We start from the raw sequence: 46,452 nt of genomic DNA, 5'->3' as shown, positions 1-46,452 counted from the left end.
CGTCTACCACTTCGACGAGGTCCGCGTCGTCCCCGTGGAGGTGCGTCGGCGGGGCCCGCTGTGGGAGGTCGGAGCCCCGTGGGGCCCCGGGAGGGGCTGTGAGCCGATCAGACGAGGTCGCCGTTCGGCAGCTCCACCTTGGCGCCGAGCTCGACGAGCTTCTCCATGAAGTTCTCGTAGCCGCGGTTGATCAGGTCGATGCCGTGGACGCGCGAGGTGCCCTCGGCCGCCAGCGCCGCGATCAGGTACGAGAACCCGCCGCGCAGGTCGGGGATGACCAGGTCGGCGCCCTGCAGCTTGGTGGGGCCGGAGACGACCGCCGAGTGCAGGAAGTTGCGCTGGCCGAAGCGGCAGGCGCTGCCGCCCAGGCACTCGCGGTACAGCTGGATGTGCGCGCCCATCTGGTTGAGCGCCGAGGTGAAGCCGAGGCGGGACTCGTAGACCGTCTCGTGGACGATCGACAGGCCCGAGGCCTGGGTGAGGGCGACGACCAGCGGCTGCTGCCAGTCGGTCTGGAAGCCGGGGTGCACGTCCGTCTCCAGCGCGATGGCGTTGAGCGGACCGCCCGGGTGCCAGAAGCGGATGCCCTCGTCGTCGATCTCGAACGCGCCACCGACCTTCCGGTACGTGTTCAGGAAGGTCATCATCGAGCGCTGCTGCGCCCCGCGGACGTAGATGTTGCCGCCGGTCGCCAGGGCCGCGGAGGCCCACGAGGCGGCCTCCAGGCGGTCCGGGAGCGCCTTGTGGTTGTAGCCGCCGAGCTGGTCGACACCGGTGATGCGGATGGTGCGGTCGGTGTCCATGGAGATGATCGCGCCCATCTTCTGCAGCACGCAGATGAGGTCCTCGATCTCGGGCTCCACGGCGGCGTTGCTGAGCTCGGTCACGCCCTCGGCCAGGACGGCCGTCAGCAGGACCTGCTCGGTCGAGCCGACCGACGGGTAGGGCAGGCGGATCTTGCATCCGCGAAGGCGCTGCGGGGCCTCCAGGTACTGGCCGCCCTCGCGCTTCTCGATGGTCGCGCCGAACTGGCGGAGCACGTCGAAGTGGAAGTCGATCGGCCGGCCGCCGATGTCGCAGCCGCCCAGGCCCGGGATGAAGGCGTGGCCGAGGCGGTGCAGCAGCGGGCCGCAGAAGAGGATCGGGATCCGGGAGGAGCCCGCGTGCGCGTCGATGTCGGCGACGTTCGCGCTCTCGACGTGGGTCGGGTCGAGCACCAGCTCGCCCGGCTCCTCGCCGGGGCGCACCGTCACGCCGTGCAGCTGGAGCAGCCCGCGCACGACGCGCACGTCGCGGATGTCGGGGACGTTGCGCAGCCGACTGGGGCCGCTGCCGAGCAGCGCGGCGACCATGGCCTTCGGCACGAGGTTCTTCGCGCCGCGGACACGGATCTCGCCCTCGAGCGGGGTACCGCCGTGGACAAGCAGGACATCGTTGCCGGTCATGGATCTCGCGTTCCGGAGAGGGATGGGCAGGGGTGCAGGGAAAAGGGTAAGCGCCACCACCCCCTTGTTTGTATGGGTGACGTGGCCGTAGGACTGTCATGAATTCGGTACAGCACCCAGCGTGTGCGCCAGGTAGCGGAGCGTCGACTTCCGGAAGGGTTCGGGGGGTGCGCGGGGGGTGCGCGCTCCTCCTTGCCGCCGTGCGCCCTGAGCTGCGCGTGATCGAATCCGGCCGCCGGCTCCCCCCGGAGCACGATTGTGCGAGATCATGTCCGCATGACCGAGGTGTCCTCCCTCACAGGGCGGCTGCTCGTGGCCACCCCCGCCCTCGCGGATCCGAACTTCGACCGCGCGGTGGTGCTGCTGCTCGACCACGACGAGCAGGGCTCCCTCGGCGTGGTCCTCAACCGGCCCACCCCCGTGGACGTGCGCGACATCCTGCTGCCGTGGGCGCCGTTGGCCGGCGATCCGGGGGTGGTGTTCCAGGGAGGTCCGGTGGCCCTGGACTCGGCCCTGGGGGTCGCGGTGATCCCGGGCGAGGAGGGGCCGCTCGGCTGGCGCCGGGTGCACGGGGCGATCGGCCTGGTCGACCTGGAGGCGCCGCCCGAACTGCTGGCCGCGGCCCTCGGTGGGCTGCGCATCTTCGCGGGCTACTCCGGTTGGGGCCCGGGCCAACTGGAGTCGGAGCTGGGGGAGGGGGCCTGGTACGTGGTGGACTCCGAGCCGGGTGACGTCTCCTTCCCGGACCCCGAACGGCTGTGGCGGGCGGTGCTGCGGCGGCAGCGCAGCGACCTCGCGATGGTCGCCACCTATCTGGACGACCCGTCGCTGAACTGACCCGGTCGGCGTTCAGTACCCTGGATTCATGAGCACTCTTGAGCCCGAGCGCGGGACTGGTACGGGGACCCTCGTAGAGCCGACGCCGCAGGTGTCCCACGGCGACGGCGACCACGAGCGCTTCGCCCACTACGTCCAGAAGGACAAGATCATGGAGAGCGCGCTCGGGGGCACCCCCGTCGTCGCGCTCTGCGGCAAGGTGTGGGTTCCGGGCCGCGACCCGAAGAAGTACCCCGTCTGCCCCATGTGCAAGGAGATCTACGACTCCATGGGCGCCGGTGGCGACAAGGACAAGGGCGGCAAGGACAAGTAGGCGGGCCCCGAGAGGGCCGGGAGGGACGTCCCGAGGAACGAGGCGGGAAGTCCCGAACGGCGAGTAGGGAAGTCCCGAAACCGTCGGCGAAGGCCCCCGGGTGCGCGAGATCGCGTCCGGGGGCCTTTGCCGTGTCCCGGTGGCGGGCTAGGGTCGGCGAGGACGAGCGCCCTGCGGAACGAGCGTTGCGCAGGGCGCAACGCGCTCGCTTCCGCGAAGGGTTGCCGCATGGACCTGATCCCCCTGCCCCGCCTCGCCGTACCGGACGGGGAGGGCCGCCGCCACGTCTTCGGGAACCGGCCGACCCTGAGCGTCGGGCCCGGCGCCGAGGACGTCGCCCGCCTGCTGCGCCGCGAACTCGGGGCGGCCACCGGCTGGGACCTGCCGGACGCCGCCGCCGGCGAGCGGGGCGACGTGCGGCTGGCGCTCGACCCCGAGGGGCTCGCGGCGCCCGGACCCGAGGCGTACCGGATCGAGGTCGGCGCGGACGGTGTCGAACTGGTGGGGGCGGACCCCGCGGGCCTGTTCTGGGCCACGCGGACGCTGCGTCAGCTGCTGGGGCCCGAGGCCCACCGCAGGGCGCCGCTGGCGGGCCGGGCGGCCTGGAGCCTGCCGTACGCGCGGATCGAGGACGCGCCGCGCTTCGGCTGGCGCGGCATGATGCTCGACGTCGCCCGGCACTTCACGCCCAAGGACGGGGTGCTGCGCCAGATCGACCTGCTGGCCGCGCACAAGCTGAACGTCCTCCACCTGCACCTGACGGACGACCAGGGCTGGCGGGTCGAGATCCGGCGCCACCCCCGGCTCACCGAGGTCGGCGCCTGGCGGCCCCGCAGCCGGTGGGGGCACCGCGCCTCCCCGCTGTGGAACGAGACCCCGCACGGCGGCTTCTACACCCAGGACGACATCCGCGAGATCGTCGCCTACGCCGCCGAGCGGCACGTCCGCCTCGTCCCCGAGATCGACATCCCGGGCCACTCCCAGGCCGCCATCGCCGCCTACCCGGAACTGGGCAACGCCGACGTCGTCGACACCGCGGCACTGGGCGTGTGGGACGACTGGGGCATCAGCGAGAACGTCCTCGCCCCGACCGAGACCGTACTGCGCTTCTACGAGGGCGTCTTCGAGGAGCTGCTGGAGCTCTTCCCCGTCGAGGTGGCCCCGTTCGTGCACGTCGGCGGCGACGAATGCCCCAAGGAGCAGTGGCGCGCCTCCCCGACGGCCCGCCGCCGGATCGCCGAACTGGGCGTGGACGGGGAGGGCGGCCTCCAGTCCTGGTTCATCCGGCACTTCGACCACTGGCTCGCCGAGCGGGGCCGGCGGCTCATCGGCTGGGACGAGATCCTGGAGGGCGGACTCGCCGACGGCGCGGCCGTCTCCTCCTGGCGCGGGTACGCGGGCGGGATCGCCGCCGCCGAGGCCGGACACGACGTGGTGATGTGCCCCGAGCAGCAGGTGTACCTGGACCACCGTCAGGCGGGGGGCCCCGACGAGCCGATGCCCATCGGGTACGTGCGGACCCTGGAGGACGTCTACCGCTTCGAGCCCGTGCCGCCCAAGCTGTCGCCGGAGGCCGCCGCGCGCGTGCTGGGCGCGCAGGCCAACGTGTGGACCGAGGTGATGGAGAACCAGGGCCGCGTCGACTACCAGGCGTTCCCCCGCCTCGCGGCCTTCGCCGAGGTGGTGTGGTCGCCCCTGCCCGAACCGGAATCCCGTGACTACGCGGCCTTCGAGGCGCGGATGACCTCGCACTACGCGCGCCTGGACGCGCTCGGGGTCGGCTACCGGCCGCCGGCCGGTCCCTTGCCGTGGCAGCGTCGGCCGGGGGTGTCGGGCCGCCCGGTCGAGGGGGTCCCTCCGATCGTGTGACGCGGGGGCGCGGGGGCTCCTTCCCGCCCGCGTGACCGCAAGCGGAACTCTTCGGAAACCTTTGGAACTCTCGCTCGAATGAGGCGTATCCGGGGGAAAACGGGCGTTCGGGTGGAAGCGCGGCGCGGCCCGGGAAGGGGCCCGCGCACGGCGTCGCGGGGCGGGTGCGCGCGCCGGCCGGCCGTGCGGGCCGGCGCGCGCCGCGGGGGAGACCCTCGCGCCGGCCGGCCCCGAAGATGTGCCAGAGTTGCCACGTCCCGGCGGTGAGCACGTACCGTACGGCGGACAGGCGTGAGCGCCGGGACCGGGACATCGGGAAGGGGCAGCCGGGTTGACCACGCACGCACCGCACGCACCGCATTCAGCTCAGGGGCCGCACACACCGCACGCGGACCGGGCGGCGCAGGCCGTGACGCTTCCGACCACGCTCGACGAGGCCGTGGCGGCGCTCGCCGCCATGCCCGCCGCCGTGCCCGTGGCCGGCGGAACCGACCTCATGGCGGCCGTCAACGCGGGCCTGTTGCGGCCCGCCGCGCTGGTCGGTCTCGGCCGGATCAGCGAGATCCGCGGCTGGCAGTACCAGGACGGGCACGCGCTCCTCGGCGCGGGCCTGACCCACGCCCGGATGGGACGGCCCGACTTCGCCGCCCTGATCCCGGCGCTGGCCGCCGCCGCGCGCGCCGCGGGCCCGCCGCAGATCCGCAACGCCGGCACCCTCGGCGGGAACATCGCCACGGCCGCCCCGACCGGTGACGCGCTGCCCGTGCTGGCGGCGCTCGAAGCGGTCCTGGTCATCGTCGGCCCCGGCGGCGCGCGCCGCGAGATCCCCGTCTCCCACCTGCTGGCCGGCCGCGAGATGCTCCGCGGCGGCGAACTCATCGGCTTCGTACGGGTGCCCCTGCTGCACGCGCCGCAGGTCTTCCTGAAGGCGACCGGGCGTACGGGTCCGGGGCGCGCGGTGGCGTCCGTGGGCCTCGTGCTGGACCCCGCGCGCCGGGGCGTGCGGTGCGCGATCGGCGCGGTGGCCCCGATGCCGCTGCGCCCGTTGGAGGCCGAGCAGTGGGTGGCCTCGCTGATCGACTGGGACGGCGACCGGACGCTGGCCCCCGAGGCGCTGGAGGCCTTCGGCGAGTACGTCGCCGCGGCCTGCGTGCCCGACCAGGGGGAACCCGTCCCCTCCGGTGTACTGCATCTGCGGCGGACGGTGGCCGTGCTGGCGCGCAGGGCCCTGGGGAGGGCACTGACCTCATGAGCGGGAACGAGAACGTGAGCGGAACGACGGGCGACGGCGCCGGCTGGGGCTGGGAGCCGGTCCCGCACGGGGGCGAGTACGACAACGAGGCCACGGCCTTCGTGAAGCTGCCGCAGGAGATGCTGGACGCGCTCGACACCGGGGAGCCGCTGGCCGCGCCCGGACACGGGTACGCGCCGCCGCCGATGATCGTGCCGCTCGGTTCCGGCAGCGCGGACCCCACCGCCACCGGTACCTGGACGATGCCCGTGCAGTGGCCCGAGGCGGGCGGGGCGTCCGCCCCGGCGGCCCCGGCCGCGCCGGCCCGCAGCCCGATCCCGGCGTCCATCCCGCTGCCGGCCTCGGTGGCCGCGGTCTTCGCCGACCGGGGCCGCGAGAGCGCCCCGGAGCAGGACCCCTACGCGAACGCCGCCGTTCCGGCTCCCGCTCCCGCGGTCGACCCGGACCCGAGCGCGACGGCCGAGTGGCACTTCCCCGAGGCGGTCCAGCACGCGGAGCACACCGAGCACGTCGACCAGACCGCGCACGCGGAGCACGTCGACCACACCGCGCACGCGGAGCACGTCGACCACACCGCGCACGCCGGGTACACCGGGCACGTCGAGGGGCACGGGGCGACCGGACAGTGGACGCTGCCGACGGACGCCGCGGGCTTCCCGCCGGCCGAGGCGTACGCGCCCTACGGCGGCCACCCCGCCGCGCCGGCGGACCGGGCGTACGACCCCGCCCCGGCCGATCCGTCGGCCGGGGAGCGGACCGACCTCTGGGGCCAGGGCCCGGACGCGACGGCCCCGCCGGTCGGCGGCGCCGCGCCGTGGACCGGCTCCGAGACGCTGATGACCTCCGGGGTGCTGCCCGGCGAGGCCGCGCCCGCGCCCGTGCGCGGCCCCAGGGTGCTCGGCGGCCCCGGCGTGGGCACCCCGCTGCCGGAGGGCCAGGCGGGGACGACCGGCCCCGAGCCGGAGGCGGTCCCGCACGCGGCCCCGGACATCGAAGCCGCCCACGGCCCGGCGGACACGCCGGTCGAGGGCGAGCGCCCGCGCCCGGTGGACGCGGGCGAAGCCGCCGGGCACGCCCACGACCCCGGACCGGGGGCGGAACCGGACCGCGAGCCGGGGTACGGCCCCGGGGAGGGGCCGGGCCACACCCTCGGGCAGGGGCAGTCCTTCGCGGAGACGGTCGAGACGGCCGAGGCGGCCGAGGCCGCGCCGGTCGAGCCGGTCGGGGCCGCGCCGGTCGACCCGCCGGCGGGGCCGTCGGTGCCCGAGGAGGCGCCGGTCGCGCAGGCGCCGGACGCGGACGCCCCCGACCTCGCGGTGACCGTGCCGCACGAGGGCGACGCCGAAGGGACCCCGGGCCTGGGGGCGACGTACGAGGACCCGGTCGAGGGCGCCCCCGCCGTCGCCCAGCACGAACACCCGGCGGCCTCCTACGTCCTGCGCGTCAACGGCGCCGACCGGCCCGTCACCGGTGCCTGGATCGGCGAGTCCCTGCTGTACGTGCTGCGCGAGCGCCTCGGCCTCGCCGGCGCCAAGGACGGCTGCTCCCAGGGGGAGTGCGGGGCCTGCGCCGTACAGGTCGACGGCCGGCTCGTCGCCTCCTGCCTGGTCCCGGCGGCCACGGCGGCGGGCAGCGAGGTGCGCACCGTCGAGGGGCTCGCGACCGACGGGGAACTGTCGGACGTGCAGCAGGCGTTGTGCAGGTCGGGCGCGGTGCAGTGCGGATTCTGCGTGCCCGGCATGGCCATGACGATCCACGACCTGCTGGAGGGCAACCACGCCCCCAGCGACCTGGAGACCCGCCAGGCGCTGTGCGGCAACCTCTGCCGCTGCTCCGGCTACAAGGGCGTCATGGAAGCCGTCCGTGACGTCGTCGCGGAGCGGGAGGCCGCGCAGGCCGCCGCCGCGGAACAGCAGGCACAGGACCGGCAGGCCGCCGACGCCGCCGCGGCGGGCGGGACCGGCGCCGAACCGCGCATCCCGCACCAGGCACCGCCCGGCGAGGGCGGCGTCCACGGCCACGGCGCGGGCGTCGAGTACGGGCAGGCGGCCGAGTACGGCGCGGGCGTCGAGTACGGCCAGGGCGTCGAGCACGGCGCGGGCGCCGGGTACGGGCAAGGCGTCGAGTACGGCCAGGGCGTCGAGTACGGCGCGGGCGGCGAGTACGGGCAGGGCGTCGAGCACGCCGGCGGCGGCGAGCACGACGGCGGCACCACGGGGATCCACCACAACGGAGGCATGGCGTGAGCGGGCACGACGCGGCCACGGCGACGACGAGCGTCACCACGGTCGCCGCCGCCCCCGAGGGGGACCAGCCGCCGCCGCTGCGCGGCATCGGCGCCTCCGTACCGGCGGCCGACGCCCGCGCCAAGACCGAGGGCACCTTCCCCTACGCCGCCGACCTGTGGGCCGAGGGCCTGCTGTGGGCCGCCGTGCTGCGCTCCCCGCACGCCCACGCCCGCATCCTCTCGGTCGACACCTCGGCCGCCGCCGAGATGCCCGGCGTACGCGCCGTCATCACCCACGCCGACGTCCCCGGCGCCACCACCCACGGCCGCCGCATCGCCGACCGGCCGGTCTTCGCCCACGACGTGGTGCGCCACCACGGCGAGCCCATCGCCGCCGTCGCCGCCGACCACCCCGACACCGCGCGCCTCGCCGCCGCCGCCATCGCCGTCGAGTACGAGCTGCTCGACGCCGTCACCGACCCCGAACAGTCCTTCGGCGCGGTCCCGCTGCACCCCGACGGCAACCTCATCCGCCACATCCCGCTCCGCTACGGAGACCCCGAGGCGACCGGCGAGGTCGTCGTCGAGGGCCTCTACCGCATCGGCCGCCAGGACCCCGCGCCCATCGGCGCCGAGGCCGGGCTCGCCGTACCGCGACCCGACGGCGGCGTGGAGATCTACACCGCCTCCACCGACCCGCACACCGACCGCGACCTCGCCGCCGCCTGCTTCGGCCTCGACCCGGACCGGGTGCGCGTCGTCGTCACCGGCGTCCCGGGCGCCACCGCCGACCGCGAGGACGCCGCCTTCCAGCTCCCGCTCGGGCTGCTCGCGCTGCGCACCGGCCACCCGGTGAAGCTGGCCGCCACCCGCGAGGAGTCCTTCCTCGGCCACGCCCACCGCCACCCCACCCTGCTGCGCTACCGCCACCACGCGGACGCGGAGGGCCGCCTCGTCAAGGTCGAGGCCCAGATCCTGATGGACGCGGGTGCCTACGCCGACTCCTCGGCGGAGTCCCTGGCGGCGGCGGTCGCCTTCGCCTGCGGCCCGTACGTCGTCCCCCACGCCTTCGTCGAGGGCTGGGCCGTGCGCACGAACAACCCCCCGTCGGGGCACGTGCGCGGCGAGGGCGCGATGCAGGTCTGCGCGGCCTACGAGGGCCAGATGGACAAGCTCGCGGCGGCGCTCGGCATCGACGGCGCGGAGCTGCGCCTGCGCAACGTCCTCGCCACCGGCGACCTGCTGCCCACCGGCCAGACCGTCACCTGCCCGGCCCCCGTGGCCGAACTGCTCCAGGCGGTCCGGGACTTCCCGCTGCCCTCCCTGCCCAAGGACACCCCGGAGGAGGAGTGGCTGCTGCCCGGCGGCCCCGAGGGCGCGGGCGAACCGGGCGCGGTGCGGCGCGGCGTCGGCTACGGCGTCGGCATGGTCCACATGCTCGGCGCGGAGGGCGCCGACGAGGTCTCCACGGCCACGGTGAAGGTCGTCGGCGGCACCGCCACCGTCATCTGCGCGGCCGTCGACACCGGCCAGGGCTTCGCGACCCTCGCCCGCCAGATCGTCCAGGAGGTCCTGGGCGTGGACGAGGTGGCGACGGCCCCCGTCGACACCGACCAGCCGCCGGCCGGCCCCTCCGCGCACGGCCGGCACACCTGGGTGTCGGGCGGCGCGGTCGAGCGGGCGGCCAAGATGGTCCGTACGCAACTGCTGACGCCGATGGCCGCCAAGCTCGGCATGTCCACGGAACTCCTGCAGATCGCGGACGGCCGCATCACCTCCTACGACGGGGCCTTCTCCATGTCGGTCGCGGAGGCGATAGAGGGCAAGGAGCTCTGGGCCACGGCCCAGTGCCGCCCCCACCCGACGGAGCCGCTGGACGCGGACGGCCAGGGCGACGCCTTCGTCGGCCTCGCCTTCTGCGCGATCCGCGCGGTCGTCGACGTCGACATCGAACTGGGCTCGGTACGGGTCGTGGAGCTGGCCGTGGCCCAGGACGTCGGCCGCGTCCTCAACCCCCGGCAGCTGGAGGCCCGCATCGAGGCGGGCGTCACCCAGGGCGTCGGCGCGGCCCTCACGGAGAACCTGCGCTCGGTCTCCGGCCTGGTGCGCCACCCCGACCTGACGGGCTACGCCCTGCCGACGTCGCTGGACGCCCCGACGGTGCGGATCGTGCGGCTCGTCGAGGAGCGGGACGTGGTGGCCCCGTTCGGGGCGAAGGCGGCGAGCGCGGTGCCGGTCGTGACGACCCCGGCCGCGGTGGCCTCCGCGGTCCGCGCCGCCACGGGCCGCCCGGTGAACCGGATCCCGATCCGCCCCTCGGCCGCCGTGGCCCCACCCCACCCCACCCCCCAGGCCTGACCCGGCCCCGGCCCCGCCCGGCCGGGGCCGGGCACGACGATGGGGCCGCCCGGGGGAATCCCCCGGGCGGCCCCATCGTCGTGTGGAGGCCGTGACCGGAATCGAACCGGCGTAACTCGCTTTGCAGGCGAGTCCCTCAACCACTCGGGCACACGGCCGTGGCGGGTGGTGCGAGTACGAACGTACGGGCGCCCGGGTGGGTGGGGAAGGGGGGCGGGCGGGGCGCAACGCGACTGCCACGCCGCGTTCACAGTGGAGGGTCCTCGGCGGGGGGACCTAGGTCCCCCGGTCCCTCGATCTCCGTCGAACGGACAGGGTCGATCCCGGGCTACGCACCTTACGCTGGGGCGATGAGCGCCCTTGAACCCCGCGTGCCGAGCGGGCCCGAGACCCCCGAGAAGCCCCTCCCCGCCCCTTCGGTCGCCCCCGGCGGCCCGAGCGGGAGCGGGATCCTGGGAGCGGCGTACCGGGCGCTCAGCATCGGGATCGTCTCCGTCGTCTTCCTCATCGCCTTCGAGGCCACCGCCGTCGGCACCGCCATGCCCGTCGCGGCCCGCGAGCTCGACGGGGTCGGCCTGTACGCCTTCGGGTTCTCCGCCTACTACACGACCAGCCTCTTCGGCATGGTCCTGTCCGGCCAGTGGGCCGACCGGCAGGGCCCGCTGCGCCCGCTCACCGTCGGGATCGCCGCCTTCGCCGCCGGACTGGTGTGCTCCGGGACCGCCGGGGTGATGGGCGTCTTCGTCCTCGGCCGGGCCGTGCAGGGCCTCGGCGGCGGCCTGGTGATCGTCGCCCTCTACGTGGTGGTCAGCCGCGCCTACGAGGAACGGCTGCGCCCCGCGATCATGGCGGCCTTCGCCGCGAGCTGGGTGGTGCCGTCGATCGTCGGACCGCTCGCCGCCGGAACGGTCACCGAGCACCTCGGCTGGCGGTGGGTGTTCCTCGGGATCCCGGCGCTGGTCGTCGTGCCGCTGTGCGTGGCGCTGCCCGCGATACGCCGGACCGCCTCCGGCCCCGTCGATCCGAACGCCCCGGCCGCCGCCCTCGACGGCCGTCGCATCCGGCTCGCCCTCGGGATCTCCGCCGGCGCCGGGCTGCTCCAGTACGCCGCCCAGGACCTGCGGTGGCCGTCCCTGCTGCCCGCGCTGGCCGGCGCGGCCCTGCTGGTGCCCGCCGTCCGGGGCCTGCTGCCGCGCGGCACCTACCTGGCCCGGCGCGGGCTGCCGTCGGTGGTGCTGCTGCGCGGGGTGGCGGCGGGGTCGTTCATCGGCGCGGAGAGCTTCGTACCGCTGATGCTGGTCACCCAGCGCGGCATGAGCCCGACGCTGGCCGGCTTCTCGCTCGCGCTCGGCGGGGTGACCTGGGCGCTCGGCTCCTGGGTGCAGTCCCAGGGGCGGATGGCGCCCCACCGGGAGCGGCTGATGGTCGCCGGCATGGTGATGGTGGCCTTCGCCATCGCGGCGGCGCCGGCGGTGCTGATCGAGTCCGTCCCGGTGTGGCTCCTGGCGCCGGCCTGGGCGGTGGGCTGCCTCGGCATGGGCCTGGTCATCGGCTCGACCAGCGTGCTGCTGCTGAAGCTGTCCCCGCCCGAGGCGGCGGGCACGAACTCCGCCGCGCTCCAGATCTCCGACGCGCTGGCCAACGTGGTGCTGCTCGCCGGCGTCGGGGCCGCCTTCGCCGCGCTCGGCGGGGCTGCCGTCGGCGCCGGGCACTCCCTGGCCGAGGGCGGCGCCGCGGCCTCGCACCCGGCGGCCTTCCTGGCGGTGTTCCTCCCGATGTCCGCCGTCGCCCTGGCCGGTGCCTGGATCGCCGGCCGTCTGGACCCGGTCCCCGCCGGGGCGGCGCGGCTGCGGGGCGCGGGTCCGGGGCCCGCGTAAAGGGGAGGAGAACGTCGTCGGCCTCGCCTAGGGTCCGGCCATGACCTCCTTCGACCTCCCGCTCACCGAGGACGAGCTCTCCCGGCTCGCCGACCTCGCCGACGCCACCGGCCGCACCCCGCGGGAACTCGCCGCGGACGCCGTGCGCGCCCTGCTGAGCGCCGAGCGCGAGCGGGTGGCCGCCGAGGCGGCCCGGCTCGCGCTGCGGCACGCCCCGCTCCTGGAGAGGCTCGGCCGGTGAGCCGCGCCACGGCCCCGGTGCGCCACCTCACGCTCGCCGAGGTCCTCGACCTGGCCGGGCACGCCTGCCTGGCCCTGGACCAGAGCGTCGAGCTGCGCGCGCCCGGTCTGCTGGAGTCGGCGGTGCACCGGCCGCGGGCCCGGATGTACGGGACGCCGGCCTACGCGGACCTCTACGAACAGGCGGCCGCGCTGCTGCACGCCATCGCCACGAACCACCCCCTCGTCGACGGCAACAAGCGCACCGCCTGGCTCGCCGCCGCCACTTTCCTGGCCGTGAACGGCGTGGATCTCGGCGGGGTGGACCAGGAGGCCGCGTACGCGCTGGTCATCGACGTCGCGGCCGGTCGTGAGGGCGATGTGGCCTTGATCGCCCGGAGGTTGGGTTCCATGTGACGCTCGCCGCACGTGCCGAGGTCACGGGCCTGTCCCTCGCCGGGGGGCGGGCCCGGGCCGGTAAGGTGGCCCGGTTGTCCTACGTACGACCGCCACCGAGAGCACGAACCGGAGACCGTGACTACTACCGCCTCCCACCACCTCTCACCCGCCTTCCCCGGCCGTGCGCCGTGGGGCACCGCCAGCAAGCTGCGTGCCTGGCAGGAGGGTGCCCTCAACCGGTACATCGAGACGCAGCCGCGTGATTTCCTCGCGGTCGCGACCCCCGGTGCCGGCAAGACCACCTTCGCGCTGACCCTCGCGTCCTGGCTGCTGCACCACCACGTGGTCCAGCAGGTGACCGTCGTCGCGCCGACCGAACACCTGAAGAAGCAGTGGGCGGAAGCCGCCGCCCGCATAGGCATCCGGCTCGATCCGGAGTACTCCGCCGGGCCGCTGAGCAAGGACTACCACGGGGTCGCCGTCACCTACGCGGGCGTCGGCGTCCGCCCGATGCTGCACCGCAACCGGTGCGAGCAGCGCAAGACCCTGGTGATCCTCGACGAGATCCACCACGCCGGTGACTCGAAGTCCTGGGGCGAGGCCTGCCTGGAGGCCTTCGACCCGGCCACCCGGCGCCTGGCCCTGACCGGCACCCCCTTCCGGTCCGACACCAACCCGATCCCCTTCGTCACGTACGAGGAGGGCAACGACGGGATCCGCCGTTCCTCCGCCGACTACACCTACGGCTACGGGAACGCGCTCGGCGACGGCGTCGTGCGGCCCGTGATCTTCCTGTCCTACAGCGGCAACATGCGCTGGCGCACCAAGGCGGGCGACGAGATCGCGGCCCGCCTCGGCGAGCCGATGACCAAGGACGCCATCTCGCAGGCCTGGCGCACCGCGCTCGACCCGCGCGGCGACTGGATGCCGAACGTGCTGCGCGCCGCCGACCAGCGGCTCACGGAGGTCAGGAAGGGCATCCCCGACGCGGGCGGGCTCGTCATCGCCGCCGATCAGGACGCGGCGCGCGCGTACGCCAAGCTGATCCGCGAGATCACCGGCACGAAGGCGACCGTCGTCCTGTCCGACGACACCGGGGCCTCGAAGAACATCGACACCTTCAGCGCGAACAACGACCGATGGATGGTCGCGGTCCGCATGGTGTCCGAGGGCGTCGACGTGCCCCGCCTCGCGGTGGGCGTGTACGCGACGACGATCTCGACCCCGCTGTTCTTCGCGCAGGCCGTCGGCCGCTTCGTGCGATCGCGCAGGCGAGGTGAGACCGCGTCCGTGTTCCTTCCCACGATCCCCTACCTCCTCGGCTTCGCGAACGAGATGGAGGTCGAGCGCGACCACGTCCTCGACAAGCCGAAGAAGAAGGGCGAGGAGGACCCCTACGCCGAGTCCGAGAAGGAGATGGACGAGGCGAACCGGCAGGAGGACGAGGACACCGGCGAGGACGAGCAGATGTCCTTCGAGGCGCTGGAGTCCGACGCCGTCTTCGACCGGGTCCTCTACGACGGCGCCGAGTTCGGCATGCAGGCGCACCCGGGCAGCGAGGAGGAGCAGGACTACCTCGGCATCCCCGGGCTGCTGGAGCCGGACCAGGTGCAGATGCTGCTCCAGAAGCGGCAGTCGCGGCAGATCGCGCACAGCCGGCGCAGGCCGGACGAGCAGGCTGACCTGCTGGAGCTGCCGGCCGAGCGGCGGCCCGTGGTGTCGCACAAGGAGCTGCTGGAGCTGCGCAAGTCGCTGAACACGATGGTGGGCGCGTACGTCCACCAGAGCGGCAAGCCGCACGGGGTGATCCACACCGAGCTGCGCCGGGTGTGCGGCGGGCCGCCGAGCGCGGAGGCGACGGCGGGCCAGCTCAAGGAGCGGATCAAGAAGGTGCAGGAGTGGGCCACCCGGATGCGGTGAGCCCGCCGGCCCGTCCGTAGGCGAGGCCGGGACGGAACGGGGTCCGTGCGCGGTGCGCGCGGACCCCGTTCTCGTATCCGCGTGGGTCAGGAGGTGACGCGGCGACGACGGCCGGTGCCGGCGACCAGGGCGGCGCCCATGGCCAGGGCCACACCGCCGGCGCCGAGCGCCCAGGTGGTGGCGGCGTCGGAACCGGTCTCGGCGAGCTCTCCGCCGGTGTGGGTGCCGGTACCCGTGCCCGTGCCGGTGCCGTCGCCGTTGTTGTCGACGATCGGCGTGGTGGTGCCGCCGCCGTTCGGCTTGGTGTTGTTGTTGCCGCCACCGGTGTTGCCGTTGTTACCGGTGTTGCCACCGCCGCCGTTGTTGCCGCCGCTGCCGGCCTTCTTCAGCACGGCGCGGGCGAAGTTGGTGTCGGAGAAGATCTCCTCGCCCTGGACGTTGCTCCAGCCGACCGCGGCGAGCGCGAACTCGGTGCCGGGGGCGTCCTTGGCGAACTTCAGGCGCAGCTTGAGGTCGAACTTGTCGCCCTTCTCGATGGAGCCGCGGCCGAAGTCCAGCGCGAAGGCGTCCTGCTCGCCCTCCGCCTCGACCGGGTACCAGCCCCACTTGCCGTTCTCGTCGGGCAGGTACACCTCCAGGGAGATGTGGCCCGGCTTGAACTCGGTCGTGCGGGTCAGCAGGTTCAGACCGAGGCTGTAGTCCTCCAGGTCCTCACCGTCGGAGTTGTCCACGACCAGGGTGAACTCCTTCCAGCCGGTGCCGGCCGTGAAGGAGGACGGGACGTCCTTGAGGGTGAGCTTCGGGCCGTTGGCCTCCCACTCCGCGCCGTCGAGGGCCTCCTCGGCGATCTTGGCGTCCGAGGCGGCCTTCTCCGGGCTCGGGGCCGGGACCGGCGCCGGGAAGACCGGGGGCACCAGCGGCGGGGTGACGACCGGCGTCTGCACGCCCGGGGTCTCCACCTTGGTCGGCTCCTCGGCGGCCGGCTTCTCGGCCGGGGCCTGCTCGGCGGGCTTCTCGGCGGGCGTCTCGGCCTTCGCCGGGGTCTCGACCTTCGCGGGCGTCTCGGCCTTCGCGGGCGCCTCGGCGACCGGGGCGGCGTCCTCCTTCGGAGCCGCGTCCGGGGTCGTGACCGCCGGGTTCTGGACCTCGTCCGCCATCGCGGGCGTGGCCATGAGGACCGTCGGGCCCACCACGGCGGCGGCGGCGACGACGGCCATGCGCTTCAGCTTCACTTGTACTTCTCTCCCCTACGTGTGCTTCGGGCGGCTGTAGCCGCCTTCCGCCCACCCCCAACGTCTTTTTGAACACGATCAGAGTAATGGGCGTGTAAAGCGATTTTCGGCCCGGGGAGATTACGAATTGACACATGCGCGCGCGGAAACGCGCACAAACCGGCAGTAGGCGCCCGGATTCTGGACGAGGCCTTCCGCTGAGCGGACCCGCTCGCTACTGTCCCCGCATCGAACGCCCCGTGGCAGCGCCGCCGCGGGAGCGCAGCCGGTGCCATGGCCGCTACCGGCGGCCTCTCCGTGCGTCGCCGAGGGACCGGCAGCGCTCCGCCTCGTGAGAGTCACCGCCGCCCACATACACAGAGGGAGAGGCGTCGTGACCGCGGAGACCTCCCAGACTCTCGACCGAGGACTCAGAGTCCTCAAGCTGCTCGCCGACACCGACCACGGTCTGACCGTCACCGAGCTGTCCAACCGTCTCGGTGTGAACCGCACCGTCGTCTACCGGTTGCTCGCCACCCTGGAACAGCACGCCCTGGTCCGCCGCGACCTCGGCGGCCGGGCCCGGGTCGGCCTCGGCGTGCTGCGGCTGGGCCGACAGGTCCACCCGCTGGTGCGCGAAGCCGCGCTGCCCGCGCTGCGCTCGCTCGCCGAGGACATAGGCGCCACCGCGCACCTGACCCTCGTGGACGGCTCCGAGGCGCTCGCCGTCGCCGTCGTGGAGCCCACCTGGACCGACTACCACGTCGCCTACCGGGCCGGCTTCCGCCACCCGCTGGACCGCGGCGCGGCCGGCCGGGCCATCCTCGCCGCCCGCCAGGGCACGCTCATCGACCCCGGGTACACGCTGACCCACGGGGAACTCGAAGCGGGCGCCAGCGGCGCCGCCGCCCCGCTCGTCGGGATCACCGGCCTGGAGGGCAGCGTCGGCGTGGTCATGCTGGCCGACGCCGTGCCCGAACGCGTCGGCCCGCGCGTGGTCGACGCGGCGCGCGAGGTCGCCGACGCACTGCGCTGAGGCGGGCCGGGCGGCGCGGGTCGGTAGATTGGCGGGGTGCTCTCTCGCCTCACACGTCTGCCGCGTCCCGCCGCCCTGGCCGTCTGCGCCGCGCCCCTGCTCGGCCTGTTCGCCGTCGCCGCCCTCGCACCGCTGCCCTTCGTGATCGCGCAGCCCGGACTCACGGCCGACGTGCTCGGGGCGAAGGACGGCAAACCCGTCATCGTCGTCACCGGCGCCCCCACCCGGGAGACGAAGGGCCAACTGCGGATGACGACCATCCAGGCCACCGGCCCGTCCTCCACGGTGCGGCTGCCGCAACTCCTCGACCACTGGTTCGACGGCAGCCGGGCGGTCATGCCCAAGGAGGCCGTCTACCCCTCCGGCGGGAGCGACCGGGAGATCGAGGAACACAACCTGGAGGAGATGACCAGGTCCCAGTCGGACGCCGCCGAGGCCGCGCTCGGATACCTCCGCAAGGACCCGAAGGACGTCAAGGTCGCGCTGAACCTCGCCGACGTCGGCGGCCCCAGCGCCGGACTCCTCTTCTCCCTCGGCATCATCGACAAGCTCGACGGCGACGGCAGCGGCGGCGACCTCACGGGCGGGCGCAACATCGCCGGTACGGGGACCATCGCCGCCGACGGCCGGGTCGGCGCGGTGGGCGGCGTCGCGCTGAAGACGCAGGCCGCGCACCGCGACGGGGCGACCGTCTTCCTCGTGCCGATGGACGAGTGCTCCGACGCCCGCACCGACCTGCCCGAGGGCCTGCGGCTGATCCCCGTCACGACCCTGACGGACGCCGTGAACTCCCTGCGGGCGTTGAACCGAGGCGGCACCGTCCCGACCTGCTGACCGGGTCCGGGCCCGGCGGGCCCGGACTCAGCGGTCCCCGGCCGCCTGTTCCACCAGGGGGATGATCCGCAGGGGGACCGGGTTCTCCATGACGATCGCCGTCGAGGCGCGCACGATCCCCTCGAAGCCGACCACCCGGTCGATCACCCGCTGGAGGTCCGCGTTGGACCGCGCCACGAGTCGGCAGAGCATGTCCCCGTGCCCCGTGGTGGTGTGCAGCTCCAGCACCTCCGGCACCCCGTCGAGGTGCGCCCGTACGTCCGCCCCCTGCCCCTGTTTGATCTCCAGGGTGGCGAAGGCCGTCACCGGATAGCCCAGGGCCGTCGGGTCCACCTGCGGGCCGAAGCCGCGGATCACCCCGTTCGACTGGAGCCGGTCCAGCCGGGCCTGCACCGTGCCGCGCGCCACCCCGAGCCGGCGCGAGGCCTCCAGGACCCCGATCCGGGGCTCGCGCGCCAACAGGACGATGAGCCGGCCGTCGAGTTCGTCGATGCCCATGCGCGGGGTACCCGTACCTTCCCTGGAATGGCTGGTCATACTGCACAGATCTCTCAGTCATCCTGCGCCAGTGCTGGTCATTCTGTACAGCGGAAATGGAAACTATTGCGCAGCTTGTGGAAGGGCGGGACTCTGCGCTCATGACTGAGTCTCTGGCGAACCTCGAAACCACCCCGCAGACCGCGCGTGACGCCGACCCCTTCCCCGTGAAGGGCATGGACGCGGTCGTCTTCGCCGTGGGCAACGCCAAGCAGGCCGCGCACTACTACTCCACGGCCTTCGGCATGAAGCTCGTCGCCTACTCCGGACCGGAGAACGGCAGCCGCGAGACGGCCAGCTACGTCCTCACGAACGGCTCCGCGCGCTTCGTCCTCACCTCGGTCATCAAGCCGACGACGGACCACGGCCGCTTCATCGCCGAGCACGTCGCCGAACACGGCGACGGCGTGATCGACCTGGCGATCGAGGTCCCGGACGTCCGCGCGGCGTACGCCTACGCCGTCGAGCAGGGCGCGCGCGGCCTGGACGAGCCGTACGAGGTCAAGGACGAGAACGGCTCGGTCGTCCTGGCGGCCATCGCCACCTACGGCCAGACCCGCCACACCCTCGTCGAGCGCGGCGACTACGACGGCCCCTACCTGCCGGGCTACGTGGCCGTCGACCCGATCGTGGCGCCGCCCGCCAAGCGCACCTTCCAGGCCATCGACCACTGCGTGGGCAACGTCGAGCTCGGCCGCATGAACGAGTGGGTCGCGTTCTACAACAAGGTCATGGGCTTCACCAACATGAAGGAGTTCGTCGGCGACGACATCGCGACCGAGTACTCGGCGCTGATGTCGAAGGTCGTCGCGGACGGCACCAAGAAGGTGAAGTTCCCGATCAACGAGCCGGCGATCGCGAAGAAGAAGTCGCAGATCGACGAGTACCTGGAGTTCTACAACGGACCGGGCGTGCAGCACATCGCGCTCGCCTCGAACGACATCGTCGCGACCGTGCGCACCATGCGCGCCGCCGGCGTGCAGTTCCTGTCCGTGCCGGACACCTACTACGACACCCTCGGCGAGTGGGTCGGCGACACCCGCGTCCCGATCGACGAGCTGCGCGAGCTGAAGATCCTCGCCGACCGCGACGAGGACGGCTACCTGCTCCAGATCTTCACCAAGCCGGTCCAGGACAAGCCGACCGTCTTCTTCGAGATCATCGAGCGCCACGGGTCGATGGGCTTCGGCAAGGGCAACTTCAAGGCCCTGTTCGAGGCGATCGAGCGCGAGCAGGACAAGCGCGGCAACCTCTAGCCGCACGGCGCGGACGCCCCCGGAGCCCTGACGGGTGCCGGGGGCATCGGCGTGCGCGCGTACGGGGCGCCGGCCGGGACCGGGGACCGCCGGAGGGGACGGCCCCCGGTCCCCGGCCGGCCCCGTGCCGTGGCCGCGCTCAGCCCGTCGCCGCGCTCAGCCCGTCGCCGCGGGCTTCGCGCCCGCCGTGCCCGCCGTGGCCGTCGCGCCGTCCTTCGGGGGCTGCGCGGCGGGCTCCCGCTTCGGTTCCGGCTTCGCCTCCGACTCCCGCTTCGGTTCCGGGGCCGGCTTCGGCTTCGGCTTCGGCCGGGGGTTCGCCCGGGGCATCTCCGGCGGGGTCCACGGAGTGGTCGGCCTCATGTGCTCCGGTCCGCCCGCCGCCGGCTGCCCGATGGACTCCAGGGCCGCCTTCGCGAGCGGCGCCCGCACCGGCGAGAAGCGCGGATTGGTCCGCAGCGTCTCCTGGAGGTGGCGCCGGGCCGCCGCCTCGTCGCCGAGGCTCCGCTCGATCACCGCCCGGTGGTAGGAGAACTCCGCGTTCCGCAGCCCCTGCTCCGTGGCCTTCTTCGCGTACTCCAACGCCGAGGCGTCGTCCCCGGCCTTGTGCAGCGCCCACCCGAGGGCGTCGGCCACCTGCACGTTCCGGTGCCGCGTCCACTCCGCCGACAGGCGGCGCACCGCCCCGCCCGGATCCCCGTGGTCCGCCTCGTACAGGCCCAGCACCACCGATTCGTCGACCCCGTCGCGCCCGCCCCGCGCCGCCAGCACCGCTAGCCGCTCGTACGGGGCCCGGGCCTCCGCCTCCCGCCCCAACGACTCCAGCAGCTCGCCCAGTTCCAGAGCCAGGCGCGGCTCCGCCGCCCGGCCCAGCGCCAGCCGGTAGTCCCGTACGGCCTCCCCGCCGCGCCCCAGCCCGGCCAGCGCGCGGGCCCGCCCGCCCAGGGCCTCGGCCTGCGCCGGGTCCGTGCGCAGCGCGGCCTCGTACTGGGTCAGCGCCTCCGAGGTCTCCCCGCGCTCGAAGGACAGCTCCCCGAGCCGGAACAACACGTACGCCTTCTCCGCCGGCGAGCGGGCCGCGCCCGCCGCGTGCTCCAGGGAGACCACCGCGTCCTCGCGCCACCCCCGGTCCCGGTAGACCTGCGCGGCCCTCAGATGGGCCGCCAGACCCGGCCGGAGCTCCATCAGGCGCTCCATCGTGGACTGCGCGGCCTTGTAGTCGCCCAGACCCGCGTACGCGTCCACCAGGACCGGGTACGCCGTCCAGCGCCGCGGCGCCTGCGCCCGTACCAGCTCGCCCCACTTCTTCCCGGTGCCGAAGTCCCGACGGGCGTTGGCCAACGCGCCCATGCCCGTCATCGCGTCGAAGTTGCCCTTCTCGGCGGGCCGGACCTCCAGCGACCGCTTCAGCGCCTTCTCCGCCTTCGGGTACCAGCCCGAATCGGCCGTGCGCCGCGCCTGTTCCAGGTACGCCGATCCGAGGACCGCCCACGAGGCGTCGTCGTCCGGATGCCCGGCGACCCACTTCTCCCGGTCCGCCACCAACGCCGTCACGTCCACCGCCGCCGCCGGGGCGCCGAGCCCCACCGCCGACGCGGCCCGTTCGCTCGGCCCCGGCGGGCGCGCGTCGTCGCCCGTACGGGCCGGGCGGATCAGCAGGGCCCCGGCGATCAGGACCACCGCCACCGCGGCCGCCACGACCGTCTTGCGGCCGGTGAAGGTCACGGGCGGCGCGGGCTGCTGCGCTTGCTCGTCGAATCCGTCCATGCGCTCACTGTGCGTCAATATGAAGAGACCGCCGAGGTGTCCGAACCCGCCGGCGGCCGTGTTCACACCGATGGCCCCGGCTGCCACCCTGGCCCCATGGATGACTCCGTGGACACCCCCGTGGACGAAGCACCCCCCACCCTCCCCGCACCCGTCGGGGAACTCCTCGCGCGACTGCGCGCGGGCGTGCCGGCGGAGGCGGTCCTCACCGACCCCGCGGTGACCGCCTCCTACGCCCGCGACATGGCCGGCTTCTGCGCCGCCGGAACCCCGGCCGCCGTCGTCCTGCCCCGCACCGTGGAGCAGGTCCGACACGTCCTGCGCACCGCGACCGCCCTACGCGTCCCCGTCGTCCCCCAGGGCGCCCGTACGGGCCTGTCGGGGGCCGCCAACGCCACCGACGGGTGCGTCGTCCTCTCGCTCGTGAAGATGGACCGGATCCTGGAGATCGACACCGTCGACCGGATCGCCGTCGTCGAACCGGGCGTGGTCAACGCCGTGCTGTCGCGCGCCGTCGCCGAACGGGGCCTGTACTACCCGCCCGACCCCTCCAGCTGGGAGCAGTGCACGATCGGCGGCAACATCGGCACGGCCTCGGGCGGCCTGTGCTGCGTCAAGTACGGGGTCACCGCCGAGTACGTGCTCGGCCTCGACGTGGTGCTGGCCGACGGACGGCTGCTGCGCACGGGGCGCCGTACCGCCAAGGGCGTCGCCGGATATGACCTCACCCGGCTGTTCGTGGGGTCCGAGGGCAGCCTCGGCGTGGTCGTGGGCGCCGTGCTGGCGCTGAAGCCCGCCCCGCCCCGGCAGCTCGCGCTGGCCGCCGAGTTCCCCTCCGTCGCCGCCGCCTGCGCGGCCGTGTGCGCCGTCATGGAGGCGGGGCTGGCGCCCTCGCTGCTGGAGCTCATGGACCGTACGACCGTCCGCGCCGTCAACGCCCTCGGGAAGATGGGGCTGCCCGAGAGCACGGAGGCCCTGCTGCTGGCCGCGTTCGACACCCCGCACGCGCCCGCCGAACTCGCCGCCGTCGGGGAGCTGTGCGCGGCGGCCGGGGCCACCGCCGTCGTACCCGCCGAGGACGAGGCGGAGTCCGAACTGCTGCTCCAGGCCCGCCGGATGTCCCTGACCGCGCTGGAGGCCCTGCGCCCCGCGACGATGATCGACGACGTCTGCGTGCCCCGGTCGCGGCTCGCCGAGATGATGGACGGGACGGCCGCGATCGCGCGGGAGTACGACCTCCTCATCGGCGTCTGCGCGCACGCGGGGGACGGGAACACCCACCCGGTCGTCTGCTTCGACCCCGCGGACGAGGACGAGACGCGGCGGGCCCGGGAGTCCTTCGACGCCATCATGGCCCTCGGTCTGGAACTCGGCGGGACCATCACCGGCGAACACGGGGTCGGGGTCTTGAAGAAGGACTGGCTGGCGCGCGAACTCGGGCCGGTGGGACTGGAGATGCAGCGCGCCGTCAAGCGGACCTTCGACCCGCTCGGGCTGTTGAACCCGGGCAAGCTCTTCTGAGTCGGCCGGCGGCGGCGGGGTCGGCGTCGGCGCCGACGACCGGGTCGGCCGGGTCGGCGGGATCGGCGGGGTCGGCGGGGGAGGGGGCGGCCCGGCCGGGTCGCCCGACGTCGGGTGGTCCGTCGGGCGTTCGGTGTCGGCCGGGTGCCCGGGCGCCGGGTCCACGTCCGGGCGGGGAGGCGTCGGGCTCGTCTCGGCGTCGCGCATCACAGGTCGCCGTCCGCGGACTCGTCCGAGGGCCACGGGTCGCGCAGCCACAGCTCGTCGGCCGGGGTCGGGGTGAGCAGTTCGGCCAGGGCCGCGTCCAGGCCGAGCCGCTCGGCCTCGGTCCCGGGCGGCACCACGCGCAAGGTGCGCTCCAACCAGGCCGACACCGAGCCGGCCGGGGCCTCCAGCAGCGCGTCCCCGTCCGGGGAGCTGAGCGCCATGCACAGGACCGACTGGTTGTCGATCTTCGTGGGCCAGATCCGGACGTCTCCGTGCCCGCATGGGCGGAACACCCCCTCGACGAGCAGTTCGCGGGCGAAGGTCCAGTTCACCGGGGTGCTGGAGCCGGTGTGGAAGGTGACGTGCACGGCGTACGGGTCGTCGGTGAGGTAGAGCAGTTTCGCGGGGACGGGGACGCTGCGCTCGGGGGACAGGACCAGCTTCAGTTCCAGCTCGCGCTCGATGACGGGGTGGTGCATGACGGCCTCACTTCGGTGCGTTCGGTTCCGTGCGCGGGGTCGGATCGCGCCCCGCACCCGAAGAGAGCGCCGCCCCGCCCGGATATGACGCGACTTCGGGCAACGGATCGAGGTTGGCCGAAATCTTTCGGTTGACCGAAAGCAGACCGATGGGGTGAAGGGCGACCGCAGCGGGGTGAGGTTCGCCCGAAGGCTTGGAATCTCCCGTTACCGGACCTGTCGGGAGGGGGTTCTTGGCTATGGTCCTCCCCTTGGGTCCTCCCCTGCACAAGCCTCAAGCCACGATCGGAGTTGGGGACATTGACGGCCTCCCCTGGTGACGGCGAGCACGCGGCCCGCGAGGGCTACTACCCCGATCCGTCCATCCCCGGGTACGTCCGGTACTGGAACGGCGCCGCGTGGGTTCCGGGTACGAGCCGCCCCGCCGCGCCCGCGGACGAGACGGGGCCGGTGTTCCTGGACCAGACCTCCGTGACCGAGCCGCTGCCCGACCCCGGCTCGGCGTACGGGCCGGAGCGGGTGCGCGAGAGGGCCCGCGAGCACCGGGCGGAGCCGGCGGCCGGGGCGGCGGGCTGGCAGGTCGACCCCGTCCACCAGATGGGCTTCGGCGGGCCCCGCGACGCGCGGGTGTCCTGGGGCGGTCCGGCGGAAGCCGAGGCGCGCCCCGGCGGGATCTCCCTGGCCCGCCCCGCGACGGCCGCCGCGGGCGCCCACGCCGCCCCGCCCGCCCACGCGGCCGCGCGGCGCCTCCCGGCGCAGGCCGCGCCCGCCCCCGCGTCGCCCGCCCCGGTGGCCCCGGCCGCGTCCTTCCCGCCCGCGCCCGCTCCGGTCACGCCCTTCCCGCCCGCGCCGGCTCCCGCCGCACCCGCGCCGGCCGTCGCGGCCCCCGCCGCCGTCGCCCCCACCCCCGTCACCCCGGCCCCGGTCGAGAGCATCGGCATCCTGTCCGCCCGGCCGCCCGCCTGGCCCGACGCCCCCGGGGGCGGCGGCGGCCGCACCGGCCTCACCGCCGCCTGGCCGGAGGCCACCCCCGCCGCCACGGCGACCCCCTCCCCGGCCCCGCCGGCCGCACCGGCCCCGGTCCGGACCCCCGCACCGGCCCCGGTCCGGACCCCCGCACCGGCCCCGCGCCCGGTCCCCGATCCCGCACCGGCCCCGTCACCGGTCCGCGCCCCCGAGCCCGAGCCCGCCGCCCCGGCGGCCGCGGCCGCCCCCGCCCCCGCCCGTCCCCGCCCCGCCGCCGGCGCCCCCGCTCCCGAGCCCGCCGAGGTCGCCCCCGAGCCCGCGCCCGAGCGGCGGCCCGAGGCCACCCGGGCCGTCTTCGAACGGATGGCGGAGCGGGCCGTGCGCCCCGCCGGGCTCGGCCGCCGTCTCCTGGCCCGGACGGTGGACTGCGCGGTCCTCGCCGGGGTGGCCGTCGCCACCGCGCTGCCGCTCGTACCCCGCGTGACGGAGCACGTCCGGGCCAAGGTGGAGGCCGCCCGGGGGAGCGGACGGACCACCACCGTGTGGCTGCTCGACGCCACCACCGCCGGCCACCTCGGCCTGCTGCTCGGCGTCCTGCTGCTCTTCGCGGTCTGCTACGAGGTCCTGCCCACCGCCCGCTGGGGCCGCACCCCGGGCAAGAAGCTGTTCGGGGTGCGGGTCCTGTCCGCCGCCACCCTGCGCCCGCCCGGCTTCGGCCGGTCCCTGCTGCGCTGGGCGACGTACGCCCTCCTCGGCCTGCCCGGGAGCCTCGCCTGCCTGCTGGACCGGCCGCGCCGGCGGGCCTGGCACGACCGCGCCGCCGGTACCTACGTGTCCCGCTGAACCGGCCTGACGGGCCGGTCCCCCGAACGGACCGCGTCCCGTTGCGCGGTGCGCGGGCCCGGGTTCGACTCGGGCCATGAGCACCGACCAGCCGCCGCCGGGCCGGCAGCCCGAGGACGACCCGTTCCTCAAGAAGCCCCAGGAACCGACGCCTCCGTCGGGCGGTTCGCCGTACGGTTCGCCGCCCCCGCCCCCCGGGGGCGGCGGTTACCCCCCTCCGCCGCCCCCGCCCCCCGGCGGTGGCTATCCCCCTCCGCCGCCCCCGTACGGCGGCGGAGGGGGTGGCTACGGGATGCCGGACCCGCTCGCCGGGATGCCGCCGCTGGCCGACTTCGGCCGCCGGCTGGCCGCCCGCGTCATCGACGTGCTGATCGTCGGCGTGCCCCTGTACCTGATCCAACTGCCGTTCAACAGCGGTCGATACGTGATCGACACCGACAAGGGCGAGGACGTCACCGAGGTCATCACCAAGTCGTACGGCGGTACCGGTCTGCTGTGGACGCTGATCTCGATCGTCGCGTACGTGGGCTACGACTGGTGGTTCACCAAGAAGAGCGGCCAGACCGTCGGCAAGCGGGCCATGGGGCTGCGCGTGGCGATGCTCAACGACGGCAGCGTGCCCCCCTCCAACCCGGCGCTCGGGCGGGCCGCCGTCCTGTGGGTGCCGACGCTGGTGTGCTGCTTCTGCCTGTGGCCGCTCGCGTTGATCGTGTCGATGCTCGTCGACAAGCCGTACCGGCAGGCCCTGCACGACAAGGTGGCCAAGACCGTGGTGGTCAAGGTCACCTGAGTCCCCGTACGCCGCGACGCGCGGGCGGCCGTCCCCCCGGGGGTCGGCCGCCCGCCGCGTTGTTCCGGTGGGACGCCGGCGCGGTGGGGGCGGCGCCGCGCGATCAGTGGTGGACGGGGTGTTCGGTGCCCGCCGTCCGCGGCTGCGGCACCCGGGCCGCGTCGGGGGCGCCCGTCGCGGAATCCGACGCGGTACCCGTCGCGGGGGCCGTGGTCGGGGCCCGGTCCGGGCGGGCCGCGCCGCGGGCGTGGCGGCCGCGGCGGCGCGGCAGGGGCACCGTGAGCGCCACCAGCAGGCCGAGGGCGAGCGCGGCGGCCGAGATGACCGCGACCCCGATCCCCGTGCTGGTCTGCGAGAGCAGCAGCATGGCGATGGTGGACACGATGACGGTGGCGGAGCCGTAGGCGAGCTGTGCGGCAGTCGGACGCGGCATGACGTTTTCCGTCCTCGGAGGCGGCGAGGGGGAGCCGGCTCGACGGGCGCGCGTCGAGTGACCCTCAGGGTTCGATGCCCGGCGGGGACCGGAGGTAAGCGTGACCTCACCCACGGTGCCGGTGCACGGGGGGGCGCACGGGGGTCACGCGCGCCCGCTGCCGGACGGCGGCCGTCCCGGATCGTGGACCGTTCGCCCCGGATGGGACCGTAAGACGGGGGAACGTCCGAATAGCGGAACTCCCTGACCGCATAGTGCAGTTGTAAGGAAGAAGTCAAGGTCTGTCTTTTCTTTAGACTCTCCGGTCAAATGTCGTCACTTGAGACGCGCGCCGCGCGGAACCCCCCGCTCCTATGGAGACGTTCCGACCTACGTTGCGGCCGCGGGAGGGGAACGACATCAAGTGACCAGCAACTCCGCCAGAAGGCGTGCCCTGCGCACGGCGGCCGTCGGCGTGACGATGGCCGCGACGGCTGCTTCCGGAGCCTTCATCACCACGGCCCAGGCCGACACCAGTTGGGGTGGCGCCCCGGCCGTCGACCGGCAGGACCCGACCGCTCCCTCGAAGGAGAAGGTCAAGCACGACCTCGAAGGTCCGTTCAGCAAGCAGCAGGCGCAGCAGCGCGAGGCCGCCCTCGACCAGGTGCTCTCGGGCAAGAAGAACGTCGAGCAGCGCGGGGCCTCGAAGGTCGTCAAGCTCGACGACAAGAAGTACGTCGAGCTCGGCCGCGAGAAGACCGACAAGATCTTCACGATCCTCGTCGAGTTCGGCGACCAGGTCGACAACACGACCATGTTCGACCCGGACGGCCCCGGCCCCAAGCCGGAGGTCCCGAAGTACGGGGGCACCCCCGGTCCGCTGCACAACCAGATCGCGCAGCCGGACCGCGCGCAGAACAACAGCACCGCCTGGCGCAAGGACTTCAGCCGCCAGTACTTCCAGGACCTGTACTTCGGTACCGGCAACGGCAAGGAATCGCTGAAGACCTACTACGAGAAGACCTCCTCGGGTCGCTACTCGGTCGAGGGCGAGGTCTCCGACTGGGTCAAGGTCCCGTACAACGAGGGCCGTTACGGATCCAACTACTGCGGCCAGACCAACTGCTCCAACGTGTGGGACACCGTCCGCGACGGCGTCACCGCGTGGACGGAGGCCCAGAAGAAGGCCGGCAAGACCGACGAGCAGATCAAGGCCACGCTGGCGCAGTACGACCAGTGGGACCGCAACGACTTCGACAACGACGGCAACTTCAACGAGCCCGACGGCTACATCGACCACTTCCAGATCGTCCACGCGGGCGAGGACGAGTCGGCCGGCGGCGGCGTGCAGGGCACCTCGGCCCTGTGGGCGCACCGGTGGTACGCCTACGGCACCGACGCGGGCAAGACCGGCCCGGCGAACAACAAGGCCGGCGGCACCCAGATCGGCAACACCGGCATCTGGGTCGGCGACTACACGATGCAGCCGGAGAACGGCGGCCTCGGCGTCTTCGCGCACGAGTACGGCCACGACCTCGGTCTGCCGGACCTCTACGACACCTCCGGTGGCGGCGACAACTCGGTCGGCTTCTGGTCCCTGATGTCGGCGGGCTCCTGGCTCGGCGAGGGCAAGGACTCCATAGGCGACCTCCCGGGCGACATGACCGCCTGGGACAAGCTCCAGCTGGGCTGGCTGAACTACGACAAGGCCAAGGCCGCGACGAAGTCCACCCACAAGCTGGGCGTCGCCGAGTACAACACCAAGGACAAGCAGGCGCTGGTCGTCGAGCTGCCCAAGAAGAAGGTCACCACCGACATCGTCGCCCCCGCCGAGGGTTCCTCGCAGTGGTGGAGCAACATGGGTGACGACCTCAAGAACACCCTGACCCGCACGGTCGACCTGACCGGCAAGAAGTCCGCCGCCCTGTCGCTCAAGGGCTGGTGGGACATCGAGGCCGACTACGACTACCTCTACACCGAGGTGTCCACCGACGGCGGCGCCACCTGGACCCCGCTCGCCGGCACCGCCGACGGCCAGGCCATCCCGGCCGACGCCTCCGGCAGCCCGTCGCTGACCGGCGTCTCCGGCGCCTGGAAGTCGCTGAACTTCCCGCTCGACGCCTACGCGGGCAAGAAGGTCGACCTCCGCTTCCGCTACCAGACCGACGGCGGCGCGGGCGGCAAGGGCTTCACCGGTGACGCCCTCTCCATCACCGCGGACGGTGCCACCGTCTTCACCGACGGCGCCGAGAACGGCGACAACGGCTGGACCGGCAAGGGCTTCTCCCGCATCGGCGCCGGCTTCACCAACGAGTACCCGCAGTACTACATCGCGGAGAACCGTCGCTACGTCTCCTACGACCGCACCCTCAAGGTGGGCCCGTACAACTTCGGTTGGGCCAACAGCAAGCCGGGCTGGGTCGAGCACTACCCCTACCAGGACGGTCTGCTGATCTGGCTGTGGGACCGGTCCCAGAAGGACAACAACACCAGCCAGCACCCGGGTTCGGGTCTGATCCTGCCGATCGACGCGAACGCCAAGCCGATGAAGTGGTCGGACGGCACCCTGCTGCGCAACAAGATCCAGCCGTACGACGCCACCTTCAGCGCGTACTCGACGGACGCCTTCACCCTGCACAAGAACGGTGAGTCGCTCTTCCTGAAGCCGAAGCCGGCGCAGCTGGTCTTCGACGACCACAAGGGCAAGTACTGGTACGAGGAGAACCCGACCGGCTCGGTGAAGGTCACTGACACCAACACCAAGATCAAGATCGCCAAGGAGACCTACGACGGTCTCGAAATGACGATCGAGGTCGGCCCTTCGGTCAAGTAGTACTCAAAACCGCAGGTCAAAGCGTGATCGGCCGTCGCCCTCTAGCGGGCGGCGGCCGATCGCGTTTAGATGCGGGTGCGAGTTTTCTTATTGACGGGGGAGCTGAAGATCATGCCAGGTGGCGGTTTCGTCAGATTGCCGGGCGGCAGCGTGGTGGTCGCGCTCACGCTGCCGAGGCCGTCCGGTGAGGGCGGAAACGTCCGCGTGCTCGTGCACGCCGCGAACCGGGCCCGCGCCCTGACCAGGCTGCGGAACCTCGGGATGCGGGCCGTGTACCTGCGGGGCAACGCCCAGCCGCCCACGCCGGACGAGGTGACCGCCGTCCTGCACCACCCCGACGGCCTCCTGTGGCGGACCGCCCCCGACCGCGCGAGCGAGCTCTGGCACCCCATCCGCGCCCTCCTGGGGACGTAGGGGCGCCCGGGCGGCCCCGGAGGGCGCCCGGCGGCGCGCGACGGCGCCCGGGGCGCCCGTGGCGCCGCTGTGGGCGCCGCTACGGGCGCAGGGAGCCGACCAGGGTCACGCCCGCCGCCTCCAGGTCCGCGAGGGCCTTCTCGGTGGTGTGCGGGGCCACGGCGGCCGTCAGGTCCAGCAGGACGCGGGTGGCGAAACCGGCGCGGGCGGCGTCGAGGGCCGTGGCCTTGACACAGTGGTCGGTGGCGATGCCGACCACGTCGACCTCGCTCACGTGCCGCTCGCGCAGCCACGCCGTGAGCCCCTCGCCGTTCTCGTCGGCGCCCTCGAACCCGCTGTACGCGGCCTCGTAGGCGCCCTTGTCGAAGACGGCGGCCACCGCGCCCGAGGCCACGGCGGGGGCGAAGTTCGGGTGGAAGCCCACGCCCTCGGTGCCGGCGACGCAGTGCACCGGCCAGGAGGTCTCGTAGTCCGGCTCGGCCGGCGGGCGCGCGAAGTGCGCACCGGGGTCGATGTGGTGGTCGCGGGTGGCGACGACGTGCCGGTACCCGGCGGTGGCCTGGCCGATCAGCTCGGTGATCGCGGCGGCGACGTCGGCCCCTCCGGTGACCGCGAGGCTGCCGCCCTCGCAGAAGTCGTTCTGTACGTCGACGACGATCAGTGCGCGGTGCATGTCGGGTGTCCTTGCGTTGTCGAGGGTGTCGGGGCGGTCGAGGTGGTCGCGGGCGTCGTGGGCGTCGAGGTCCACGTCCGCCACTGCGCGGGCTCTTGCCCCGCCCCGCCCCACCCCGAAACCGCCGGCCGGCCCCGGCCGCTCCGCGCCCGGCGCGGGGCGCGGCCGGACGACCGGATCGTGTCCAGGCCGTCTCTTCCGGATCTTGCCTGGCCCTCCCCCAGCCCCAGGGGGCCGGGAGGTGCCCCCTGCCGCCCGGCACCGCGCCTCGCCGCGTTGTCGAGGCACCCGAGTACGTCCAGTACTCGGGAGCCTCTCCGCCTTGCGATGCACGGCGCCGGACGACGCTGGCTTGACCGGCAAGATCCGAAAGAGACGACCTAGACGTACTCGGTCGGGATCACCGGCTCGCCGCGCGACAGCTGCGTCGCGGAGAGCGGCAGCCCGGCGCGGGCCTCGCGGTGGCGGTCACGGGCCGCCTCCAGGGGCTCGCGGGCCACCACCTCGCCCGCCTTGACCAGCTGCGTGAGCAGCTGCGCGTCCGCCAGCGCGGCCGGCACCGGGCCCGTGCCCACGACCTCCGCCTCGGCGACGCCCTCCGCGTCCGCCCGTCGCGCGGCCCACTTGCGCCCGCCGATGGACGTCTTGCCGCCCGAGGACTTCTTCGCGACGGGCACCAGCGGGGCCTTCGGATCCGCCGAGGTCGCCCGCGCGACCAGCTTGTAGACCATCGAGCACGTCGGGTGCCCGCTGCCCGTGACCAGCTGGGTGCCCACCCCGTAGGCGTCCACCGGCGCCGCCGCCAGGGAGGCGATGGCGTACTCGTCCAGGTCGGAGGTGACCACGATCCGGGTGTCCGTCGCGCCCAGCTCGTCGAGCTGCTGGCGCACCCGGTGCGCCACGAGCAGCAGGTCCCCGGAGTCGATGCGGACCGCGCCCAGCCCCGTCCCCGCGACGTCCACGGCCGTACGGACCGCCTCGGCGACGTCGTAGGTGTCCACCAGCAGCGTGGTCCCGGCGCCCAGGGAGGCGACCTGCGCCGTGAAGGCGTCCCGTTCGCTGTCGTGGACCAGGGTGAAGGCGTGCGCGCTCGTGCCGACCGTCGGGATCCCGTAGCGGAAGCCGGCCGCCAGGTCCGAGGTGGAGGTGAAGCCGCCGACGTACGCCGCCCGCGAGGCGGCCACCGCCGCCAGTTCGTGGGTGCGCCGCGCGCCCATCTCGATCAGCGGCCGGCTCCCGGCGGCCGAGGCCATCCGGGAGGCGGCGGCCGCGATCGCGCTGTCGTGGTTGAGGATCGACAGGATCACGGTCTCCAGCAGCACGCACTCCGCGAAGCTGCCCTCGACGCGCAGGATCGGGGAGCCGGGGAAGTAGACCTCGCCCTCCGGGTAGCCCCAGATGTCACCCGAGAAGCGGTACGAGGACAGCCAGTCCAGCGTCCGCATGTCGACGACGGCCCGTTCCCGCAGGAACTCCAGGACGGCGGCGTCGAAGCGGAAGTTCTCGACGGCGTCCAGCACGCGGCCGGTGCCCGCGACGACGCCGTAGCGCCGGCCCTCGGGCAGTCGCCGGGTGAAGACCTCGAAGACCGAGCGTCGGTCGGCGGTGCCGTTGGCCAGCGCGGCCTGCAACATCGTGAGCTCGTAATGGTCCGTGAAGAGCGCTGTCGACGGCACGTCCACCGGCAGGCCCAGGTCCGCAGGGTTCATGTCACGGATGCTAGCGCACATTTCGTCAAAGTGACGAGATGTAGGGGCCCGTTTGTGCGACGACCCCTCCGCAGTGGCAGCATGGGACGAGTGAGTGTTGCTCCCATTGAGATCGAACGCACCGAATCGGCCGAAGAGACCTACGCGGTCCCCGAACCCGACGTCCCCTGGGTGACCCTGGTGCACAACGACCCGGTCAACCTCATGAGCTACGTGACCTACGTGTTCCAGGCGTACTTCGGCTACCCGAAGGACAAGGCCACCCGCCTCATGCTCGACGTCCACCACAAGGGCAGGGCCGTCGTCTCCAGCGGCACCCGCGAGGAGATGGAGCGGGACGTGCAGGCGATGCACGGCTACGGCCTGTGGGCGACCCTCTCGCAGGACCGCAACTGATGGGCGGCGTGTTGTTCGAACCCCTGAAGGGTGGCGGCGCGGCCGTCGCCCTCGACGAGATCGAGATCTCCATCCTGCGCTCCCTCGCCGTCCAGCTCCTGGAGCTGATCGGCCCGGGGGAGCCCGAGCCGGCCGAGGACGCCGACCCGTTGGCGGTCCTCTTCGCCTCCGACGGCCCCACCGAGCCGCCGTCCGACCCGGCGCTGGCGCGCCTGTTCCCCGACGCCTACGGCGGCCCCGGCGCGGGACCGAAGGACGACCCCGAGGAGCTGCGGGCCCGCTCGGCGGAGTTCCGTCGCTTCACCGAGAACGACCTGCGCACCCGCAAGCGGGAGGACGCGCTGGCCGTCGTGCGCAGTCTCGACGCGCTCACCCCGGGCGGTGACGGGGCGGCGGTGCTGGAGCTGGCCGGAGAGCTGCCCCTGCGCTGGCTCGGCGCCCTCAACGACCTGCGGCTGACCATCGCGGCGCGCCTGGAGATCACCGAGGACGACGAGAGCTCGGTGCTGTTCCGGCTCCCGGACGACGATCCGCGCAAGCCGATGGTGATGGCGTACCTGTGGCTCGGCGGACTCCAGGAGACGCTCATCGAGACCCTCTAGCGGCCGGGCCGGCCCCCTCGGCGTCCCGCGCACCGGTCGAACCCCTTCTCGAACGTTCGCTCAGCGGACGCTCAAATCCGCATAACGATCAGATCACCGCCATGCGGTGATCTGATCGTTTTTCTGGCCTTATCGCCCGATTTTTTGGTGGCTTGCGCCGCATTGGCGGCCTTCGTTCACCCGTAAGCACGTGATAAATCTTCACGATCGCCGACGGGACGCCACCCCTGTCCCCCGGCCCGCTTGAACCGGCTGACCGCCGGCGTGCAACTCCATCCGTATCCGGGGGGATCGAGGACCCGATCCGCAGCCAATGTGAAGGCGCGGGTCGGCGTGGAGAAAGGCGCACCAAGACATGACCTCTGTGCAGGTCGAGCAGCACGACAGGACGCCCGGAGAGGGCGGCACGGGCGAGGGTGACGGCGAGGGGTACCACCGCGCACTGGGGGCCCGCCAGATCCAGATGATCGCGATCGGCGGAGCCATCGGCACCGGCCTCTTCCTGGGCGCCGGCAAGGCGATCTCGAAGGCCGGACCGAGCCTGATCCTGGCCTACGCCATCGCGGGCCTGGTCATCTTCTTCATCATGCGGGCCCTGGGCGAACTGCTCATGTACCGGCCCGTCTCCGGTTCCTTCTCGGACTACGCCCGCGAGTTCCTGGGCCCGTTCTGGGGTTACGCGACCGGCTGGACGTACTGGCTGTTCTGGGTGGTCACCGGCATCACCGAGGTCACCGCCGCGGCGAAGTACATGTCGTACTGGACGAACGACGGCTTCCCGCAATGGGCGTACGCGCTCATCTTCACCGTCATCCTCTACGCCGCGAACCTGATCTCCGTGAAGCTCTTCGGCGAGCTGGAGTTCTGGTTCTCCATGGTCAAGGTCACCGCCATCGTCGGCATGATCCTGATCTGCGCCGGCATCCTCACGATCGGCTTCTCCGACGCCGCCGCGACGGCCTCCGTCTCCAACCTCTGGAACGACCGGGGCTTCTTCCCCAACGGCATCGGCGAGACGCTGATGACCCTCCAGATCGTCATGTTCGCCTTCCTCGCGGTCGAGCTGGTCGGCGTCACCGCCGGCGAGTCCAAGGACCCGGCGAAGACCCTGCCCAAGGCCATCAACACCGTGCCGTGGCGCATCGCCGTCTTCTACGTCGGCGCGCTCATCATGATCATGTCGGTCATCCCGTGGTCCAACTTCAAGGCGGGCGAGAGCCCCTTCGTGCTGGCCTTCGAGAAGATGGGCCTCGGCGTCGGCGCCGCCATCGTCAACTTCGTCGTCCTGACCGCCGCGCTGTCCTCCTGCAACTCGGGCATGTACTCCACCGGCCGCATGCTGCGCGACCTCGCGCTCAACGGCCAGGGCCCGAAGTTCTTCACCCGGCTCACGAAGAACGGCACCCCGCTCGTCGGCACCACCTTCTCCGCCGCGCTGATGCTGGTGGGCGTCTGGATCAACTACGTCGCCCCGGGCAAGGCCTTCGACTACGTCGTCTCCTTCGCCACCATCTCCGGCATGTGGGCCTGGATCATGATCCTGGTCTGTCAGATCCGCTACCGCTCCAAGGCCGACCGCGGCGAGCTGCCCCAGTCGCCCTTCCGCGCCCCCGGCGCCCCCTGGACCAGCTGGTTCGCCCTGTTCTTCATCGGCATGGTCATCGTGATGATGGGCGTCGACAAGGACTCGCGCGTCTCGCTGTACTGCGCCCCGCTGTGGGGTCTGATCCTCGGCGTGTCCTACCTCGTCCTGAAGTCCCGCAACCCGTCCGGCGCCGCCTTCAACAAGGTCGTCCGGACCCCCGCGGTCGTCGGCGCCGGCGCCGACGAGGGTGACGGCGGCGACGCGACCCCGAAGGCCCCGAAGTCCTCGTAGGCACCCCCGGTCCCACGCGGGCCGGCGCCCCCGAACCGTGAGTCCCGGCCGCCTGTCACGGCCGGGAACCACGCTCTCACGGACCCCGTGTCCACCATGCGGGCCCTCTCGTACCACTCCTCGGTACGAGAGGGCCCGTCTGCTTATCCTGTCGCTCATGCTGACCCTCACCCAGGCCATCCACGACCTCATCGTCGAACACGCCCGCAAGGACCACCCCGACGAGGCGTGCGGCGTCGTGGCCGGTCCGGTGGGCACCGGCCGGCCCGAGCGGTTCATCCCGATGCTCAACGCGGCCCGCTCGCCCACGTTCTACGAGTTCGACTCGAAGGACCTCCTCAAGCTCTACCGCGAGATGGACGACCGGGACGAGGAGCCCGTGATCGTCTACCACTCGCACACCGCCACCGAGGCCTACCCCTCGCGCACGGACGTCACGTACGCGAACGAGCCCGGCGCGCACTACGTGCTCGTCTCGACGGCCGACGCGGACGGGCTCGGGGAGTTCCAGTTCCGCTCGTACCGGATCGTCGACGGCGTGATCACCGAGGAAGAAGTGCAGGTCGTCGAGTCCTACTGACCAGTATGTGAGCGGTGGGCGTCCAGGATGCGGGATCACACTCCAAACGGGGGACGGGGAATCGTTAACATGACCGCATGGTTTCCCACGACGTGAGCATCGAGACGCCCGGCAGGCTGCTGCTCGTGGCGCGGCTGCACGTCGACCTGTGCCGCCTCGCCAGCGCCATCTGTCCTGCCGCCTGAGCACCAGGCCCCTTCCGCGCGGGGCTGCACCAACGCGCGCCCGCACCCTTCCTCACCCCTTCACGACACAGGAGCCTGCCATGGCCATCGAGGTCCGCATCCCGACCATCCTCCGCACCTACACCGACGGCGAGAAGGCCGTCAACGGCGAGGGCGCGACCCTCTCCGAGCTGTTCGCGGACCTGGAGACGCGGCACAAGGGCATCGAGGAGCGCATCGTCGACGGCGGTCAGCTCCGCCGCTTCGTGAACGTCTACCTCAACGACGAGGACGTCCGCTTCCTCGACGGCATCTCCACCGCCCTCAAGGACGGCGACAACGTCACCATCCTCCCGGCCGTGGCCGGCGGCTCGAAGTAATGCGCTACGACTCCCCGCTCGCGGCGGTCGGCAACACGCCGCTCGTCCGGCTGCCCCGCCTCTCGCCCTCCGCCGACGTGCGGATCTGGGCGAAGCTGGAGGACCGCAACCCGACCGGCTCGATCAAGGACCGCCCCGCGCTCCACATGGTCGAGCAGGCCGAGAAGGACGGCCGCCTGTTCCCCGGCTGCACCATCCTGGAACCCACCTCCGGCAACACGGGCATCTCGCTCGCGATGGCCGCGAAGCTCAAGGGCTACCGGATCGTGTGCGTCATGCCGGAGAACACCTCGCAGGAGCGGCGCGACCTCCTGGCGATGTGGGGAGCCGAGATCATCTCGTCACCGGCCGCGGGCGGTTCGAACACCGCGGTCAGGGTCGCCAAGGAACTCGCGGAGCAGCACCCGGACTGGGTGATGCTCTACCAGTACGGCAACCCGGACAACGCGGGCGCCCACTACGCCACGACCGGCCCGGAGATCCTCGCCGACCTCCCGTCGATCACCCACTTCGTGGCGGGCCTGGGCACGACCGGCACCCTGATGGGCGTCGGCCGCTACCTGCGCGAACACGTCCCCGGCGTGAAGATCGTCGCCGCCGAGCCGCGCTACGACGACCTCGTCTACGGCCTGCGCAACCTCGACGAGGGCTTCGTCCCCGAGCTGTACGACGCCTCCGTGCTCACCACCCGCTACTCGGTGGGCTCGGCGGACGCGGTGACCCGCACCCGGGACCTGCTGCGCGAGGAGGGCATCTTCGCCGGGGTCTCCACCGGCGCGGCCCTGCACGCGGCGATCGGCGTCGGCCGCAAGGCCGTGGCCGCGGGGGAGAGCGCGGACATCGCCTTCGTGGTGGCCGACGGCGGCTGGAAGTACCTGTCGACCGGCGTCTACACGGCGGCCACGACCGAAGAAGCCATCGAGGTCCTCCAGGGCCAGCTCTGGGCCTGAGGCCCTGAGGCCACGGGGCCCACGGGCCCCGACACGCTCCGAGCGCGCGAACGCCGCCCGGCCCGCACCACGCGGGCCCGGCGGCGTTCGCGCGTTCACCCGTTCGGCCCCGCCGGGTCGCCCGCACGGCCGTCCGCGCGCACGCTCGGATCGACCGGTTCCCCGCAGCAGGAAGGTGGCGACATGACCACCACCCCGGGCCGTACACCCCCCGCGGCACCCGTCCAGGGGGCGGGCTCACCCAGCGCGTGGGCCACCGGCGGTGCCACGTTCGCCGGTGTCCTCATGGCCGTCAACGGCGTGTTCAGCGTCTTCGAGGGCATCGCCGCCCTGGCCAAGGACGACGTCTACGTGCCGATCGGCGACTACACCTTCAAGTTCAACCTCACCTCGTGGGGTTGGATCCACCTGATCCTCGGCGTCATCGTCTTCATCGCCGGCGTCGGCATCCTCAAGGGCGCCGAGTGGGGCCGGGTCGCCGGCATCGCCCTCGCCGCCCTCTCGGTGGTGATCCACTTCCTGTGGCTGCCCTACCAGCCGCTGTGGGCGCTCATCGCGATCGCCATCGGCGTCTTCGTCATCTGGGCCCTGTGCGTGGACAAACCGGCCCCCAGAATCTGACCCCCGCGCCCCCGCGCACCCCGGCCCCCGCCGGCCGCGCGCCATCGACCGCGCCGCGCCCGCCGCATCCCCCGCGGCGGGCGCGGCGCGGTCGTCTCAGGCCGGCCCCGCCAGCAGCTCGGCCAGGACCGACGCGTGACTGCGCCCCGGATCCGCGACCGCCGTCAGCAGGGTCACCGGCCCCTCCGCCGCCAGCGCCCGCAGCCGCGCCAGCTCCGCCCCGACCTCCTCCCCGCCGCCCGTCAGCTCCGCCTCGTACCGGGCCCGGAACTCCTCCCACGACCCGGCCCCCGAGTGGTACCAGGTGCGCAGTTCCCGCGACGGGGTCACCGCCTTCGGCCACACGTCGACGCCCGCCGCCTCCTTCGACAGCCCGCGCGGCCACAGCCGGTCCACGAGCACCCGGACGCCGTCGGCCCCCGGCTCGCGGGGATCGTAGACGCGCCTCGTACGGATCATCGGCCCGCGCCTCCCAGTCCCTTGACCTCGTCCCACACCGTCGGGTCCAGCGTGCCCACCCGGGTGCCGAACTCCCACAACGACACCTCCCGCGGCCGGTCCGCCTCCAGGAAGCCCCCGCGCCCGTGGGCCCCGCGGGTCACCGTGCCCGGGGGCAGCGGGATCACCCCGGGCCGCCGGTCGTCGTACTTCCCGGTGATCGGGGCGATCCGCGCCCGCCCGGGACGGGTGCGCACCGCCAGCACCAGGCAGGGCCGCCCGTCCGCCAGGCACCACAGCTCACCGGCCCGTACGCGCGGCGGCGGCCCCGGTCCGTGGGGCCGCGCGAGCGCCGGGGGGACGCGGTCCGCCCGGCGGGGGAGCAGCACCACCACGGCCACGGCGACCGCCGCCAGCACGGCGGGCCACCAGGACGTGTCCATGTACCGACCGTAGTCGCGCCGGCCGCCGCCGGCACGGCAACGCCCGGGCGAGACGTCGCTCCCCCGGGTGACAGCACAGGTGATTCCCCCCACAACGGCCCGCCGCGGAGGAGCGACCGGAGGTTTCGCGCCTTACGCTCGACCCACGCACGGCCCGCATTCCGTCCACGGACCGTCCACGGAGGTTCACGCTCCATGAAGCTCACCGTCGTCGGCTGTTCGGGGTCGTTCCCGTCCGCGGATTCGGCATGTTCGAGCTATCTCGTCGAGGCCGACGGCTTCCGGCTGCTCCTCGACATGGGCAACGGCTCCCTCGGCGCCCTCCAGCGCCACTGCGGTCTCTACGACCTCGACGCGATCTTCCTGAGCCATCTGCACGCCGACCACTGCATCGACATGTGCGCCTACTTCGTCGCCCGCTACTACCGGCACGAGGGCGGTCGCTGCCCCACCATCCCCGTCTACGGGCCCGAGGGCACCGAGCAGCGGCTGACCACGGCGTACGAGGACGTTCCCGACGAGCGCTCGATGAGCGAGGTCTTCGACTTCCGCACGCTGAAGCCCGGCAGCTTCGAGATCGGCCCGTTCACGGTCCGCACGGAGCGGGTCAGCCACCCCGTGGAGTCGTACGGCATCCGCGTCGAGCACGGCGGTCGCTCGCTGGCGTACTCCGGTGACACCGGTGTCTGCGCGGAGCTGGGGGCGCTGGCCGAGGGGGTGGACCTCTTCCTGTGCGAGGCGTCCTTCATCCACGGCAAGGAGGACATCCCGGGCCTGCACCTCAACGGTCGCGAGGCCGGGGAGTACGCGCGCGGCGGCGGCGTCGGGCGGCTGGTGCTGACGCACATCCCGCCGTGGACGGACGCCGAGCGGAACCTGGCCGACGCCCGCGCGGTCTACGACGGCCCGGTCGACCTGGCGTACGCGGGCGCGGTCTACGAGGTCTGAGCCCGAGCCCGTCACCTTCCGCCCGGCATCTTCCGCCCGGCACGTTCAGACCGGCCCCGATCCGCCGCGCCCCGTCGTACGGCGCGCACCCGCGGCACACGCCGAAGCCCCCGCCCTCCCTTCCGGGAGAGCGGGGGCTTCGGCGTGCGGGAGCGGGGCCGGACTACTTGGCCTCGGCCTTCTGCAGCTCGGCCAGTTCCTCGTCGGACTCGCGGCCGGGGGTGGGGAGGTTGAACTTCGTGATCGCGAAGCGGAAGACGAAGTAGTAGACGACGGCGAAGCACAGACCCACGGCGGCCAGGCCCCACGGGTTGTTGGCGATGCCGAGGTTGAGCAGGAAGTCGACCGCGCCGGCGGAGAAGCCGAAGCCGTCGCGCATGCCCAGGGCCCAGGTCAGGGCCAGGGACACGCCGGTGAGCACCGCGTGGATCGCGTACAGCACCGGGGCGATGAACATGAAGGTGAACTCGATCGGCTCGGTCACACCGGTGACGAAGGCGGTGAGCGCGAGGGAGAACATCATGCCGCCGACGACCTTGCGGCGCTCGGGGCGGGCGCAGTGGACGATCGCGAGGCAGGCGGCCGGGAGGGCGAACATCATGATCGGGAAGAAGCCGGTCATGAACTGTCCGGCGGTGGGGTCACCGGCGAGGAAGCGGGCGATGTCACCGTGGACGGCGCCGTTGGCGGTGTCGAAGGAGCCGGCCTGGAACCACGGGAAGGAGTTCAGCAGGTGGTGCATGCCGATCGGGATCAGCGCGCGGTTGGCGACACCGAAGATGCCCGCGCCGACGGCGCCCGAGCCGGTCAGCCACTCACCGAAGTTGTGCAGACCCGTGCCGAGGACCGGCCAGATGAGGCCGAAGACGATGCCGGCGAGCAGACCCGCGAAGGCGGAGAGGATCGGGACGAGGCGGCGACCGCCGAAGAAGCCCGCCCAGTCCGGCAGCTTGGTCCGGTAGAACTTCTGGTAGAGGAGCGCGGTGATGATGCCCATCACGACGCCGCCGAGGACACCGGCGTTGACCGGGGCGTCCACGTTCACGATCTTGCCGCCGACGACCTTGGCGACCTTCGGCAGGTTCGAGTCGGTGAAGGTGGCGAGCACCTTCTGGAAGACCAGGTAACCGGTGACGGCGGCCAGGGCCGTCGAACCGTCCGACTTCTTGGCGAAGCCGATGGCGATGCCGACGGCGAAGAGGAGCGCCATGTTGTCGAGGATCGCGCCACCGCCGGCGGCCATGTAGCCGGCGATCTTGTTGACGAAGGTCGGGAAGGTGTCCTTCCCGAGCATGTCGTCGGCGCCCAGGCGGAGCAGCAGAGCGCCGGCCGGCAGCACGGCAACGGGGAGCATGAGGCTCCGGCCGATGCGCTGCATGACGGCCATCACGCCAGCGCCCTTCTTCGTTTCCGCAGCGGTGGCTGTGGACATCTGGTTCCTCCATGGGGCAAGGCGCCGCCCAGAGACACAAGGAAGGGGGAGGCGACGTCTTCGAAAGGGGGTACGCCGGCTCGAACAGGCCTGCGTGGTCTACACCAATGGGTGGTGTAGACCAGTTGTAGCACGGTCGGGGTTAGATAAGGAACCTTCAATTTCTGGCATTCGGCGACGCGGGCGCGCGCCCCGCCCGCCCGTGCCCGCCGGCGGACTTCCGGACATGCCGCAGGCCCCCGAATCCTGGGATCCGAGGGCCTGGAGGACGGGTCGAAGGACCCGAAAGCGGACGCCCGCGCGCCCGTATAACGGCTTGGCTACGCCTTCGTGTTCTCGGCCTGCATCGCGGCGATCTCCTCGTCCGACTCCCGACCCGGGGTCGGGATGTCGAACCTGGTGATCGCGAAGCGGAAGACGACGTAGTAGACGATCGCGAACGCCAGACCGATCGGGATGATCATCCACGGCTTCGTCGCCAACCCCCAGTTGATGACGTAGTCGATCAGCCCCGCGGAGAAGCTGAAGCCGTCGTGCACCCCCAGCGCCCACGTCACCGCCATCGACACGCCCGTCAGCAGCGCGTGGATCGCGTACAGCGCCGGCGCCACGAAGAGGAAGGAGTACTCCAGCGGCTCCGTGATGCCCGTGACGAAGGACGTCAGACCCACCGACAGCATCAGACCCCCCACCTCCTTGCGCCGCAGCGGCTTCGCGCAGTGGGTGATCGCCAGCGCCGCCGCCGGCAGCGCGAACATCATGATGGGGAAGAAGCCGGAGAGGAACATGCCCGCGTCCGGGTCGCCCGCCAGGAACATGTTGATGTCACCGTGCACCGTCTGACCGTCCGGCTTCGTGTAGCTGCCGAACTGGAACCACACCGGCACGTTCAGGAACTGGTGCAGGCCGATCACCAGCAGCGCCCGGTTCGCCACGCCGAAGATGCCCGCACCCCACGAACCCAGCCCCACCAACCAGTCGGAGAAGCTCTCCAGTGCCCCGCCCACCGGCGGCCAGATCCACAGGCACAGCGCGGCGAACGCGATCGCGACGAACGACATGATGATCGGGACGAGCCGCCGCCCGTTGAAGAACCCGAGCCAGTCCACCAGCTTCACCCGGTGGTAGCGCTGCCAGAACCAGGCGGCGAGCAAGCCCATCACGATGCCGCCGAAGACCCCCGGGTTCTGGTACGTGTACCCGGCGAAGGTGTCCGTCGGCGTCAGACAACCCCCGCCGATGTCCTTCGTCCCCGACGGGCAGTCCTTGGGGAAGGCGTGCAGCACCCCCCGGTAGACGAGGAAGCCGGCGACGGCCGCCAGCGCCGTCGAACCGTCCGCCTTCTTGGCCATGCCGATCGCGACGCCGATGCAGAACAGGAGGGGCAACCCCAGGTCCGCGTCGAGCAGGGCCCCGCCCGCACCCGCCATCACCTTGGCCACGGCCGTCCAGTTCAGGCCGTCCTTCCCGAACACGTCGGGCTGGCCGAGACGGTTGAGGATGCCCGCGGCGGGCAGCACGGCGATCGGGAGCTGGAGGCTGCGCCCCATCTTCTGGAGCCCCTGGAACAGGCCGTTCCACCACTGGGGTTGTGGCGTCGCCGCCGCGCTGCTCGCGCTCATCGCGTCCTCCCTGACCCGTCCCGTTTTGGCCGTGGCAACACTTGCGGCACACTGGTGTAGACCAGTTGTGGGCAGGTTGCTGCTGATCGTCATCATTCGGCAGATGACGGGCCTGCGCTCGCGTGGATAGGCCAACCGTGAGCTACCGTGACAAAGCGGACGCGACGGGCTACGGCCGCCGAGACTCGTTCTTCGAATCACTCAGATCACTCAGGGAGAAACACATGGCCACCAAGGCTGAGAAGATCGTCGCCGGGCTCGGCGGTATCGAGAACATCGAAGAGGTCGAAGGCTGCATCACCCGCCTGCGCACCGAGGTCATCGACCCCAGCAAGGTCGACGAGGCCGCCCTCAAGGCCGCCGGCGCCCACGGCGTCGTCAAGATGGGCACCGCGATCCAGGTCGTCATCGGCACCGACGCCGACCCCATCGCCGCCGACATCGAAGACATGATGTGAGCTGAGCCCACCGGCTCCGCACCACACCACCCAGACCCCGTACCGGCCCACCGGACGGGGTCTGCGCGCGTCCCGCCGCCTTCGCGCACCCCAACCCCGCACCCACTAGGCTCACGACCATGTCTCGCATCGACGGCCGCACGCCCGAACAGCTCCGCCCGGTCACCATCGAACGCGGATGGAGCAAGCACGCCGAGGGCTCCGTCCTCATCTCCTTCGGAGACACCAAGGTCTTCTGCACCGCCTCCTTCACCGAAGGCGTCCCCCGCTGGCGCAAGGGCAGCGGCGAAGGCTGGGTCACCTCCGAATACTCGATGCTGCCCCGCTCCACCAACACCCGCGGCGACCGCGAATCCGTCCGCGGCAAGATCGGCGGCCGCACCCACGAGATCTCCCGCCTCATCGGCCGCTCCCTGCGCGCCGTCATCGACTACAAGGCCCTCGGCGAGAACACCATCGTCCTGGACTGCGACGTCCTCCAGGCCGACGGCGGCACCCGCACCGCCGCCATCACCGGCGCCTACGTCGCCCTCGCCGACGCCATCGCCTGGGGCCAGAAGAAGAAGCTCGTCAAGGCCGGCCGCAAGCCCCTCACCGGCACCGTCGCCGCCGTCAGCGTCGGCATCGTCGACGGCGTCCCCCTCCTCGACCTCTGCTACGAGGAAGACGTCCGCGCCGAAACCGACATGAACGTCGTCTGCACCGGCGACGGCCGCTTCGTCGAGGTCCAGGGCACCGCCGAGGGCGAGCCCTTCGACCGCAAGGAACTCAACGCCCTCCTCGACCTCGCCGCCGGCGGCTGCGCCGACCTCGAAGCCCTCCAGCTCGGCGCCCTGGAACTCCAGACCCCGTAACACCCCCGCCGCCGACGCGCCCCGGACCCGGCAACCGCCGGAGCCGCCCACGCGTCTACGCCGGTACGGGCGCACGGTGTCGAAGCCGTGCGCCCCGTCCAGGCATCCGAAACCCGGGGGACCCCATGAAGCCGACGCACCCGACGCAGCCCACGCAGCCCACGCGCGCGACCGACCCCGGCCGCCGCCGCGGGCCGCGCCTCGCCGCCGTCGCGGTCGCCGCCGTGCTCGCCGTCCCGGCCCTCACCTCATGCGACGCGATATCCACCGCCATGGACTGCGCCAACACCGCCGTCGCCATCGCCGACAGCGCCAACCAGCTCCAGCAGTCCGTCTCCCAGGCCGGCAACAGCGTCCAGGACACCCAGAACGCGCTCGACCAGATCGACGCCAACCTCAAGAAGATCAAGGACCAGACGGGCAACGCCGACCTCGGCAAGGCCGTCGACTCCATGGCCACCGCCGTCAAGAACGTCCGCACCTCCGTCGAGGGCGGCAACGTCAACCCCGACATCCAGCCCGTCGCGGACGCCGCCAAGGAGATCTCCAAGGTCTGCACCCCGGGCTGATCCGAGGCCGCGCGACGGAAATAATGGCGGCATGACCTCCACGCCCCGCCGCCTGATCCTCGCCACCCGCAACCCGGGCAAGATCACCGAGCTGCACGCCATCCTGTCCGACGCCGGCCTGCCCTTCGAGCTGGTCGGCGCGGACGCGTACCCCGAGATCCCGGACGTCAAGGAGACCGGCGTCACCTTCGCCGAGAACGCCCTCCTGAAGGCCCACGCCCTCGCCCGGGCCACCGGCCTGCCGGCGGTCGCCGACGACTCCGGCCTGTGCGTGGACGTCCTGGGCGGAGCCCCCGGCATCTTCTCCGCCCGCTGGGCCGGCACCCACGGCGACGACAAGGCCAACCTCGACCTGCTCCTCGCCCAGCTCGGCGACATCGCCGACGAGCACCGCGCCGCCCACTTCTTCTGCGCGGCCGCCCTGGCCCTGCCCGACGGCACCGAACGCGTCGTCGAAGGCCGCCTCCTGGGCACCCTGCGCCACACCCCCTCGGGCACCGGCGGCTTCGGCTACGACCCGATCCTCCAGCCCCTGAACGACACCCGCACCTGCGCCGAACTCGCCCCGGCCGAGAAGAACGCCATCTCCCACCGCGGCCAGGCCTTCCGCGCCCTGATCCCGGTGGTCCGCGAACTCCTGGGCTGAGGCGGGCACGACGACGGCCGGGCATCCTCGACGAGACGCCCGGCCGTTGCTGTGGGCCCGGTGGGACTCGAACCCACGACACACCGGACCTAAACCGGCGCCCTCTGGCCAGCTGGGGTACGGACCCGCAGCGACCACTTTACTGGTCGTCGCGGGTCCGCTGCGATGGGATACCGATCCCTGAGCGCCGGGCGAAGGTCGGGGTCTGACTGTGGCAGGAGGGGCACAAGTAGCGAAGGTTCTCGCGCCGGTTGTCCACTCGGTCGCCGTTCACGTGGTCGATCTCCAGGACGAGCCTCCTGCCTCGCCAGACGTCGCCGGTGCCGCACTCCGCGCACACGTGCGGCACGCCGAGATCGTCGAGGGCGCGGCGCAGCGTCGCCGTCTTCGTGCGCGCGGAGCCGACGTCGAGGCGCCTGAGCACCTCCGCCGAGGACAGCCGGGTGCGGGAGGGGCGGCCCACCGCATGCCCCTGCCCCGTGAAGTGCTCCGTCGACAGCCCGTATTCCTCGATGCTCCGCCTCGCCCTGGTGCGGGCGGCGCCGTCGGAAGGGTTGCGGCCGAGGGCGCGCAGCACCCCCGCGATGCTCTTCGAGCCGGCGACCGCGGGTGCGATCTCCTCGAGAGCGAAGAGGCGGCGCCGGGCACCGGCGCCGTCGCGGAAGTGCGAGGTGTCGATGCCGAACCGGTCGAGGAGACGGGAGATGTGGGCATGGGCGCTGTTGTACGGCTCGACTCCCATGTGGGCGAGCATTCCCGCGATGTCGTCCGCGTGGGCCGCCGCTTCCCGGAGGCGCTCCTGCGTGTAGCGCTGTCGCTCCCGGACGGGAAGCGGTTCGTCGACGAAGTGGGAGGTGTCGATGGCGTGGTGGGCCAGCCTGTCGCGCAGGTATCGACGGGGCCCCGCCAGGAGCGGGGTGCCCAGGATCCTCATGAGGTCGACCAGGCTGGTGGCCGAGGGCGCGGTGAGGGCCAGCAGGTCCCGGCTGTACCTGACCGCGCTCATGCGACCCTCTTCGCCGCACGTCCTCGGTACGTGTCCGTGGTCGCGTGGCAGTTGGGGCACAGGACGCGAAGGTTCTCCCGCCGGTTGTCCCACCAGTCGCCGTTGATGTGATCGACCTCGAGCCGGAGTGGTCTGCCGTTCCACTCCGGACCGATCCCGCACTCCGCGCATTCCTCGGCGGCACCCTCCCTCAGCAGCGCCCGCTTCAGCCGTTCACCGGGGATCCTGCCGTCCCGCGGATCCCGCAGCGAGAGCGTCGGCCCCAG

At 72.8% G+C, this 46,452-nt stretch carries 45 protein-coding genes and 2 tRNA genes (1 of these 47 cut by a window edge); 31 read left to right on the top strand and 16 right to left on the bottom strand.

Annotation, left to right across the window (positions count from 1 at the left end; all coding sequences use genetic code 11):
- Positions 1 to 107 precede the first annotated feature (107 nt).
- The gene (gene murA, locus AB0D01_RS09625; protein WP_363054528.1) at positions 108 to 1,445 is read right to left on the bottom strand and encodes a UDP-N-acetylglucosamine 1-carboxyvinyltransferase; all 1,338 of its coding nucleotides are present in this window, start codon (positions 1,443 to 1,445) and stop codon (positions 108 to 110) included.
- A 276-nt stretch (positions 1,446 to 1,721) separates the two neighbouring features.
- Here murA and AB0D01_RS09620 point away from each other — a divergent pair, with 276 nt between their 5' ends.
- The 6 genes from AB0D01_RS09620 (at position 1,722) to AB0D01_RS09595 (ending at position 10,301) form a co-directional block, all read left to right on the top strand.
- A complete protein-coding gene (locus AB0D01_RS09620; RefSeq protein ID WP_363054527.1) occupies positions 1,722 to 2,282 on the top strand; it encodes a YqgE/AlgH family protein in 561 nt (186 codons plus the stop codon).
- Positions 2,283 to 2,310: 28 nt separating this feature from the next.
- The gene (locus tag AB0D01_RS09615; RefSeq protein ID WP_363054525.1) at positions 2,311 to 2,595 is read left to right on the top strand and encodes a DUF3039 domain-containing protein; all 285 of its coding nucleotides are present in this window, start codon (positions 2,311 to 2,313) and stop codon (positions 2,593 to 2,595) included.
- A gap of 228 nt (positions 2,596 to 2,823) precedes the next feature.
- A complete protein-coding gene (locus AB0D01_RS09610) occupies positions 2,824 to 4,464 on the top strand; it encodes a beta-N-acetylhexosaminidase (protein ID WP_363054524.1) in 1,641 nt (546 codons plus the stop codon).
- A gap of 331 nt (positions 4,465 to 4,795) precedes the next feature.
- Positions 4,796 to 5,716 carry an FAD binding domain-containing protein gene (locus AB0D01_RS09605; protein WP_363054523.1) on the top strand — a complete coding sequence of 307 codons (921 nt, stop codon included), beginning with the start codon at positions 4,796 to 4,798 and terminating at the stop codon, positions 5,714 to 5,716.
- Positions 5,713 to 7,962, top strand: a complete 2,250-nt coding sequence (locus AB0D01_RS09600; protein ID WP_363054522.1) for a 2Fe-2S iron-sulfur cluster-binding protein — start codon at positions 5,713 to 5,715, stop codon at positions 7,960 to 7,962. Before AB0D01_RS09605 ends, AB0D01_RS09600 begins: the two co-directional genes overlap by 4 nt.
- Positions 7,959 to 10,301, top strand: a complete 2,343-nt coding sequence (locus AB0D01_RS09595) for a xanthine dehydrogenase family protein molybdopterin-binding subunit (protein ID WP_363054521.1) — start codon at positions 7,959 to 7,961, stop codon at positions 10,299 to 10,301. The genes AB0D01_RS09600 and AB0D01_RS09595 overlap by 4 nt, the downstream gene beginning before the upstream one ends.
- 83 nt (positions 10,302 to 10,384) lie before the next feature.
- Here the strand turns inward: AB0D01_RS09595 and AB0D01_RS09590 are convergent.
- A tRNA-Cys gene (locus AB0D01_RS09590) sits at positions 10,385 to 10,459 on the bottom strand.
- Between the two features lie 192 nt (positions 10,460 to 10,651).
- Here AB0D01_RS09590 and AB0D01_RS09585 point away from each other — a divergent pair.
- The 4 genes from AB0D01_RS09585 to AB0D01_RS09570 all read left to right on the top strand — a co-directional run bounded on the left by AB0D01_RS09585 (position 10,652) and on the right by AB0D01_RS09570 (position 14,716).
- Positions 10,652 to 12,178 (top strand): MFS transporter, encoded by a 1,527-nt coding sequence (locus tag AB0D01_RS09585; RefSeq protein ID WP_363054520.1) that lies wholly within the window; start codon positions 10,652 to 10,654, stop codon positions 12,176 to 12,178.
- A 40-nt stretch (positions 12,179 to 12,218) separates the two neighbouring features.
- Positions 12,219 to 12,419, top strand: a complete 201-nt coding sequence (locus tag AB0D01_RS09580) for a hypothetical protein (RefSeq protein WP_363054519.1) — start codon at positions 12,219 to 12,221, stop codon at positions 12,417 to 12,419.
- The gene (locus AB0D01_RS09575) at positions 12,416 to 12,814 is read left to right on the top strand and encodes a type II toxin-antitoxin system death-on-curing family toxin (RefSeq protein ID WP_363054518.1); all 399 of its coding nucleotides are present in this window, start codon (positions 12,416 to 12,418) and stop codon (positions 12,812 to 12,814) included. The genes AB0D01_RS09580 and AB0D01_RS09575 overlap by 4 nt, the downstream gene beginning before the upstream one ends.
- A gap of 117 nt (positions 12,815 to 12,931) precedes the next feature.
- A complete protein-coding gene (locus AB0D01_RS09570) occupies positions 12,932 to 14,716 on the top strand; it encodes a DEAD/DEAH box helicase (protein ID WP_363054517.1) in 1,785 nt (594 codons plus the stop codon).
- An 86-nt stretch (positions 14,717 to 14,802) separates the two neighbouring features.
- On the opposite strand, the gene AB0D01_RS09565 is transcribed toward AB0D01_RS09570, so the two are convergent.
- On the bottom strand, positions 14,803 to 15,948 hold the full coding sequence (locus AB0D01_RS09565; RefSeq protein ID WP_363054516.1) for a hypothetical protein: 1,146 nt from the start codon (positions 15,946 to 15,948) through the stop codon (positions 14,803 to 14,805).
- A gap of 373 nt (positions 15,949 to 16,321) precedes the next feature.
- On the opposite strand from AB0D01_RS09565, the gene AB0D01_RS09560 reads away from it, so the two are divergent.
- Together AB0D01_RS09560 and AB0D01_RS09555 are read left to right on the top strand one after the other, a co-directional pair.
- A complete protein-coding gene (locus AB0D01_RS09560) occupies positions 16,322 to 16,963 on the top strand; it encodes a helix-turn-helix domain-containing protein (RefSeq protein ID WP_363054514.1) in 642 nt (213 codons plus the stop codon).
- Positions 16,964 to 16,999: 36 nt separating this feature from the next.
- A complete protein-coding gene (locus tag AB0D01_RS09555; RefSeq protein WP_363054513.1) occupies positions 17,000 to 17,797 on the top strand; it encodes a S16 family serine protease in 798 nt (265 codons plus the stop codon).
- Between the two features lie 27 nt (positions 17,798 to 17,824).
- Here the strand turns inward: AB0D01_RS09555 and AB0D01_RS09550 are convergent, their stop codons facing one another.
- Positions 17,825 to 18,295 (bottom strand): Lrp/AsnC family transcriptional regulator, encoded by a 471-nt coding sequence (locus AB0D01_RS09550; RefSeq protein WP_363054512.1) that lies wholly within the window; start codon positions 18,293 to 18,295, stop codon positions 17,825 to 17,827.
- A 140-nt stretch (positions 18,296 to 18,435) separates the two neighbouring features.
- On the opposite strand from AB0D01_RS09550, the gene hppD reads away from it, so the two are divergent.
- A complete protein-coding gene (gene hppD, locus AB0D01_RS09545; protein ID WP_363054511.1) occupies positions 18,436 to 19,590 on the top strand; it encodes a 4-hydroxyphenylpyruvate dioxygenase in 1,155 nt (384 codons plus the stop codon).
- Between the two features lie 156 nt (positions 19,591 to 19,746).
- On the opposite strand, the gene AB0D01_RS09540 is transcribed toward hppD, so the two are convergent.
- Positions 19,747 to 21,354: a tetratricopeptide repeat protein gene (locus AB0D01_RS09540; RefSeq protein ID WP_363054510.1), complete on the bottom strand. Its 1,608-nt coding sequence runs from the start codon at positions 21,352 to 21,354 to the stop codon at positions 19,747 to 19,749.
- Positions 21,355 to 21,450: 96 nt separating this feature from the next.
- Between AB0D01_RS09540 and AB0D01_RS09535 the strand changes: the two genes are divergently transcribed.
- Positions 21,451 to 22,875: an FAD-linked oxidase C-terminal domain-containing protein gene (locus AB0D01_RS09535; protein ID WP_363054509.1), complete on the top strand. Its 1,425-nt coding sequence runs from the start codon at positions 21,451 to 21,453 to the stop codon at positions 22,873 to 22,875.
- Between the two features lie 206 nt (positions 22,876 to 23,081).
- On the opposite strand, the gene AB0D01_RS09530 is transcribed toward AB0D01_RS09535, so the two are convergent.
- Positions 23,082 to 23,561: an SsgA family sporulation/cell division regulator gene (locus tag AB0D01_RS09530; protein ID WP_363054508.1), complete on the bottom strand. Its 480-nt coding sequence runs from the start codon at positions 23,559 to 23,561 to the stop codon at positions 23,082 to 23,084.
- Positions 23,562 to 23,861: 300 nt separating this feature from the next.
- Between AB0D01_RS09530 and AB0D01_RS09525 the strand changes: the two genes are divergently transcribed.
- Both AB0D01_RS09525 and AB0D01_RS09520 read left to right on the top strand, forming a co-directional pair.
- Positions 23,862 to 25,370 carry an RDD family protein gene (locus AB0D01_RS09525; RefSeq protein WP_363054507.1) on the top strand — a complete coding sequence of 503 codons (1,509 nt, stop codon included), beginning with the start codon at positions 23,862 to 23,864 and terminating at the stop codon, positions 25,368 to 25,370.
- 292 nt (positions 25,371 to 25,662) lie between these two features.
- Positions 25,663 to 26,160: an RDD family protein gene (locus tag AB0D01_RS09520; protein ID WP_363054506.1), complete on the top strand. Its 498-nt coding sequence runs from the start codon at positions 25,663 to 25,665 to the stop codon at positions 26,158 to 26,160.
- Positions 26,161 to 26,263: 103 nt separating this feature from the next.
- Here the strand turns inward: AB0D01_RS09520 and AB0D01_RS09515 are convergent, their stop codons facing one another.
- Positions 26,264 to 26,593 (bottom strand): hypothetical protein, encoded by a 330-nt coding sequence (locus AB0D01_RS09515; protein ID WP_363054505.1) that lies wholly within the window; start codon positions 26,591 to 26,593, stop codon positions 26,264 to 26,266.
- Positions 26,594 to 27,053: 460 nt separating this feature from the next.
- Between AB0D01_RS09515 and AB0D01_RS09510 the strand changes: the two genes are divergently transcribed.
- Complete coding sequence (locus AB0D01_RS09510) at positions 27,054 to 29,405, top strand: immune inhibitor A domain-containing protein (RefSeq protein ID WP_363054545.1); 2,352 nt, start codon at positions 27,054 to 27,056, stop codon at positions 29,403 to 29,405.
- A gap of 111 nt (positions 29,406 to 29,516) precedes the next feature.
- Positions 29,517 to 29,819: a hypothetical protein gene (locus AB0D01_RS09505; RefSeq protein WP_363054544.1), complete on the top strand. Its 303-nt coding sequence runs from the start codon at positions 29,517 to 29,519 to the stop codon at positions 29,817 to 29,819.
- Between the two features lie 79 nt (positions 29,820 to 29,898).
- On the opposite strand, the gene AB0D01_RS09500 is transcribed toward AB0D01_RS09505, so the two are convergent.
- Both AB0D01_RS09500 and AB0D01_RS09495 read right to left on the bottom strand, forming a co-directional pair.
- Entirely contained in the window at positions 29,899 to 30,492 is a 594-nt protein-coding gene (locus AB0D01_RS09500; protein WP_363054543.1) for an isochorismatase family protein, read from the bottom strand.
- Between the two features lie 380 nt (positions 30,493 to 30,872).
- The gene (locus AB0D01_RS09495; RefSeq protein ID WP_363054504.1) at positions 30,873 to 32,201 is read right to left on the bottom strand and encodes a nicotinate phosphoribosyltransferase; all 1,329 of its coding nucleotides are present in this window, start codon (positions 32,199 to 32,201) and stop codon (positions 30,873 to 30,875) included.
- Positions 32,202 to 32,282: 81 nt separating this feature from the next.
- Here AB0D01_RS09495 and clpS point away from each other — a divergent pair, with 81 nt between their 5' ends.
- The 8 genes from clpS (at position 32,283) to AB0D01_RS09455 (ending at position 37,770) form a co-directional block, all read left to right on the top strand.
- The gene (gene clpS / locus AB0D01_RS09490; protein WP_363054503.1) at positions 32,283 to 32,597 is read left to right on the top strand and encodes an ATP-dependent Clp protease adapter ClpS; all 315 of its coding nucleotides are present in this window, start codon (positions 32,283 to 32,285) and stop codon (positions 32,595 to 32,597) included.
- Positions 32,597 to 33,199: a DUF2017 domain-containing protein gene (locus tag AB0D01_RS09485; protein ID WP_363054502.1), complete on the top strand. Its 603-nt coding sequence runs from the start codon at positions 32,597 to 32,599 to the stop codon at positions 33,197 to 33,199. The genes clpS and AB0D01_RS09485 overlap by 1 nt, the downstream gene beginning before the upstream one ends.
- A gap of 355 nt (positions 33,200 to 33,554) precedes the next feature.
- Entirely contained in the window at positions 33,555 to 35,075 is a 1,521-nt protein-coding gene (locus AB0D01_RS09480) for an amino acid permease (protein ID WP_363054501.1), read from the top strand.
- A 157-nt stretch (positions 35,076 to 35,232) separates the two neighbouring features.
- The gene (locus AB0D01_RS09475; protein WP_363054500.1) at positions 35,233 to 35,655 is read left to right on the top strand and encodes a M67 family metallopeptidase; all 423 of its coding nucleotides are present in this window, start codon (positions 35,233 to 35,235) and stop codon (positions 35,653 to 35,655) included.
- Positions 35,656 to 35,732: 77 nt separating this feature from the next.
- Complete coding sequence (locus AB0D01_RS09470) at positions 35,733 to 35,840, top strand: putative leader peptide (protein ID WP_311736929.1); 108 nt, start codon at positions 35,733 to 35,735, stop codon at positions 35,838 to 35,840.
- A gap of 80 nt (positions 35,841 to 35,920) precedes the next feature.
- Positions 35,921 to 36,199: a MoaD/ThiS family protein gene (locus tag AB0D01_RS09465; protein ID WP_363054499.1), complete on the top strand. Its 279-nt coding sequence runs from the start codon at positions 35,921 to 35,923 to the stop codon at positions 36,197 to 36,199.
- Positions 36,199 to 37,149: a cysteine synthase gene (locus AB0D01_RS09460; protein ID WP_363054498.1), complete on the top strand. Its 951-nt coding sequence runs from the start codon at positions 36,199 to 36,201 to the stop codon at positions 37,147 to 37,149. The genes AB0D01_RS09465 and AB0D01_RS09460 overlap by 1 nt, the downstream gene beginning before the upstream one ends.
- Before the next feature lie 183 nt (positions 37,150 to 37,332).
- Positions 37,333 to 37,770 (top strand): hypothetical protein, encoded by a 438-nt coding sequence (locus AB0D01_RS09455; RefSeq protein WP_363054497.1) that lies wholly within the window; start codon positions 37,333 to 37,335, stop codon positions 37,768 to 37,770.
- A 96-nt stretch (positions 37,771 to 37,866) separates the two neighbouring features.
- Here the strand turns inward: AB0D01_RS09455 and AB0D01_RS09450 are convergent, their stop codons facing one another.
- The gene (locus tag AB0D01_RS09450) at positions 37,867 to 38,229 is read right to left on the bottom strand and encodes a DUF488 family protein (RefSeq protein WP_363054496.1); all 363 of its coding nucleotides are present in this window, start codon (positions 38,227 to 38,229) and stop codon (positions 37,867 to 37,869) included.
- Positions 38,226 to 38,651, bottom strand: a complete 426-nt coding sequence (locus AB0D01_RS09445; RefSeq protein WP_363054495.1) for a hypothetical protein — start codon at positions 38,649 to 38,651, stop codon at positions 38,226 to 38,228. The genes AB0D01_RS09450 and AB0D01_RS09445 overlap by 4 nt, the downstream gene beginning before the upstream one ends.
- Positions 38,652 to 38,846: 195 nt before the next feature.
- Here AB0D01_RS09445 and AB0D01_RS09440 point away from each other — a divergent pair, with 195 nt between their 5' ends.
- Positions 38,847 to 39,599, top strand: coding sequence for an MBL fold metallo-hydrolase (locus AB0D01_RS09440; protein WP_363054494.1), 753 nt, complete (start codon positions 38,847 to 38,849; stop codon positions 39,597 to 39,599).
- A gap of 163 nt (positions 39,600 to 39,762) precedes the next feature.
- Here AB0D01_RS09440 and AB0D01_RS09435 read toward each other — a convergent pair whose 3' ends face one another.
- Together AB0D01_RS09435 and AB0D01_RS09430 are read right to left on the bottom strand one after the other, a co-directional pair.
- Positions 39,763 to 41,031, bottom strand: a complete 1,269-nt coding sequence (locus AB0D01_RS09435; protein ID WP_363054493.1) for a PTS transporter subunit EIIC — start codon at positions 41,029 to 41,031, stop codon at positions 39,763 to 39,765.
- Positions 41,032 to 41,351: 320 nt separating this feature from the next.
- Entirely contained in the window at positions 41,352 to 42,653 is a 1,302-nt protein-coding gene (locus tag AB0D01_RS09430) for a PTS transporter subunit EIIC (RefSeq protein WP_363054492.1), read from the bottom strand.
- A 122-nt stretch (positions 42,654 to 42,775) separates the two neighbouring features.
- Between AB0D01_RS09430 and AB0D01_RS09425 the strand changes: the two genes are divergently transcribed.
- The 4 genes from AB0D01_RS09425 to rdgB all read left to right on the top strand — a co-directional run bounded on the left by AB0D01_RS09425 (position 42,776) and on the right by rdgB (position 45,180).
- On the top strand, positions 42,776 to 43,111 hold the full coding sequence (locus AB0D01_RS09425) for a PTS glucose/sucrose transporter subunit IIB (protein WP_363054491.1): 336 nt from the start codon (positions 42,776 to 42,778) through the stop codon (positions 43,109 to 43,111).
- 119 nt (positions 43,112 to 43,230) lie between these two features.
- The gene (gene rph, locus AB0D01_RS09420) at positions 43,231 to 43,965 is read left to right on the top strand and encodes a ribonuclease PH (protein WP_363054490.1); all 735 of its coding nucleotides are present in this window, start codon (positions 43,231 to 43,233) and stop codon (positions 43,963 to 43,965) included.
- 125 nt (positions 43,966 to 44,090) lie between these two features.
- Positions 44,091 to 44,534, top strand: a complete 444-nt coding sequence (locus AB0D01_RS09415) for a hypothetical protein (protein ID WP_363054489.1) — start codon at positions 44,091 to 44,093, stop codon at positions 44,532 to 44,534.
- A 31-nt stretch (positions 44,535 to 44,565) separates the two neighbouring features.
- Complete coding sequence (gene rdgB, locus AB0D01_RS09410; protein ID WP_363054488.1) at positions 44,566 to 45,180, top strand: RdgB/HAM1 family non-canonical purine NTP pyrophosphatase; 615 nt, start codon at positions 44,566 to 44,568, stop codon at positions 45,178 to 45,180.
- A 52-nt stretch (positions 45,181 to 45,232) separates the two neighbouring features.
- Here rdgB and AB0D01_RS09405 read toward each other — a convergent pair.
- The 3 genes from AB0D01_RS09405 to AB0D01_RS09395 form a co-directional block, all read right to left on the bottom strand.
- Positions 45,233 to 45,307, bottom strand: a tRNA-Leu gene (locus AB0D01_RS09405).
- A 12-nt stretch (positions 45,308 to 45,319) separates the two neighbouring features.
- The gene (locus AB0D01_RS09400; RefSeq protein ID WP_363054486.1) at positions 45,320 to 46,186 is read right to left on the bottom strand and encodes an HNH endonuclease; all 867 of its coding nucleotides are present in this window, start codon (positions 46,184 to 46,186) and stop codon (positions 45,320 to 45,322) included.
- Positions 46,183 to 46,452: the 3' portion of an HNH endonuclease gene (locus AB0D01_RS09395; protein WP_363054485.1), read on the bottom strand. The gene runs 357 nt beyond the window's last position; 270 of the gene's 627 nt are visible here — the last part of the coding sequence; its start codon lies beyond the right edge, outside the window; its stop codon occupies positions 46,183 to 46,185. The genes AB0D01_RS09400 and AB0D01_RS09395 overlap by 4 nt, the downstream gene beginning before the upstream one ends.

The organism is Streptomyces sp. NPDC048606, assembly GCF_040650855.1.
GTDB lineage: Bacteria > Actinomycetota > Actinomycetes > Streptomycetales > Streptomycetaceae > Streptomyces.
The sequence above is the reverse complement of the archived record's forward strand: the minus strand, read 5'-3'. Positions and strand labels throughout refer to the sequence as shown.

Excerpts from the sequence above, each read along its gene's own strand:
- clpS (WP_363054503.1), top strand. The coding sequence starts at position 32,283 with ATGGGACGAGTGAGTGTTGCTCCCATTGAGATCGAACGCACCGAATCG.
- AB0D01_RS09470 (WP_311736929.1), top strand. The coding sequence starts at position 35,733 with ATGGTTTCCCACGACGTGAGCATCGAGACGCCCGGCAGGCTGCTGCTC.
- rdgB (WP_363054488.1), top strand. The coding sequence starts at position 44,566 with ATGACCTCCACGCCCCGCCGCCTGATCCTCGCCACCCGCAACCCGGGC.
- AB0D01_RS09430 (WP_363054492.1), bottom strand. The coding sequence starts at position 42,653 with ATGAGCGCGAGCAGCGCGGCGGCGACGCCACAACCCCAGTGGTGGAAC.
- AB0D01_RS09480 (WP_363054501.1), top strand. The coding sequence starts at position 33,555 with ATGACCTCTGTGCAGGTCGAGCAGCACGACAGGACGCCCGGAGAGGGC.
- AB0D01_RS09615 (WP_363054525.1), top strand. The coding sequence starts at position 2,311 with ATGAGCACTCTTGAGCCCGAGCGCGGGACTGGTACGGGGACCCTCGTA.
- AB0D01_RS09600 (WP_363054522.1), top strand. The coding sequence starts at position 5,713 with ATGAGCGGGAACGAGAACGTGAGCGGAACGACGGGCGACGGCGCCGGC.
- AB0D01_RS09475 (WP_363054500.1), top strand. The coding sequence starts at position 35,233 with ATGCTGACCCTCACCCAGGCCATCCACGACCTCATCGTCGAACACGCC.
- hppD (WP_363054511.1), top strand. The coding sequence starts at position 18,436 with ATGACTGAGTCTCTGGCGAACCTCGAAACCACCCCGCAGACCGCGCGT.
- AB0D01_RS09400 (WP_363054486.1), bottom strand. The coding sequence starts at position 46,186 with ATGAGCGCGGTCAGGTACAGCCGGGACCTGCTGGCCCTCACCGCGCCC.
- AB0D01_RS09540 (WP_363054510.1), bottom strand. The coding sequence starts at position 21,354 with ATGGACGGATTCGACGAGCAAGCGCAGCAGCCCGCGCCGCCCGTGACC.
- AB0D01_RS09510 (WP_363054545.1), top strand. The coding sequence starts at position 27,054 with ATGGCCGCGACGGCTGCTTCCGGAGCCTTCATCACCACGGCCCAGGCC.
- AB0D01_RS09455 (WP_363054497.1), top strand. The coding sequence starts at position 37,333 with ATGACCACCACCCCGGGCCGTACACCCCCCGCGGCACCCGTCCAGGGG.
- murA (WP_363054528.1), bottom strand. The coding sequence starts at position 1,445 with ATGACCGGCAACGATGTCCTGCTTGTCCACGGCGGTACCCCGCTCGAG.
- AB0D01_RS09610 (WP_363054524.1), top strand. The coding sequence starts at position 2,824 with ATGGACCTGATCCCCCTGCCCCGCCTCGCCGTACCGGACGGGGAGGGC.
- AB0D01_RS09520 (WP_363054506.1), top strand. The coding sequence starts at position 25,663 with ATGCCGGACCCGCTCGCCGGGATGCCGCCGCTGGCCGACTTCGGCCGC.
- AB0D01_RS09530 (WP_363054508.1), bottom strand. The coding sequence starts at position 23,561 with ATGCACCACCCCGTCATCGAGCGCGAGCTGGAACTGAAGCTGGTCCTG.
- AB0D01_RS09495 (WP_363054504.1), bottom strand. The coding sequence starts at position 32,201 with ATGAACCCTGCGGACCTGGGCCTGCCGGTGGACGTGCCGTCGACAGCG.
- AB0D01_RS09550 (WP_363054512.1), bottom strand. The coding sequence starts at position 18,295 with ATGGGCATCGACGAACTCGACGGCCGGCTCATCGTCCTGTTGGCGCGC.
- AB0D01_RS09580 (WP_363054519.1), top strand. The coding sequence starts at position 12,219 with ATGACCTCCTTCGACCTCCCGCTCACCGAGGACGAGCTCTCCCGGCTC.
- AB0D01_RS09505 (WP_363054544.1), top strand. The coding sequence starts at position 29,517 with ATGCCAGGTGGCGGTTTCGTCAGATTGCCGGGCGGCAGCGTGGTGGTC.
- AB0D01_RS09415 (WP_363054489.1), top strand. The coding sequence starts at position 44,091 with ATGAAGCCGACGCACCCGACGCAGCCCACGCAGCCCACGCGCGCGACC.
- AB0D01_RS09515 (WP_363054505.1), bottom strand. The coding sequence starts at position 26,593 with ATGCCGCGTCCGACTGCCGCACAGCTCGCCTACGGCTCCGCCACCGTC.
- rph (WP_363054490.1), top strand. The coding sequence starts at position 43,231 with ATGTCTCGCATCGACGGCCGCACGCCCGAACAGCTCCGCCCGGTCACC.
- AB0D01_RS09435 (WP_363054493.1), bottom strand. The coding sequence starts at position 41,031 with ATGTCCACAGCCACCGCTGCGGAAACGAAGAAGGGCGCTGGCGTGATG.
- AB0D01_RS09620 (WP_363054527.1), top strand. The coding sequence starts at position 1,722 with ATGACCGAGGTGTCCTCCCTCACAGGGCGGCTGCTCGTGGCCACCCCC.
- AB0D01_RS09440 (WP_363054494.1), top strand. The coding sequence starts at position 38,847 with ATGAAGCTCACCGTCGTCGGCTGTTCGGGGTCGTTCCCGTCCGCGGAT.
- AB0D01_RS09535 (WP_363054509.1), top strand. The coding sequence starts at position 21,451 with ATGGATGACTCCGTGGACACCCCCGTGGACGAAGCACCCCCCACCCTC.
- AB0D01_RS09460 (WP_363054498.1), top strand. The coding sequence starts at position 36,199 with ATGCGCTACGACTCCCCGCTCGCGGCGGTCGGCAACACGCCGCTCGTC.
- AB0D01_RS09450 (WP_363054496.1), bottom strand. The coding sequence starts at position 38,229 with ATGATCCGTACGAGGCGCGTCTACGATCCCCGCGAGCCGGGGGCCGAC.
- AB0D01_RS09465 (WP_363054499.1), top strand. The coding sequence starts at position 35,921 with ATGGCCATCGAGGTCCGCATCCCGACCATCCTCCGCACCTACACCGAC.
- AB0D01_RS09585 (WP_363054520.1), top strand. The coding sequence starts at position 10,652 with ATGAGCGCCCTTGAACCCCGCGTGCCGAGCGGGCCCGAGACCCCCGAG.
- AB0D01_RS09500 (WP_363054543.1), bottom strand. The coding sequence starts at position 30,492 with ATGCACCGCGCACTGATCGTCGTCGACGTACAGAACGACTTCTGCGAG.
- AB0D01_RS09485 (WP_363054502.1), top strand. The coding sequence starts at position 32,597 with ATGGGCGGCGTGTTGTTCGAACCCCTGAAGGGTGGCGGCGCGGCCGTC.
- AB0D01_RS09445 (WP_363054495.1), bottom strand. The coding sequence starts at position 38,651 with ATGGACACGTCCTGGTGGCCCGCCGTGCTGGCGGCGGTCGCCGTGGCC.